Consider the following 57,671-nt stretch of genomic DNA (forward strand, 5'->3'; position numbering starts at 1 on the left):
TTACATGACCTTTTTTGAATGCTACATCCTTTTTCACACCTTTGATTATTTGTGTTATATCGTGGCATAAAACTTGCCCTACTGCATCCACTGTTCTAATTTGTTTCATTTATTCCTCCTTATTGGCTCTATAAATATTTCGACTACTCCTCCACAAACCATACCATCATCCTCTGCATCCTGTCCTGTCATATCAACTTTTACTAATTTCGATTTATTATTATCCATACAAGTAAGTGCGGTTTGCCTAATTGAAGCTTCAACACAACCACCTCCAATAGTTCCAATCATAGTGCCATCCTTTAATACCACCATCTTTGTACCTACCCCTCTAGGTGTTGAGCCTTTTCTTGAAACAATGGTAATTATTGCTTTAGGTACATCTATATATTTTCCACCTAATATACAATCAATCACTTCATCACTGTACATTCCACTCAAGGCACCTTTGTTTTTCATTTCAATAATCTGTGCCATTATAGAAATAGCAATTTCTGCTGGTGTTTCTGCACCAATTTTTAATCCAATAGGAGTGTATACTTTGTCTAATTTTTCGCGAGGTATACCCTCTTCCTCTAAATAATCTAACACCTTGGCAACTCTTAGTCTGCTACCTATCATTCCAACATAAGCACTTTCCTTTTCAATAATTTTATACAAACATGTTTGGTCATATCGATGTCCTCTTGTAACAATTACAAAAAATGTTCCTTTATCACCAATTATATGGTCCAAAGCATTATCAAAGCTATCGCAAATTACATTATCAGCACCTGCATTTCTAGCATTATTAGCAAAAAGCATACGATCATCAATCACAGTTACAGGTAAATCTAAGAGCTTACACATTTGTATAATCGAGATTGAAATATGACCAGCACCACATACAACTAAATTATAGTTTTGCCTCATAAATTCAATATATATAATATCATTACCAAATTTAATTAATTGACTTTTTTCATCTTGTGGAATGATTTTTATTACTGACTCCCAATCTACTTTATTATTAGTATTATAAATAATTTCTCCATCTGCTAATATAAGCTTAGAACCTATATTATCACCAGATACAATTGTAATAACAATATTTTTTTTATTCTTATCTAACTTTTCTAAAATTTCGTAAAAATCCATATAACCTCCACAATTTAATAATAAATAATTTATTATTCGTTATTTTTTTAAAAATATAACGTTATAATATTATAATTCATTCTATACTTAATTTCAATATTATTTTAATATTTTAACAATTTAAATAGTAAACCATAATATTAAAACAAACACGTTATACATTGTAAAACATAACGAAAACAAAAACTAAGTTGAAGTTAAAAAGAGATGTCACAACACATCTCTTTTTATAATTCTTCAACTTTTTTAATCTTGTATTAAATTTTTATCAACAATCGCTGTAGAAGGACTGTCAACTACGTCATATTCTTTATATTTAATCAACATTTTAACTGTACTGTAAACCATGAGGGCAACAACAAACAATAATGGGAATGCTGATACTATTGCAAGCTGTTTCGTTGCATCTATACCACTAACTGCTCCTACTTTACCTGCTGTTGCTATATTAATAAATGCAACAGATGACATTACTATACCCCAGAACATCTTTATATGTTTAGGTGGTTCAGTTGTAGAGTTATTTTTAGCATTAATAGAAAGCGATGAAACTGTAGTTGTCATTGAATCAGCTAAAGTTACAACTGACAAGAATGCTGTTATCATAAACAATGCACTTAATAATTTACTCAATGGGAAGTTAGAGAAAAAGTTAAATACTGCTGATTCTAAGCCACCTGCTTGTATACCTTCCCATAACTGAGCACCATTCATTTGGAGATTAATTGCTGATGAGCCAAATACACCAAACCATACTATTCCAAACATACCTGGTAATAAGAAGTTAAATAAAGTAAATTCTTTCAAGGTTCTTCCTACTGCTATTTTAGCTAAAAACATACCAATCAATGGTGTATACGCTATCATAAAACTCCAGTAGTTAATTGTCCACCAAACTGGCCATTGATCTCCATCAAATGTTCCAAGATAAGTAGCTTGTGTAAAATAATTGTCTAGATGGAATCCCATAGCTTCAACTGTCATATTAAGTATATATTTTGTAGGTCCAAATACAAGAACGAAAATCATCAATCCAATATATATTTTTGCATTTTTATCGGATAAGAATTTTACACCTTTATCAATACCAGTATAACTTGATATAATAAATGTAACAACTATCGTCAATAGTATAACTCCCCAAACTAAAGTAGTAGGTTGAATTCCAAACAATAAGTTCATTCCGCTTCCTAATTGCATTGATGCAACTCCTAACGAAGCTGAAACTCCTCCAGCAAGACCAAATAAACAAAGAATGTCAACTATATCTCCTGCTATACCATTTACTCTGCTGCCAATTACAGGATACAAGCAAGATGATACACGATATGGAAGTTTCATGTTATATACTGCATATCCAATACCAATACCTGCTACACAATAAAATGCATACAGTGCAGGTCCCCAGTGCATGTAAGATGTACTCAATGAATATAAAGCTCCCTCTTTAGTTGCTGCTTCATATCCAAATCCAGGTATTGGAGACATTAAATGTGTTAAAGGTTCTGCAATTCCCCAAAATACTATGCCTGTTGCGATACCACCACAAAGTGAAATAACAAACCAATTCCATTTGCTCATTATAGGCTTTGCATCTTTTCCGCCTAATACTATATCTCCATATTTTTTTGAAAATAATAACCAAATACATATGAACATCATTGCTAAAGCAACCAAGTCATAAAGCCAACCAAACCATTGACCTGCAAAATTTACTATAGAACTTTCTGCTGATGCAAATGAAGCTGGTGATACTAAACCAAGAACTATTATGGCTATATAAATAATTACCATAGGTATGAAAACTATTTTTCTAATCTCTACCTTGTCCAAGCCCTTTACTTTACTATTCATGTAAATCCTCCTTTAGTATATATAATTAATTTCAACATGATTATATAATACAATCGTCAAAAAAAAGTCAAAATGTATCGTTTTCATTTATGTTAATAAATATCTAATAAGCCTTAAAAATAATTTAATTATATTAACAATTTTCCAGACTTCATCAACTCATATGATTTTTGAATGTCAATGCTCAAATTCCTATCTTTATCTAAAAATGGTATCTCACTTCTTATTGCTTTATATGCTGTTTGAGTGCCTTTGCCCATTTTCACACTTCCCCTCAAGTCAACGGCTTGTGCGGCATGTATTGCTTCCATCCCTATTATATATCTTAAATTATCTATAATCTTTTTTACTTTATCTGCAGCTAATGGAGCATTACTAGCTCTATCTTCTATATTTCCTGCTAATGCAAAATAATCCATTGATGATGGGTTAGCTAACATTCTATTTTCTGCATCCAAATAAGTAAATGATTTTTGAATAGTACCATACGCTATTGTTTTAGTTTCATTTGGAGTTAAGAATCTAGTAAGCTTTGTAAATGATGGGTCTGAAAGTTTAATCATTCTATTGCATGATGATTTTGAAAGATGACACAAGGCAATACCAAGCATCTCTACACCTAAAACTAATGATGTTATTTCAAAATTTGCACTTACTGAAACTCTTTCTTCATCCGTAACTATACATGGGTTATCATCTGTAGAATTTATTTGAACAATCAAAAATTTCTTAATATAATCTAACGCGTCATATATAGAACCATTAACTGCAAACGAACATCTAAAGCTCAAAGAATCTTGCAGTGCTCTACCTTCATGAGGTTCATTTAAATAACTTCCATCTAAATATTCTCTGCATTCTTTAGCACACTTTATTTGCCCCTTTAATTTCCTTAAATTATTTACACTCTCATCTAAAGACTGAACTACGCCATTAAGACCTTCCATTCCTAAGCAATATATCAAATTAGACATCTTAATTAATTCTTCTGTTTCTTTAACAAGCATTACAATATATGCTGTTCCCTGCGCATTAGAAGAAACTATACTCAAACCATCTTTAGGACCTAATACTGCGGGCTTCATTCCTTCCCTTTTCATGGCTTCCATAGAGTTTAGTATTTCACCTTTGTAGCTTGCCTCACCTTCACCAATTATTGATAAACCAATATGGGACATTGTAGTGATGTCACCCTCTCCAATCGATCCCCTCCTAGGTACACGAGGGTGTATTCCTTTATTAAGAAAATCCTTATAATGTTCTAGAATTTCTACTGAAATACCTGTACAACCATAAAGTGCAGTATTCAATCTAATGAGCATCATAGCTCTAACTTCTTCATCAGTGCTGAATGGTTCAACTCCTAAACTGTGGCTGTTGAGAAGGTTCCGATTATATGTTTCAAAAAAATCTACATCAAATTCCTTATCTTTATTCCAACCAACACCCCTATTTAATCCATAAACAGGATGGCCTTTAGCGGCTAAATCAAAAAGAATCTGTCTAGCTTTAGCCGCTTTCTCTAATGCTTTCCCATCAATCTCAACCTGCTTATGATTATACGCAACCTCATAAACATCCTCAAGACTTAAATCATTTCCATTTAAAATTACTTTTTCCATTTTTAAACCACCTAACCTATTTTTTATTACTTATAGCATTCATAACAACTTCTGGTGTTGCTGGATAAATTGTTATGTTTGTATCTAGTGCAAAGTTTATTGCATTTAGTACTGCAGGTGCTGGTGCTACTGCTGCAAGTTCTCCTACACTCTTAGCTCCATATGGACCAAATGGCTCATTTTCTTCTATTGTCATAACTCTCACTTCTGGCATTTGAGGAGCATTTAATAAGTGATATTTTGAGAAATTTGTTGATTTAACATATCCGTTTTTATCTATATCTATTTCTTCTAAAAGAGCCATCCCAAGACTCATGTGAGCTCCACCCTGTATTTGACCTTCTACAATTTGTGGATTTATCGATTTACCTATATCATGTACTGCCAGTAAGTCAATTACTTCAACATATCCTGTATATTTGTCAACTTTTACTTCGGCAAAAGATGCTGCGTGTGTTGCTGGATTTGCTGGTGATTCATATCTTTCAAAGACAGACATTGATTGGGAATGCTTTGTTTCTAATTCCACTGCAACATCACCATATGAATATTTTTTATCTGAATTTTTTTGATATACAAATCCATTAGATGCAATTACATCGTCTTCACTATAACCCTTTAATTTACAGAAAGAATCTATGACCTTTTTTCTTAAATTTTCTCCTGCTGATTTAACAGCCCCTCCACATACAAATGTAACTCTGCTTGCTTGTGTTCCAGCAGAATCATATGGAGTTGCAAGTGTATCCACTTCTAAAACTCTTACCTTATCCACATTTATATCAAGAGACTCTGCAGCTATTTGCTGCATAGTTGTTACAGTACCACAACCCTGATCATGTATCCCTATTTTTACGAGAACACTTCCATCAGCAAATATACTCATATCCACATTTGAAAAGTCTGGATAAGCTCCCATATACCCATTTCCATGGACAGCACATGCCATTCCAACACCATAAGCATACCTATCTGTATCTTTTGTTTTAATATTTTGTCTTTTGTTTTTCCAGTCAAAATCTTCCATTCCATTTATAACGCACTGTCTGATTTTTGTATTTCCTATATCTGTTCCGCCAGTAGGATCCTTTGCTCCTTCTTTTACTAAATTATTAAGCCTAAACTCACATGGATCCATTCTTATCTTTTTAGCTGCATTATCTATATTTATTTCTGTTATTGCATGTGCTTGTGGCGATCCATATCCTCTACATGCACCTCCAGGTATAGTATTTGTATAATACGAATTACCTTGGAAATATTGATTTTGAATGTCATACATCCTAAATAATTTTTTTCCAATAGCCATTGCTACCGCTGTAGAATTAGTGTGGTATGCTCCACCATCAATATCTGCAATTATTTTTCTAGCTAATATTTTACCCTCTTTACTAATTGCAGTCTCAACACTAATCTCTGTAGCATTTCTACTTCTAGTTCCTAATATAGCATCTTTTCTATCCATATAAAGCATCACAGGACGATTTAGTGTATATGCTGCAAATGCGCATATTGGTTCTAATACTGTTTGACCTTTTCCACCAAACGAACCTCCCATGACAGCTTTTATAACTCTAACTTTATTAAATGGTATATTAAGAACGCTAGCTACATGGTATTGTATTTGAAATGCAGTTTGACAAGGACTCCATACAACTAAACTACCATGTTCGTCAATTTCACTTAAGCATATGTGCGGCTCAATTGCAGAGTGATGAATTTTTTGTGTTTTTCCTGAATCTTTTATTATATAATCCGCTTTTTTAAATTCTTCTTCATAATCTCCACAATTTATACTTTTAGAAAATGCTACATTTGAATCATTTTTTATAATCGCTTTATTTTCTTTTGCTTGTTTTATACCTACAACACTTTCTAATTCCTTGTACCCTATACTTAGTTTCGATATAGCTTCTTCTACAACTCTTTTGCTTTTTCCTACTACTAATGCTATTCTATCTCCTACAAATCTTGCTCTGTTGCACAATAAATATTCATCTTTGTATTGATTACCCCCCGCAAACCACTCATGAGAATTATATAAAACATGAGGAATATCATCATAAGTATATACCGCTTCAATACCTTCAATGTTTAATGCTTCACTTTTATCCATTTCAATTTCAGCATGAGGTTTTTCACTTAATACAAGCTTTGCATAAAGCATGTTGTGTCTTTTCATATCACATATAAATTTCGTTTTTCCTGTTGCTTTATCGTATGTGTCATCTTTAATTATACTTTTACCTACATATTTTAACTCTTCCATATCTATCTCCTCAACTTATTCAATATATCATCTATTAAACCTTCTGCTGCTGATTTTTTATAGTGTTTTGAGGTTCTATTTGGTATAGCATTTTCGATTTCCATGTAAATTGCATCATGTATATCCGCAGAAACTATATTATTAATGTTTTTATTTAGTATTTTCTCTTCAATAGATTTTGCTCTAATAGGTTTAGGACCAACTGCGCCTAGATATACTACTGAATCTTCAATAATATTGTTATTAATTTTAATTTTAACGCAACAATTTAACTTTGAAATTGTAACTGCTTTTCTTGAACCAATCTTTGAAAATGCCGATTTAGCGTTATTTTTCTTAATAATTATTTTAGTTATTACCTCATCAAAATTTAGATTGTTTTTTTCTAGTCCTTCAACCACATTTTCAACCTTTTCAATTCTTCTATTACCTAATGGATCAATTATTTCAACATTTGCGTCATATGCAAATAAAACAGGTATTGTATCTCCACTCTGTGACGAATTTGCAACATTTCCCCCTATGGTAGCTTTATTTCTTATTTGTTGGGAACCTAAGTTGTATACTGCATCTATTAAGGCAGGCACATGCGCATTTATTAATGGATTATTTTCTATTTCAGTCATAGTTACACATGAACCTATTATGATTTCTTCATCAGTTTCGTTTATTTCTTTAAGTTCTTTTAATTTTGTTAAGTCTATTATGTTGTAACCAAAAATACCTTTTTTATTAAAATGAATTATTAAATCCGTACCACCTGCTATTATATAGGTATTATTATCCTTGTTTTTAAGAGAATTACACAACTCCTCAATTGTACATGGAGCTTCAAACCTTGCCATATTTACACCTCTTTTCCAACTACATCTTGCACAGCTTTTACAATTTTATTGTATCCTGTACACCTGCATAGGTTTCCTTCTATAGCCCTCTTTATTTCTTCTTCTGAGGGGTTAGGGTTTTTCATCAATAAAGCCTTACAAGACAGTATCATTCCTGGAGTACAAAATCCACATTGTATAGCACCATTTTCTATAAACGATTTTTGTATAACATCTAGTTCTCCACTTTGTTCCAAGCCTTCTATTGTTATTATCTCAGAACCATTTACCTGTCCTACTAGTATAGTACATGATGTTACAGCCACTCCATCTAATATTACTGTACACGAACCACATTCACCTTCTGAACAGCCTTCTTTGACACCAGTTAAATTTAAATCATCTCTTAAAAAATCTATTAATCTTGTTGTTGGATCTACATCCATTTTTATTTTTTTTTTATTTACTACTACTTCTATTTTCATATGTCCTCCAAACGATAGTTCATCTGCCCTTTTTCATATTATAAAACATAGAAGTCAAAAAAAAGTCAAATAATCTATATTAAAAGACTATTTGACTTGTATATTTTTATTTAATACTTTCAAAAAACTGATTTGACTTTTTGTTTAAACCATTATTACAATATTTATTAGAATAAAGAATCGCTAATTCTATATAATTTCTTGATTTATCTTTGAGATTCTTTTTATCATATATAAGTGCTAGGCAGTAATAAACTTCAGCTCTACCCCAAGCAAATATAGTTTTATTATATGATTTTAAGGATTTCAACAAATAAAACTGTGCTTCATCATAAATCCCAAGTTCAAATTTCGTATAACCAATTTTAGAAAAAATCAGTGCTAGTGCTGGAAAATCTTCATCATCATCACATAGCTCGTATGCCTTATAGTAAAAACTTATAGCTTTACTATATTTTTTTTGAAGTCTCCTACTTTCTCCTAAATAAAAACTAGCTGCAACTAAATTTAAAATATATTTTCCTCTATCCGCTAAAGAATTAAATAAATCTATTGCTTGCAAAATATACTTTTCTCCATCCTCATACTTACCTTCCAAAACATTTAAATATCCTTTATATCTTAATAACAAACCAAATTTAGCTCTATCACTTGCAATATTTGCAACCTTTTCTGCATTTTCAATAGTGTCTGACATTAAATCTAATTCATTAGTGTTTATTGCATATTGGATAAGTTGAAGATATCCCTCAAACGCATATAAATAATACTTCTTTTTTAATGAAAGATCTATCATATTTCTAATTGCTTCTAATCCCTTCAATGGATTGCCAATATCCTTATGAAACCTACCATATAAGTGAAGATAAATTAAACCTAGCTCATATATTTCCTCATCACTTTGACTCTTTAAATCTTCATACATTTCCTTTAACTTTTCAAATTTTTCTTCCAAAACCTTTTCATCAGTATAGTATTCAAAAACTCCAGCAGTCTTTTTATCATCTACTATAGGAAATATTTCATGACTAACATCAAGTATAACTTGCATTCCTTTCATTTCATACTTAAATACCTTATATTTATTATCGGATCTAGTAAAATGAAATATTAGATTAGGATGAAATAGTCTGTCGTTTTTATTATTATTTAGCCTACTCTCATAATATTCACCTATTATTTCATGCAAAACCATTCGTTTTGAATTAGAAACATTGTTATATATATATTCTCTGATTTTTTGGTGGGTAAAAATCAACATATAACTACTGTCTGTATATTTCTCTTCTTTTAAAATATTTTTCAATAATAATTCTTCTATTAAATCCATTAATTCTATACTTTTAATACCTGTAACTTTTGAAAGAATTTTAATATCAAAAGCTTCATAGAACATAGAGCAAATAGTCAAAAGTTTTCTAGCCCCTTCACTAAGGTTTAAAATTCTACTATTAATTAAAAATGCCATTTTATCTGTAATTTTTTTTTCATTCATTCCTTGCTTGAGGCTGTTCATCATCTCTGTTATAAACAAAGGATTTCCTTCACTCTCATCATAAATAAGTTCGCTGTCGCTTTCAACCTCCGGCATAATTAATTGTATAAATTCTTTAGTTTCTAATTTAGAAAATCTGTTTAATTCAAGTTTAGATACATTTTTATATGGACATAAATTCATATAAAATTTTTCAACAGAACTTACATTTTCACTTCTACACGATGCTACAAACATTATTTTATATCTATTTGATGATATTACTTTGCACAAGAGTTCTAAACTACTTTTATCTGCCCATTGCAAATCATCAATAACAAATATTATTTTTTCTCTTTTGCTTATAATCGAAAACATATCACATATATAATTTTCCATAAAAAGATAATTTCTTTTTATGTTTGTATCTAGTGCAAAATCACTAGTTTCAATATTTAGTGTTGGAAATGCTTGCTGAACATAATCAATTATATCAGACGGTATATTTATATTTATCGACTTGATTAAGTATGTTAAGTTCTCAAATATTTTATCCCATAGTTTAAACATAAACTCAGATTCAACATCATAGCAAGATACTTTGATTAGAATAAAATCTTTATATAAATTTTCAGTTACTTCTTCTAATAATCTTGTTTTTCCAACACCTGCTTCTCCATATGCAATATATGAACTGAAATCTTTATTACTCAGAAATTTCATAAAATTATTTTTTAATATTTGTATCTCTTTTTTACGACCATAAAAATCTGCTTTCTTTTTTACTACCTTAATAGCTGTATGCATTTTAAGTATATCATCAAACATTTTTCTTGTTTCTACTGATGGATTTACTGACAAGTTTTCTCTTAATGTTTTATCCAGCTTATTATATGTATTAATTGCTTCACTGTATTTTCCTTGTTTGCTGTATATTAACATTAAATTTCTATATCCAGCTTCCTCAAATTCTTCGATTTCGATAAGTTTTATACAACATTTTTCACATAGACTATACTCATTTTTTTTCATCAACAAACTAATTATTTCTTTTAAATTTTCTACAAATAACTTTCTATATTTATTTCTTAAAACAACTAACCATTCTTCAAATTCAAGTGACAATTTATTTTCAATGCATTCTAAAAATTCTCCCGTATATAAACTTATATAATTATTTATATCGTTTTCTTCTGTTTTTTCATTTATAGTAAATTTCTCTATCTCCCTTATATCTGTAAACAAATCACAATCATCATCTATTTGAAGCAAAGATCTCTTTGGAGAAATTACAATATTATCATAAAGATTCCTTCTTATTGTGTATACAGCATTTCTCAAACTTTTTTTTGCGACTTCTTCCTTTACATCTCCCCAAAGAAATGAACACATTTTATTTCTCATTATATTTTTCTCATATGCTAAAATATAAATAATGCATTCTGCCTTTGCAAATGGAAGATGTATTTCAGTTCCATTTAATTTAATTGAAGGAATTCCCAAAAATTTTATTTCTAGATTATTCATAGCATACTCCTCATAAATAAGCTTCTAAAACATTTTCAAAACTATATAAATACAAACTGTTATTATTTAATTTAAAGATAATTTTATAAATGCAAAAATTTTTATATTAGTATAACACGAAATGTGGCATTTTGTCTAAATAAAAAAACCAACTTATACAAATTGTATAAATTGATTTTTTTATTGTATACTATCCCCCAGCTAAAAGATGAATCATTTGTACATTATCACCATCGTTTACAATAGTTGTTGGATAATCTTCTACCTCTATATGTTGATTATTAATTTTTACTATAATCTTCGGAAATATGAAATTTTTTTTATTCATAATATCTTCAACTGTCATTCCCGCTTCCCAAGGAAAATCTCTTCCATTTAGCTTAATTATTTGTATCACCTCAACTTGATTCAATCCATAATAATATAAATATATTATTGTAAATCTTTAACTACATCCACTAGTATTGGTAAATCCATTCCCAAATCCTTTAAACGTTCTAGTGTTGGTACTCCATTAGAATTCCAGCCTCTTCTTGCATAAACTGCATCTATAAGTTTCTCATATTGATTTTCTCTGTGTTTTCTTAGAACTGCCATTTTTTCCTCAGTAGATTTACCTTCTGTATCATATCCTAAAATCTCTTTTAATTGTCCATCATATCTTTCTTGTCTTGATTCATATTCTTCTTTTGTTACAGGACCCATTGAGCGATATGGAACTCTGTCATTTGCTCTTAATCCTTTACCAAGTCTAATATTAAATATTCTTTGGAAATTATAAACTCTTTCCGATTCTCTAACCATATCAGTTGTATTTAACCTTTTACCTGTTACGCCATAAACTACATCTAAATAATTCTGCACATGCTCAGGAATTTTAGCAGGTTCAGATGTATACTTATTTCCTTCTGGAACTATATCATTCCAAGGAAGTTTACATAAACCATACAACCCAAACCAAGTTCTAAACATTGGGAAATAATAAAGTGCTTCTGCCTTATCTTCAAATGTTGGGATTTGATTATTAACCATATCCATAAATATTAACCATGCTTCATCATGCTGTGGTCCTTTGTTCGTAAGACCAAATCCACCTTGTTGTGCTAAGGATTCTTTTGAACCATATTCAGAATACTCTAATCCTTTTTGCTCCATTCCAATATCGAATAAGAAATCTGGGTCTGCCCCATACTCTTCTGAAAAAATCTTTTTCATCTGATGAATACCTTGGCCTACTACTACTCCAAAGCCTTCGCCTCTTGACATTTGATGCAATAATTCAACTGATGCTTCAAAGTTTCCAAATTTAAGATCTAAGCCACCAGTTATCTCCTTATTTATAATACCTCTAGTGTAACATTCCATAACAAAAGCCGTTGAAGTTCCAAAAGATATAGTATCTATTCCATAGGTATCGCAATAAAAGTTTATTTCTAATATGGCTCTTGGGTCAAATATACCACAGTTAGATCCAACTCCAGCAGTAGTTTCATACTCTGGACCATCTACTGTAACTCTTTGTCCTTTGTATGGACCTGTTTGAAGTTCAAAATTATCAGCAGTTTTAGCACATGCCATAGAGCACCCATACCAACATCCATCTTCCAGACCTTGTGTTAAATAATTATTAATTAAAATGTCTGGCCCAATTTTTTTAGCATCTTCATGTCCACCATACTGATAATTCATTACAGGTAGCAAGTCATATGCGCTCATAATTTCTACTGAATAGCCCGTTCCTACTTTTCTCATTCTGTTTTGTTTATCATCTAAATTATGCATTTCTTTATGCATTTTTATTCCTGCTTTATTTATAATAGCTTGGTCAACAGGATTATTTAAGTTTCCTTTAACTCCACTAAATTTAACTACAATTGCTTTTACTTTTTTATCTCTAAAAACTCTACCTATTCCTCCACGACCTGCTTGCTTAAATCTAGTTACTTTTCGTCTTGTATCATACAAAGAGAAATTCAATAAACCCATTTTAGCATGCTCTGCCCCGGTTCCAGCAGTTACAACTGATACATTTCTTTTATCTGCCTCATTGTCTGCATACATTTCTGTAAGCTGCTCAGCCAAAACATGTGAATCTATTGCTTCAAGAGGAGCTTCTTCTATTGTTATAACACCCTTGTTACCATCTATGTATATTATGATATCTTTTTCTGCTTTTCCTTGTAATTCTAATGCATCCCAACCAGCAAACTTTAATAATGGTCCAAAATATCCGCCAACATTTGAATCAATTGGAATATTAGTCATAGGAGATATGCTACATACTAGTGATTTCCCTGAACCTGGATATTGAGTTATTCCACAAACAGGACCTCCACAAATTATAATTTCATTTTCAGGATCATTCCACTTTGTAGTAGGTGTTGTTCCATTCCATAAATACCAAAGTCCAAACCCCTTTCCTCCTACAAATTTATCTTTCATCATTTGAGTTACTGGCTTTGAATCAATTTTATTTTCAGAAATATTTATATATAAACTTCTATCTGTATAGCCTTTATCTAATTTTCCCAGCTCATATTTGTATTCTGTTAAAAGTTTTCTACCTTCTTTTAAAGTATTAATATCCATATTATCATCTCCTCCTGCTTAGTCAGCACATACTCTTTCTTTTGCTTCTGAATCGTCTTTTTCTGCAATAAAAATAGCTCCTGAAGGACATTTTTTAGCACATAATCCACAAGCTATACATTTAAAAGCTTCTATGTAATCATCGTGCTGTCTCATTGCATTTTCGGGACAAAAGCCTACACACATAAAGCATCCAACACAATCCTTTTTATTAATCCTCACCACACCTAGCTTATCTCTTTTTATTGCCTCTACTGGACATATATCTATGCACTTTCCACATTGATTGCAGACGTTAATTTCTGGTTTGCCATCGTTTGCAATAAGTATGCATGATTTAGCTTTATCTTTAGTTTTAAAATAAGTACTAGAACATATTTCTTCACACAAACCGCATTGAATACATTTACTATCGTCTTTCGCTAAATATTTCATTTATTCATTACCTCCTCAAATTATTTTTTTAAAACAACTATAATAATTTTAAATAAACCTTCTATAATATTATAGTTGATTAATATATTAAATTCAACATCATTGTGTAATTTAAGGCCTACCCATTATTACTTTTAGTAACATTTTTGGATTTAGTAATTTTATGTTATTTTTTCAATAAAACATATGTGTTTAACTAAATGAAAAAGACACGAATTATCGTGTCTCAATGCTATCTAACAACTCTATTAATTTTTCACCTTCAAACAAATATTTTTCATTACAGAAATGACAAACAGCTTCTACTTGACCATCTTCTTCGATTATTTTTTTTAATTCATCTTTTCCTAATGATATAAGTGCCTTTTCCATCCTATCATAAGAGCAATCACAGTTAAAACCAACTGGTATTTTTTCCATTATTTCAATATCAAACTCTTTGAAAATTTCCTTTGCAATATCTTCTATATCACTGTCATTATCAAAATACTCAGACACAGATTTAATGCTGCTTAATTTATTCTCTATCAAAGCTATATCTTCATCTTCAATAAATGGCAATGTCTGAACTATAAAACCACCTGAGGACTTTATACTATAATCTCTATCAATTAAAACACCCAGTGCTACTGCAGAATTCTGCTGCTCTGATAACCAATAATACATTGTAATATCTTCAGCTATTTCTCCTGTTACAATATCCGTACTACCTACATACGGTTCTTTCATTCCTATATCTTTAATTACTGTGACCTTTCCATCTATACCAACTGCTTTACCTACATCTAGCTTGCCATTTTCTTTAGTATCTACGTCAACATTCGGATTATCTACATATCCTTTTATATTACCTTTATTATCCGATGTTATTAGGATATTACCAATAGGTCCTCCACCGTTTATTCTAATAGTAATTTTATCTTCATCGTTTTTCATCATATATCCCATCATTAATCCCGCAGTAAGAGTTCTTCCAAGTGCTGCTGAGGCTGTTGGTGTTGTATTATGATGTTTCCTAGCCTTTTCTACTGTTTCAGTAGTTTTCGCCATAAAAATTCTAAAAGATTTTTTCTTATCCATTGCTCTTATCATGTAATCCATTATTTTTTTCCTTTCCTTTTTCAATTGCTCGATTAGTTAAATAAAATCTAAAATATCTACATTTTGATGCAACAAAAAACTGCCCTTAGTGATTCTTTATTATAAGCTACATCATTATAGTCATCATAGATTTCTATGTTATTAAATCCAGTACTTCTTAAAATATTTTGTATTTCATCAACAGAATATATGTATTGAGTTTGTATTTCTGTTATTCTATCATATTTTTCTTCTGAATCATTAATGAAAAAATTAATTTCAATGTCTACAGAATTACTATCTTCACTAAACATATTTTCCCAAACATAAAAAACCTCTCCATCATCATAAACATAATTTTCATTATACATAGTTTTATATTTATATACTGTACTAATATCGAAAATAAATTTATCTCCACTATTAAGGTGCTTATTTATTCTATTAAAGAATAACAATATTTCATTTCGTTTTAAATAATTTATACCATCACAACAACAAATTGCAGCGTCAAATTTATCATCAATTTCAAAATCTATCATGTTTTGATTTAAAAGTTTGACCCCTCTGTTTCTACCGAGTTTATCATAAGCTCTCATAAGCATGTCCTCAGACAAATCAAATGCAGTAACTTTATAATTATTTTCAGACAAAATACATGTAATACTACCTGTACCACATGCAGCTTCTAATATCTTATTTTTATTTAGACCTATTTTACTTATTAAAAAAGATGTCCATTTTTCATAGTCTATATCATTCATAAGCAAATCATATATTTGCGAGAATTCCTTATAGCTGTTTTTTTGCATCTTCCAACTTCCTTTTCTTTTTTTTAGAGGTCATAATTCCTCCTATTCTACCTGTTTCTTTTGCAGTCAAGCCACCCCACCCCAATTCTTCAACTTTATCCATCAAGCCAATCTCTTTAGCTATTTCAAGTTTCATAATGTCATTAGGTGTAAGCTCTTTTTTCTTTTTTTTCGCCATGTTATCCTCCATAATATCTTTATATAAATATTATGTATTTAAACGAAAAAATTATTCCCTCTTTTCACCTTTTAAAATTAAAATTGCCTTTATTTCCTTTAAAACCACAAAAATTTTATTTAAAGTATACTGAATACTAATGATTATCACAAAAAACATTACTACTAACGTTATAAATATTGCTGTATAATTTATTTCCACTATACTCACTCCTACAAAATGTAATTGACCCTTCTTAAATACTACTGCAACTAATATCTGAACTAAATAAAAAGCTGTTGATGTAGCTACAAAAGTCACAAAACTAGTCAAAAATACAGCTATGAGAATGTTATTATCGTAGCTGTCATAATTTCTTATATTTTGGTGCGGATAACAGGATTTGAACCTGCACAGGTTGCCCTACACGGACCTGAACCGTGCGCGTCTGCCAATTTCGCCATATCCGCAATTTCTATTTTATTAATTTAACTAAAAAATATATTATCACAATACTGCTTATTTAGCAATGAATTTTATAAACAATTTTAGAAAAAGGCCCAAATTTTGGACCTTTTTATTATTCAAATACTTCTATTTTATATTTGTTTTTTAGTTCTTCTTTTTTGTTTATATAAACTTTATCTTGCTTTGCCATAACACAATTTTTTCTTATGTCTTCTTTAACTTCCTCTAATTCTGAATCTCTAGCAGGTACATGGTCAATTAATTTAATTATGTGATATCCAAATTGAGTTTTAACAGGATCACTTATTTCACCTTTTTTCATTGCAAAAGCTGCATCTTCAAATTCTTTTACCATTTGTCCTCTGCCAAATTGACCCAAATCTCCACCAGCTGTTTTAGAAGGACAACTTGAATACTGCTGTGCTGCTTCTTCAAATGATAAACCATCTGTTAAATCTTCTAAAACTTCATTTGCTTTTTCTTCTGTATCAACTAAAATATGGCTTGCTTTCACCATTTCATTTGTTTTAAACAAATGTTTATTCTTTTCGTAATACTCTTCTATTTCTTCATCTGATACAGTAACCTTATTTAACATTTTGCTCAATCCATATTGTTGAAGCATTGACTTTTTCATTGTATCAAGTGCTTTAATGAATTCCTCATCTTTATCCAAACCATTTTCAATTGAATCTGAATACACCAATTCATGCATCACAAGCTCTTCAATTAATTTTTTTCTTCCTTCTTCACCTTGAAAATATTGTGCATTTTGTCCTAAATTATTCATTAACAACCTAAAATCTGACTCTCTTACTTCTCTTCCATCTACAACTGCTATTAACTTATTATCCATTTGTACTCCTAATTTTTATTTTGTATTTTAGTTTTGCTTATATAATAAACAAGAGGGCACAAGACCCCCCTTTTTGATTAGTTTATTTTTATTCTTCTTCGTCCATTGATTCTAATAATGTTGATAATTCTGTTATGCATTTATCTTCATCTGAACCTTTGGTTAATATTATCAGCTCATCGCCTTTCATAGCACCAAGTGCCATTATACTAATGATGCTCTTTCCATTAGCCTCTTGTATTCCTTTTTTAATAATAATTTCACTATCAAAAACTCTTGCTTTTTTAACAAATATGGCTGCCGGTCTAGCGTGCAATCCAATTTTATTTTTTAATATTACTTTTTGAGATCTCATATTTTACACCTCTCTTCTCCTGTTCTAATAATTCTTCAGCAATTTCTTCAATTTTTCTTAATCTATGATTCACACCTGATTTACCTAGGGGCGGGTCTAACATTTCACCAAGCTCTTTTAAACTTGCATTTTTATGTTTTAATCTTAAATATGCTAGCTCTCTTAAATTTTCAGGTAGCTTATCTATGGCTTTGTATTTCTTTAAAATTTTTATTTGTCTAATTTGCCTCATTGATGTATCTACTATTTTGTCAAGATTAGCTGTTTCACAATTAATAACCCTATTTATTCTATTTCTAGTTTCTTTTATTACTCTCACATTTTCAAAATTTAGAAGTGCATTATGAGAGCCCATAACTGCCATTAAATCAGATATTTGCTCACCTTCCTTTATATATGTAATATAATAATTTTTTCTAAATATAGTTTTTGCATTTATATCATAAGTTTTTAAAAGTTCACAAATACCTTGACTATGTTCTTCTTTGTTATTTACAAACTCTGCATGATATGATTTTTCAGGGTCACTAATTGAACCACATCCCATAAAAGAAGCTTTTACATACGCTCTCTTACAGCAATCGTTTTTCAATATACCTAAAGGAACTCCATAATCAAAGTTCATAAAGTTTATTTCTTCATCTTTTATTAGATTAATATCCTTTAGAAAACTTTTAACCTTTTCTTCTTCAATTCTAATACCATAACTATTGTGTTTTTTAAGCCTGTTACTTTTTTTAACACTTACTTCTGTTGACATATTATACAATACTTTTAACAATCTAAAAATTCTCCTTGCGATAGCAGCATTCTCTGTTACAAGTTCAATTTCAATTTTGTTAAATCCTTTAAGTGTAATATACCCTGTTGTTCTTAATAATGCTGCGATTTCAGCTTTAGCACAACACATATCAGTTATTTCTGTTCTAGATAATTCATTTTTTATCACTGAAGAAAAAGTCATGTTCTCTCCCCTTATTTATAACAATGGAATTTAATATCCTCTATAGCTTTTTTTATGATTTTTCTTTCATCATCATAACGAGCAATCATTAATGTTCTTTCAAAAGGAAGAAACTTAGCTTCTCTAAAGCCTTCATTTTTTTGAGCAGTGCAGTTCATATTTCGTGCCACCATAAGATACCAATATACTTGTTTGTTTATTCTAACTTTTTCTTTAAAACAAGTTCTATTAAATTCATAATTTATTTTACCAAGATATTTTATGACATTTACCTTTGCTTTACTTTCTTCGAGGACCTCTCTTATAGCTGCATCTTTTATTGTTTCATTTTCTTCTACTCTTCCCTTAGGAAGAACCCAATCTCCATTGAATTTTCTTAGCATCAAAATATTATTTCTAAAAAAAACAATGCCACCTGCACTAACCTCTTCAACCATATAATTGCCTCGCTACCTAATATCGTAGTTATTATAATAACACAATATTATTAAAAATAAAACATATATTTATAGTTTACAATAAAAGCAAATATATTTCAACTACTTTAACATAAAATTTATCATTAATTATTTAATATTAGGTATATAAATATAAATCAAACAATTAATCTGGCCTTTTTCCAAAATACTGATAATAGTTAACTTTTAAATCACCATTGAAGAGCTTCCTCTTCTTATCTGCTTTCTTACCATATTCATTTTCAAAAGACTCAACTGCTGTAATTATATATTTAGACCAAGTATTATCTTTACCAAAAACTTGACCTAACTTTCTATGTATATTTTCAATATTTAATACATCTCCTATACGGTCCCCATATGGCGGATTAGTAATCAGTATACCATATTCACAAATAGGTTTTTCAATTTGATTAATATCTTTTACAAAAAATTCTATACAATCATCTACACCTGCTTCTATTGCATTTTCTTTAGCAATTTTTATTGCCTTTTCACTGACATCAGAAGCATAGATTTTTATTTCTGAATCTAGATCTATTTTTTTCCTTGCTTCTATTTTAACCTTTTTCCAATATTCCTCTTTTACAATTGGCCATTTTTGAGATGCAAATGACCTATTTAAGCCAGGTGCAATATTTCTACCTATTAAAGCGGCTTCTATTGGTATTGTTCCTGAACCACACATTGGGTCATAAAGTATCCTATCCTTATTCCAATAACTTAGCATTACAAGGGCAGCTGCCATAGTTTCTTTTAGTGGGGCTTCAGTTGATCTTGCTCTATAACCTCTTTTAAACAATCCTTCTCTAGCTCCTGTAGTATCAATAGAAACTGTTGCAATATCTTTGTGTATTGATATTAATATAGTGTATTCTTCCCCTGTTTCTGGCATCCATTGCACATCATATTCTTCACATAACTTTTTAGATACTGCTTTTTTTACTATTGCTTGACAATCTGGAGTACTATAAAGTTTTGATTTAACTGATTTTCCTTTAACTGTAAACTTTCCATCTTTTGTTATCCATTTTTCCCATGGTAATTCATATGTTTTATCAAAAAGTTCTTCAAAGCTAAGTGCTTCAAATTGACCCATAACAAGCATTACTCTATCTGCACATCTTAAGTTAATATTTGTCCTTGGAATATCCTCTATTTCTCCATCAAAATACATCCATCCATTGTCAGTATTTACATTTTCATAACCAAGCCCCTGTAGTTCCCTTTTTACTATTGCTTCCAATCCAAAGGCTGAAATTGCAGCTAATTTTATTTTACTCATAGTTTTCCTTTCTTTTAAAAAAAAGTTCTTTATTGTTTAACATCATAAGACCACAAGGATCCCCTCTATTTTTCACTCACTGCTATATTGTACTTTTCTAGTTTATAATATAATGTTGCCCTCGGTAACTTTAGTTTTTTAGCTACTTCTGATTTATTATTATTTAAATCCTTCATAGTTTCTAATATTATTCTTTTTTCTATACTAGACATATATTCCTCTAAACCGCTCTCCGAGTCTTTAATTTCTGATAAATTTAGAATTTTACCGATTCTATCAACTTTTATTTTTTGCATATAACTAGGTAGAAATTCTTTTTCAATTTTTCCTTTTCCACTTTGAGATGCATATACAACCGAGCTTTGAATAATATTTCTTAGTTCCCTAACATTGCCTTCCCAACTGTAAGCAAAGAATATATCAAGAATATCTTTTGGAATTTCTATAATATTTATTCCTTGTTCCATACAAAATTCTTGAAGAAATTTATTAGCAAGCAGAACTATATCTCCTTTTCTATCTCTCAGTGGAGGAATATTCACTTGAAAAACATCAAGTCTATAATATAAATCCCTTCTAAACTTGTTTTCACTAATTAAATCTCTAATCTCTTTGTTAGTTGCAGAAATAATTCTTACATTAATCTTTATTGCCTTGTTTCCACCTACTCTAGTTACTTCACCATCTTCTAAAACCCTCAACAACTTCGGTTGAAGCTCAATAGGCATATCCCCAATTTCATCAAGAAATAATGTTCCTCCTTCAGCTTCTTCAAATTTCCCTTTTTTAGCAACATTTTTAGCACCTGTAAATGCTCCTGGTTCATAACCAAACAATTCACTTTCAAACAACTCATTTGGTATAGCACTGCAGTTTATAGGAATAAATTTACCCTTTCGACCACTTTCGTAATGTATTGCTTTTGCAAATAATTCTTTTCCTGTACCACTTTCCCCTCTTAAAAGTATATTCAAAGGAGTTTTAGAAATATTCTTACAAATGTTAATCACCTGAATAAAAGAAGAATTATTACTTATAATTTTACTAAAATAAGATTCACCCGTTAAAGATATCTTTGAAAATTCTTTTTCTAACTGTAACAAACTAAGTTGAGTTTTATTAAGCAAATCACTTAGCTTAACAATTTCTGTAATATCTCTATCCCTAGCCAGTGCCCCGATTATATTTCCAGACTTATCAAGAAGTGGTGCAGCACTTAAAACTATGTAGCTATTTTGTCTAGGACTATTGTATACATTGTAATATGATGAGCCTTTATCTAAAACTTTAGGTAAAATGGCCCCTGGAAAAAACGATAATATATCTTTTCCTAAAATTTCATGCCTAGATACTCCATAGTACTTTTCTGCAGTTGAATTAAAAAATATAACCTTACATTTTTCATCAACAATAGTTATAGAATCTGGAATATTATCTAAAATATATTCAAACATTTCTTGGTCATGTTCATTGAAATTAGATTTAAAAATCATTAATATTCACCTCTTTAAACATAGTTTTGCTTCAACTGCTCTCTTGAAATTTATATTATTATACTATAGTTTTTAGTTCTACAGTTTATCTATTAATATCTCCACGTTCTATAAACAAATTTTCTAAATTCCAAAACTTTTTAAATTCTTCGTATTGATGCTTTGCTTTAGAAGTTTCTTTATTAGTTTTTATAGCTTTTATTAAAATATTTTTAGGTGTATGTTCCATTGATATGAATTCAAGCAATTGAACTTTGTACCCCTTTGTTTCTAAAAACAAACTTCTTAAAGAATCTGTAACCAATGACGACATTCTTTCCTTTATGAGCCCATGTTTCAACATTGGTTCTAAATTTTCATTTTCTATTTTATTATAAAATTCATGTTGACAGCAAGGTACTGACAAAATTATATCTGTATTCCAATTAATCGCCTTTAATAATGCAGCATCTGTTGCATTATCACACGCATGAAGTGTAACAATCATATCTACTTTTGATTTGTAGACAAAATCCTTTATGTCACCAATTTTAAACTCTAGATTTTTATAGCCAAGCTTTTTTGAGGTTTCATTGCAAAATTCAATTACATCTTCTTTTAAATCCAATCCTATTATCCTAACCTTCATATTCCTAACATTATAAAAATAGTGATATAGAGCAAATGTAAGATATGCTTTACCACATCCAAAATCAATTATCATAAAATTATCGCTAAGTTTACTATCTCTTAAAGAATCATCCACTATTTCTAAAAATTTATTAATTTGTTTAAATTTATCATATTTTTTAGCATATACAAGACCTTCTTGATTCATAACCCCAAGTTCAACAAGAAAGCTACATGGTTCGCCTTCATTAATTATATATTGTTTTTTCTTATTATGTTCCATCAGTAACAACTGTTTTGAAGGTTCCTTTTCTATCATTTTAATACTACCTTTTTTACTAACAATAAGCTGATAATCAGAATCTTCAGTAAACAAATTAATATTTCTATACTCATTTTTGATTAATTCAAAAATTATCTCACCCGCATTTTCATATTTTAAATTCTCATGAAAAACTTTTGTTTCGGTATACTTTTCAAGTTGAATCACTTTTTCTTCTTTTATTTCAATTGCTCTCGCTGTTATTTTTTTATACGGATTTTCTGACTTTTTTCTTGGAGTTGTAAATATGCTATATATAAACTTCCCCTCACTAATACATTGTTCAATTATTTGTTCTACATTCAAAATTATACCTAACCCTTCTTACCTTCCTTTACCTGTCCCTTGCCTTGTGAAAAATAATATTTTATTCTGACTTAGCGCATATTTTGTGAAATTGTACGAGAATTACAAAACAGTTTTGGCACATTTAGCGAAGCGTATGTGTGCCATTGTTTTGTAATTCGAAGTTACAATTTCCAAAATTTTAGCAGGAAGAATAAAATATTATTTTTCACTACTTATAACTACTCTTCAACGAAACAATCCTATTAAAAACAATATTATCCTTAGTTGAATCTTTATCAATAATAAAATACCCATGTCTCATAAATTGAAATCTATCACCAACATTTTTATCAGCCATAGTTGGTTCAACCTTACAATTCTTTAATACAACTTTAGAATTAGGATTAAGTTTCTCTAAGAAATTAGATTTATCATAATCTTCATCATTCATCATATAATCGTATAATCTTACTTCAGCATCAATAGAATGCTTTGCAGATACCCAATGAAGAGTTCCCTTCACTTTTCTACCTTTAAATCCTGTTCCACTTTTTGTTTCTGGATCATATGTGCAATGAATTTCTAAAACATTCCCATTTTCATCCTTTACAAAATCTTCACACTTAACGAAATAAGCATTTCTTAATCTAACTTCATTTCCTGGGAAAAGCCTATAATATTTTTTAGGGGGATTTTCCATAAAATCTTCCCTCTCTATATAAACCTCTTTGCTAAATGGAATCATTCGAGTTCCCATTTCTGGGTTGTCAGCATTGTTTTCAGCTTCAACATACTCTACTTTGTCATCAGGATAATTTGTTATTACAACCTTAATTGGATCTAAAACTGCCATAGTACGAGGCACCTTAAAACTTAAATCATCTCTAATTGCATGTTCAAGCATCCCTATATCAACAACACTTTGAGCTTTTGAAACTCCTATTGCTTCACAAAAGTTATTTATAGCCTCTGGTGTATATCCCCTTCTTCTAAGTGCTGTTACAGTAGGCATACGTGGATCATCCCATCCATCAACATATCCTTCTTCAACCATTCTTTTTAGATATCTTTTACCCATCATGGTTTTTGTAAGATACAACTTTGCAAACTCTATTTGCTTTGTAGGTGCTTTTTTAAAATCATCAAGATTACTTAAAATCCAATCATAAAAAGGTCTATGATCCTCAAATTCCAAAGTACATATAGAATGTGTAATCCCCTCTATAGCATCCTCTATAGGGTGTGCAAAATCATACATAGGATAAATACACCACTTATCACCTGTATTATGATGAGATTCTTTAAGAATTCTATAAATTACAGGGTCCCTCATATTTATATTAGGGCTAGACATATCAATTTTAGCCCTAAGAACTTTTTCTCCATTTTTATATAATCCAGTTTTCATTTTATCAAATAAATCTAGGTTTTCTTCAACAGTTCTATTTCTATGTGGACTTTCTTTTCCTGGTTCAGTTAATGTTCCCCTATACTCACGAATTTCATCAGCTGAAAGGTCATCTACAAAAGCCAAGCCTTTTTTTATCAGCTCTATTGCATACTGGTACATTTTATCAAAATAATTTGATGCATAGAGTATTTTGCCTTCCCATTCAGGGCATAACCACTTTACATCTTTTATTATAGACTCAACAAACGAATCATCTTCCTTTGATGGATTTGTATCATCAAATCTTAAATTAAATGTACCATTATTTTTCTTTGCAATGTTATAATTTAAGCAAATTGATTTTGCATGACCAACATGAAGGTATCCATTAGGTTCTGGTGGAAACCTTGTGCATATTCTTGAATCGTATGTACCTTTTATGTTGTCTTCATTTATAATTTTTTGTATAAAGTTTACCGATTCCCTGTTATTGTTTTCATTCGAATTATTTTCGCTCATTTAATTCCTCCTAATATATTAAGCATATCAACATTTCTATAATATTTATAATCTTTTTTATTATATTACCACAATTTCGCAATTTTTCAAGGATATTTTTTGATATATATTATAATACAAAAAAATAAGCCCTATAAAAGACTTATTTTTTATTATAAATTATTTAGTTAAATCTTCTATTGAATTTATATCCATATATGCAGGAACAACTAAACCAATTTTTGCCTCTTCCAAGTTTGGACCTAGGTCTTCAACCTGTTCTTTGTAATCAGACATATATTTTTCATGAGTTCCTGGTAACCATGCCGCAACAATTGCATCTGCATCTCCACTTGCAACTGCAGCCCACATTGGTCCTGCATCCACTTGTGTAAGCGTAACATCGTAACCCATATCTTCCAACACTAACCCAATAACATTAGTAGATGCGATTTCTGTATCCCATGCAACGTAAGCTAATTTCACTTCATCACCATCTACTTTTTCTGCATCAGCAATCCATTCATTTACTTTATCTTGATTATCATCAATCCATTGTCTTGCAACTTCTTTAACATCTGCTCCATTATTAACTTGTAGCATTACTGTCTCCATATCTTCCGAAGTCCAATAAAACTTATCTAATATATTGTACGCATTTGCTTTATCTTCTTTTAATCCCAGACGAGCGATTGTATTTATATGTTCAGCTCCACCAAAAACACCCTTAGGGTCTTCTAAATACTTCAAATCATATTTAGCAAACATCCAGTGAGGTGACCAACCTGTTATAATAATTGGTTCCTCATTTTCTATTGCATCTGCAAGTGCTTGAGTCATAGCAGCACCCGAACTAGTCTGTACATTATAATCCAATCCATATTCTTCAACAGCTTTTTCTGCTGCCTGAACAACTCCCGCACCAGCATCTATACCAGTTATCTTATAATCTAACTGTTTCCCTAGAGCTTCTTCACTTTTTGCATTTTCTGTGTCATTTTTTGGCTCATTACTACTGCAACCTACAACGGCTAAAGATAAAACTACACACGTTAAAATACCTAATTTCCTCAATTTGTTTTTAATCATACTAATTTCCTCCAAGTTTTTATTTATTTTCTTTTTATATTCAATGACTGTGTTATCCGGTCTAGTATTATAGCCAGTATAACAATAGCCAACCCTGAAGCAAAACCTTGTCCTGCTTCATTTCTAGTAACTGCTCTAAAAACTTCAACACCTAATCCATCTGCTCCAATCATAGAAGCTATGACAACCATTGAAAGTGCTAACATAATAGTTTGATTTACACCAGCCATTATTGTAGTTTTCGCCATGGGAAGTTGTACTTTAAATAGTTTTTGTTTAGGTGTAGAACCAAAGGCATCTGCCGCTTCGATTAGTTCTGTTGACACTTGACGTATCCCAAGATTGGTTAATCTAACAACTGGTGGCATTGAAAATATTACAGAAGCAATAACCCCAGGTACCATTCCTATACCGAAAAATGATACTGCAGGTATTAAATACACAAAAGCAGGCATTGTCTGCATAAAGTCCAATATAGGCGTTACCACATTTTGTACAACTATACTCCTCGACATCCAAATTCCTAGCGGAACACCAATTATAATTGATATCATGCTAGCAGTTAAAATCAGCGAGAGTGTCAGCATAGTTCCTTCCCAATAACCAAGATTATGAATTAATAATAATCCCAAAAAAACGAATATAGATAACCCACCTATTTTCTTGGTAATATAAACAGTTATAAGAAGCATTATTAAAATAAATATAAATGGTGGAATTGCTATCAGCCCTTCACTTAAACCACTTACAATTACATCTAAAAATTTCTTTATTGGCTCAAAAAACCATTGAGCATTACTCCTTAGCCAAGCTACAATTATATCAGCAAACTCAACTATGGGTATTTGGGGTATTTGTATCATCATGATTCACCTCATTTCCAGCTAGTGCAGCTAATACGGCACCTCGAATAATAATTCCTATTAATTTTTTATCTTCAACAACCGCTACCGGTACTTGCGAATTATATATTACATTAAACAGGTCATTTAATTGTAAATCTGGACTAACTAAAGGTACATTAGCCTCAATTATATCATATATGTTTTTATTGCCACTTTTTATTGCTTCCGATGCTGCATCAGCAGTTACAATTCCTATGAGTTCTTTATTTTTATTAGTTGCATAAATACTAGATATCTCCGCTTGCATCATACGTTGCAATGCAGTACGCGGACCATCTTTTTCAACCTGTATAGTTTCTGGACGTATCATAACATTCTGAGCTGTAAGCACTTTAGACCGATCCACATCCTGAACAAACTTTTTTACATAATCATTTGCTGGACTTGTCATTATTTCTTCGGGTGTACCAATTTGTACTATTACTCCATCTTTCATTAATGCAATTCTATCCCCAAGCTTTAATGCCTCATCTAAATCATGTGTAATAAATATAATTGTTTTCTGCATAGAAGATTGCAAATCTATAAGTTCATCCTGCATTTCTTTACGTATTAGTGGATCCAAAGCTGAAAAAGCTTCATCCATTAACAAAATGTCAGTATCAGTAGCTAATGCTCTTGCAAGACCAACTCTTTGCTGCATTCCTCCCGATAATTGACTTGGATATTGTTCCTCATACCCCAAAAGCCCAACCATTTTTAATGAATTAAGGGCTTTATTACGCATTTCACTTTTATCAAAACCCTGAACTTCCAACCCATATTCAGTATTCTCTAGAATAGTTCGATGTGGAAATAATCCGAATTTTTGAAAAACCATGCTTAACTTTTTTCTTCTTGTTTTTATTAATTCAGCCTTATCCATTTTTGCTAAATCTTCACCATCAATTAATACACTTCCTGCACTTGGCTCAATCAAACGGTTAATTAATCTAACTAAAGTAGATTTCCCACTTCCTGATAATCCCATAATCACAAATATTTCTCCTGAAAAGACTTTAAACGATACTTGGTTTACCCCAACAGTCATACCCGTCTCTTTTAAAATATCTGCTTTTGTTTTTCCTCCCTCTAATAGTTTTATACCAAGCTTTGGATTTTTACCAAATACCTTGGTTAACTTTTTAACTTCAATTTTTAACATTTTATTCACCTCGATTACACTATATTTTACTTAAACTTCTAAGATTTATTCAAGATACAATAATTATTAATTATTATACAAAATCTTTTTTTCACATTACAGTTATATACTATACTAGACTTTATATAAAATTACAACCGTAAAATCCGTCTATATAGTATTTTAATTACGTACAGTTTATTCTGTACATAATTATTTTAGAGTATTCTTAACATCGCTCTTAATTACTCCAATTTAATCCTGAATCTTTTTCTTGACTTTATTTTTTATTACTATACTATATAATATATCTCGTGTTATAATAATGTTATGAATAATACAAGGAGGATTGCCTTCAATGACAAAAAACAACAACAAATTAATTTCAAATGAATACGAAAACATAAAAAACGAATCAATTTCAACTTTATCTAAGTTAATTAACCTTTATGATTTAACCTTATCGGAATCTCGTTTGTTTTCAATTATGTTTCTTGAAAATAATCCAATGACTTTGGATGTTATGAGTCAATTATTGGGAATGAGTAAAACATCAATGAGTATGGGGATTCACAGTTTGTTAGACAACAAAATGGTTGAAAAAGTTTGGAAAAAAGGAACTAGAAAAGATTTATACATTGTAGAACAGGATTTATACAAAGTGTTCTCAGATACGTTTTTGGATGAATGGAACTTTGTAATTAAACGAAACTTAAAAACATTTAATGAACTATTAATCCAGCTAAATAATCTTTCAACGAAATCTGCTGATTCAGAAATACAAGAATCGATATTACAATATCAGCTTAAAATAGATAGTATTATTACTTTCTACAAATGGCTTTCACTTATATTAGTAGAAATTCAGGGAAAAATTGAAGATCGCCAAGTATAAAAGATTATAATGTTACTAGTTAATTTCCTTTTTATAATATCTCTAAAATACATAAAAAAAAGAACATCGTATTTTAAATACTCTGCTCTTTTAATAATAATTCTTAGCTCTATAACATTACCTATAGGGTAGACTTTTTTATTGTCCATTCTATAGGGTGCATTTTATAACTGAAATTCTTACTTCTTTATACTATTATTGTTTATTTACTGTAGTCGTAGAATCCTTTACCTGTTTTTCTACCAAGTAAGTTAGCTCTAACCATTTTCTTTAACAATGGATGTGGCCTATATTTAGTATCACCAAATTCGTTATAAAGAACTTCCATAATAGCTAAACATACATCCAATCCTATCAAATCGCCTAATTCTAAAGGTCCCATTGGATGATTAGCTCCTAGTTTCATAGCAGCATCTATTTCTTCTTTTGATGCTACACCATCAGCTAAAATACCTACACCTTCATTTACTAATGGAATTAATATTCTATTAACAACAAATCCAGGTGCTTCTTCTATAGTTACAGGTGTTTTACCGATTAATTTTGATAATTCAACTATTGACTCATGAACTTCAGATGAAGTTAATTGACCTTTAATTACTTCAACAAGCTTCATAGCTGGAACTGGATTGAAGAAATGCATTCCAATTACTCTTGCTGGGTTTTTAGTACCTGCTGCAACTTCTGTTATTGACAATGAAGAAGTATTAGTAGCTAAAATTGCTTCTTCTTTTGCAACAGCTTCAATATCACCAAAAATCATATGTTTTGTTACCATGTCTTCTGCAACAACTTCTACAAATAAATCAGCATCTTTACAATCATTATAAGATAGTGTTCTTGTTATATTTCCAATGATTTCAGTTTTCTTTGATTCTTCCATTTTTCCTTTTGAAACTGCTTTTGATAGATTCTTTTCAATCGAACCCATAGCTCTGTCTAAAGAAGCATCAGATCTACCTTTAAAAACAACCGAATAACCAGCTTGCGCAAATGTTTGAGCTATTCCGTTACCCATAGTTCCAGTGCCAACAACACAAATTTGTTTAAATTCCATTTCTATTCCTCCTAAAAGTTATTACGTTAAATTATTAACAATATAACGTACTTATTTTTCATGTTTAAATTATACCTTATTTGTGAAATATTATCAAGTATTTATGAAATTAAAAAATTACAACTTTTATAATTTCATTTACATTCATATGTTAACTTTATTATGAATTTTATAAAATTTAATAATAGAAATTTATTCGCGTATACTAAAAAAAAATATATCATAGGTGATTACATGAACATACTAAAACTTTTAAAAAAATTTGAAGAAGATGATATCTTTTCTTTAAGCGCACAATTTTCATATTATATAATTCTAGGTATATTTCCTTTTATCATTATGCTTATTTCTATATTTGGATACTATACTTCTTTTTTCTATTATTTATTAGATGCATCTAAACAAATCATACCACAAGACGCATATAACATAATATTTAATATTGTAAAACAATCAAGCGGAAACTATAATAAATCCTACATGTCTGTAAGCATTTTAGCTTTAGTTTGGTCTTCTTCTTCTGGAAGTGTAAGCATTATAAAAGGGATAAATAAAGCTTATGATTATCCTATTAGAAAAAATTATTTTTTTATTCGTATAAAAGGAATTTTATTTACATTTGCCCTAATGTTTTCTCTTCAAGTTGTTTTCTTTTTTGTTATTGCAGGCAATCATTTAATTTTATTTCTACAAAAAATATCTTTATTAAATGAAGTTTTTTTCATAATAGTTAATATTTTACGATATGTGCTTCCTCTACTACTTTTAATTATTATATTTTCTTTTACATACAAATTTCTTGACTATGAAAAAGTACGCATTCGTTCTGTTTTGCCTGGTGCTATTTTTGCAACATTTGGGTGTATAATCGGCTCAATTATATTTTCAATTTATATAAATAAAAGAAGTATTTTTTATAATAACATATATGGTAACCTGTCTGGTGTATTCATTTTATTAATATGGATTTACCTATCATGCTTAATATTCCTTTTAGGTGCTGAAATCAATGCTATAATACATAATAAATCAAACTAAATGCAATGAGACAGTTGAAACATGTCACATTATCTCACGCCACATAAGATAAAGTAGCCTGATTTTTTGTCTGCAACTTCGCAGTTACCAAATAAACTCTTTATTTTATCCTTTGAACTTGGAGCTCCTTGTTTTTTCTGTATAACAACGTAAAGTTTTCCACCCTCGTTTAAACGATTATATGCTCCCTCATAAAATGAAAATACGACCTCCTTTCCAGCTCTAATAGGAGGATTGGTAACTATAATATCATATTTCTCATTTATATTCTCGAATGATGATGAGCTTATTATCTTTACTTTAGTCTCAACATTATTTTCCTTTGCATTCATATTTGCTAGTTCTAGTGCCCTTTCATTTATATCTGCCATTGTCACATTTGAATTTGCAATAGCTTTTGCAATTATAATTCCTATGGGTCCATATCCGCATCCCATGTCAAGAATTTTACCATTGAAATTTTTATTTTCATTTATTACAGTTTCTATTAAGAGCATCGATCCAAAATCTAACCCATTTTTAGAAAAAACACTATTGCTTGAATAAAAAAAGTATCTATCCTTTCCTATATTCCAATCAAATTTATATATTTCTTTTTTTGTTTCTGGATTTTTAGTAAAATATTGTTCCATTTGTTCCTCCGTTTTCTTTATTATATATAAAGTACTCATTCATTTGTGTATTTATTATATCATAAAGCAAGCCAGATAACGGCTTGCATCACAACGATTCAATAAATACATCAATACAAAGACTTATGTCTTTGTTTCATTAATTGTATTTATTATATCTTATTTGTAGTAATATTAATATAATAAACACAAAAAAAGTTGCTACGCAACTTTTTTTGTGTTTATTATTACATTAGTATTCAATTACGAGTCGTTAATTAATACGCGTCACAATCGAGATTAGAACCTGCATAACTTGAAACTCTAATTTAGAGTGTCACAATATGGGTATTCCTAAAATACTAAACAACTTAAACTTAATTACTTAATTCTGTTTTATACTTACTACTGAACTTTTACGCAATTTGATTTCAATTTTGAAATATATGCTTTTTCTACCGTATCATAAATCTTATACTCTTTTTTCATACTAACAAATTTAGGAATGTATAGCCCTTTTTCACACTCTGCTTCCACATCATCTAATGCTTCAGTGTTCAAAAGCTCAGCTACTTTTTCAAACATTTGAAGATTTGATTTTCCGCTCAATGGTTTGATTGCCTCTACAACCACTTTTACAGAGTTATCTGCACTTACTAATGTTCCTTTGCTTTCTGCTATACTGCAAAGTGGTAATACAAACTCTGCTAATTTAGTAGTATCATTTTCTATTACATCAAATGCAACAAATAATTTTAATTTCTCTAATGATTCTTTTAATTCAGGATTATTTGATATTATATCTTCACCAATAACTACTAATCCTTTAATTTCTTCATTTCTTAATAAATTAATTATCTCATCTCCTGAAGTTCTAAAACCAAGGTTCCATGCTCCTTGACTATTTGCTTTAGGCTTAGTGATTATTAATCCTCTATTAGGTTTATTATCATTTCCAGTCAATACAGTTATATCAGCTAATACTTTCAAAGCTTCATTTTGAACTGTGTTTTCATCTGCAACAATAACTGGCTTCTTAGCATTTTTATATGCCTCAGCTGCTCTTTCCATAGAAGTTAATACTTCAACTTTAGAAATTACATTTTTAAGCTCTTCACCATTACTAAATTTATTTAATATTTCTTCTTTAACAGCACCTTTTTCTATTAATGATTTAAGAACACCTGCAAAGAATATTTCATAATTTTTAACATCAAGTTTTTCTGACCAATCATTCATTCTAGTTGATTCAGTAGATACTGACATCATTTTTGTGTTTTGAGAAATCTTTTTAAGCTTTATACCTAATGATGGATGATGCTCATAAACTTGCCCTACAGATATAATTAAATCAGATGAACTTAATTCGTCAAATCCTAGTGTTGACTTATTTGTACCTAATACTGTTTCAATTCCAGATTCTTGATTAATAAGGAATGAACCTTTTATATCTGTTCCTATTTCTTTTGCTATAGCACTTATATTTTTTAATTCTTCATTTGTCAACTTAGGTGATACTACAAATGCAACTTGATTTTCACCATATAAGTTTTGGATACTTCTTAATCTTTTAGAAACTTCATAAAGGGATGTGTCAAATGATACCGGCTCATATTGACCCTTAATTCTTACTTTTGGCTCAAGAATTCTATGAGCATCATTAATATGCTCGATACCAAATTTACCCTTGCCACAAATAGTATTTTTTATTCCCTCTAAATTAGAAGCTTTGTAAACTACATTATCTTTATGCTCATATACAACTTCACAACCTATAGAACAATAACTACAAACGGACTTAGTTTTTTGTAAGTCAAGAGGAATCTCTTTAATATTTTGTCTTCTTTCTAACCAAGCTCCTGTTGGGCATACATCAATACATTGACCGCATGATATACAATCAGTGTCTTTTAAACTGTTTTCAAACTCAGGTGCAATAATAGTTTCAAATCCTCTATTTACAAGTCCTAAAGCAGCAGCTCCAACAACATCTTGACAAGTTCTTACACACAATCCACACTGTACACATTTGTCTTGATTGTGATCAATATATGGATGATCTGTTTCTTTTTGTTTTTTATCTTTCTTTCCATAATCCTTAGTTGTGTCTATTTCATATGTTTTGATATAATCAACTAGCTGGCAACCAAAGTAATCTTTACATCCACATTCTAAACATCTTGAAGCTTCTTTTAATACTTCTTCTTCTGTCATAGTTGGAAGAATTGGTTGGAAATTAGTTTTTCTAACCTGAGCGTCAACAGTACGATGTTCAACTCTATTAATTACTTCTCTATCTTTAAAATCTTCTTTTGTTAAATCATCTTGATATACAAGAGGTAAGTCATAAACAGGCATAATTTTTCCTGCAAGATAACTATTTATAGCTTTAGAAGCTTTTTGTGCCTGACCGATAGCATCTATAGCTATTTTAGGTCCTGTTACAGCATCTCCGCCTGCAAAAACACCTTTGATATTAGTTTGGAATGTTAATTGGTCTACTTCAATATTTTTCTTTTTGCCTTGGCCTACATTTATATTACCACAAACAACTTCTTGTCCTATGGCTGCTATAATAGTATCTGCTTCAAATTCAACAAACTCGCCTGTTGGTTCAGGTCTTTGTCTGCCTGATGCATCTTTTTCCCCAAGAACATTTTTTTCACATTTAAGTCCAATTACTTTTTCCCCGTCACTTAAAACCAATTTAGGAGCTGATAAGAATGAGAATATTACGCCTTCTTCTTTTGCTTCTTTTATTTCAATTTTTTCAGCAGGCATTTCATCTTCAGTTCTTCTATAAACAACTCTAACTTCTTCTGCGCCAAGACGTATACTTGTTCTTGCAACGTCCATCGCAGTATTTCCACCGCCTACTACTATAACTTTTTTACCTAATTTAACAGGCTTGTTTTCAGCTACATCTATTAAGAAATCTATACCACCCATTACTCCAGGAGTTTCTTCTCCTTCGCATCTAAGTGATGAGCTTTTCCAAGCACCAATTCCTAAAAATACAGCATCATTTTTATTTTGCAAATGTTCAAGAGTTATATCATCTCCAACTTTTACACCATAATTTAATTTTGCTCCCATAGCTTCAATTACAGCTACTTCTGCATCTATTACACTTTTAGGTAGACGATATTCTGGTATACCATATCTCATCATTCCACCTGGTTTTTTCATTGCTTCAAATATTTCAACTTCATGTCCTTCTCTTAACAAGAAATATGCAGCTGATAACCCTGCTGGTCCAGCACCAACAACTGCAACTTTTTTACCTGTAGAAGGTTTTAAACTTGGTACATATACTGCATCATCATTTAAATCTTTATCAGCAGCAAAAGTTTTAACACATGCTATTGAAATTGGCTCTTCAACTAATTGTCTTCTACAATCCGCTTCACATGGATGAGGACATACTCTACCTATACTTGCTGGTAATGGTAATTTTTCTTTTATTAATTTCAACGCTTCTTTATATTGTTTATTGGCTACTAATCCAACATATCCTTGAACATCAGTATGTGCAGGACATGCTAGTGTACATGGAGCTTTACAATCGCCTCTATGAGTTGATACAAGCATTTGTAATGCCATGTTTCTCGCACCAACAACTCTTTTTGTTTCTGTACTTATTACCATTCCATTAGTTGCAGGAGTTGAACAAGCTCTAGCCAATTTAGGCATGCCTTCAACTTCTACGATACACAAACCACAACCACCATAAGCTTCAATTCTTTCATCATGGCACAAATGAGGTATTTCTATATTGTTTTCCAAAGCTGCTTCTAATATGTTTTTACCAGCAACTGTAGTTATTTCTTTACCGTTTATATTAAATTTTACTAAACTCACTTTTTTGCTCCTCTCTCTGTTATATTATTTCAACTGCACCAAATTTACATGCAGTATAACAATTGCCACATTTAATACATTTATCCTGAATAATAACATGAGGATTCTTTACAGTACCATCAATAGCCTGAACAGGACATTTTCTTGCACATAAAGTACAACCAGTACATTTTTCTGTATCAATATTGTAAGTTAAAAGAGCTGTACATTTTTTAGCTGGACATTTCTTATCAACTATATGAGCAATATATTCATCTCTAAAATACTTTAATGAAGTTAATACAGGGTTTGGAGCAGTTTGTCCCAATCCACATAAAGATGCATCTTTAACACTTAATGCTAATGCTTCTAACTCATCTAAATCTTCCATAGTTCCATTACCTTCAGTAATTTTCTCTAGAATTTGAAGCATACGCTTTGTACCTACTCTACAGTAAGTACATTTTCCACATGACTCATTGCATGTGAACTCAAGGAAGAATTTTGTTACGTCAACGATACATGTAGTTTCGTCCATAACAACCATACCGCCTGAACCTACTATAGCACCAGTTTTACTTAAATCTTCATAAGTTACAGGTGTATCAAGAAGTGATTCTGGCAAACATCCACCAGATGGTCCTCCAAGCTGAACAGCCTTGAATTTTTTGTCACCTTTAATTCCGCCACCTATGCCAAATATTACTTCTCTAAGAGTCATACCCATAGGAACTTCAGCCAGACCACCAAGCTTTATTTTACCTGAAAGTGCAAAAACTTTAGTTCCCTTGCTTTTTTCTGTTCCTATTGCAGCAAATTTTTCAGGTCCATGAGATATAATCCATGAAACATTTGCAAATGTTTCAACGTTATTAATATTTGTAGGCTTTCTCCAATAACCTGATTGTGCTGGAAATGGAGGCTTAAGTCTTGGCATTCCTCTTTTACCTTCAAGTGATTCAATTAACGCAGTTTCTTCACCACAAACAAATGCTCCTGCTCCCATTTTAATTCTTAAATCAAAACTAAAGCCTGTACCAAGAATATTTTCACCTAAATAATTTTTTTCTGTTGCTTGTTCTATAGCTATATTTAATCTTTTTATTGCTAGAGGGTATTCCGCTCTACAATATATAACTCCATGGTTAGAACCCATTGCAAAACCACAAATTATCATACCTTCTATCAATTTATGTGGGTCTCCTTCAAGCACACTTCTATCCATAAATGCACCTGGGTCTCCCTCATCAGCATTACATACTACATATTTTTCTGTACCTTTTGATTTTAAGGCTGCATCCCATTTAAACCAAGTTGGGAATCCTGCTCCACCTCTACCTCTAAGTCCAGAAATTTTCATTTCTTCTATAACTTCTTCCTGTTTCATGCTAGTTAAAACTTTTTCAAGTGCTTTGTAGCCACCAACTTCCAAATAATCATTTATATTTTCTGGATTTATTTGTCCGCAGTTTTCAAGTGCAACTTTTAATTGATTTTTAACAAAAACATCAGGTTCATCATTTGTATATATTAAATACTCAGTCAATGGTTTTCCATTAACTAAATGACTTTCTACAATCTTATTCGCAATTTCAGCATTTACATGTCCATATGTGTACTTCTTGTCCCCATCAATTATATCAACTAATGGTTCATGGAAGCACATACCAACACATCCTGTAGGTTCAACAATTATATCTAAACCATTTTTAGCTACAGATTCATTTATACTTTCCAATACTTTTCTTCCACCTGCAGCAATACCACAGCTTCCAAGTCCGACTAATACTTTCATCTAAGCTAAATCCTCCTTACGAATATTTCTAATAATTTTCACAGCTTCAGCTGGTGTAAGATTACCATATGCCTCACCATTTATCATCAAAACTGGTGCTAAGCTACAGCATCCTAGACATGATACATCTTCAAGAGTAAACATTCCATCCTCTGTAGTTTCTCCAGGAAGTATCTTAAGTTCTTCACACAATGCTTGAGAAACTTCTTTTGAACCGTTTACATGACATGCAGTTCCTTGACATTGTAATATTAAATATTTTCCTATTGGTTTTAACCTAAACTGTGTGTAAAATGTTGCTACTCCATAAATTACTGACTTCTTGTTATCCGTATTATCAGATATATAATTTAAAGCTTGTAATGGCAAATATCCATAAATATCTTGGGTTGCTTGAAGTATATTAATTAAACTACCTTTTACCTTTCCGTATTTTTCAATTACGGGATTCAAAAGTGAAGTGTCTATAGCTTCATCTTTGAAATTTTTAACCATTTCCTCCGATTTACAATTGTTACACATTTCGTCCTCCTGTGTTATTACTTTTATAAACAAAATAAAATATTTACACTTAATTATAACATCATGACATGATATAAACAAGCATTTTTTGTTTATCATGTTGGTCTCTTATCGTCCACCTTAATAGCACTTTCTAACAGGTTTTTGGCAATAAAAAAATACCTAAAAATTTCGCAATGGAAAATATAAAGGTATTTTTATGCATTTTATTTATTAGTTATATTCTTTATAAAAAGCTTTGTATGCCTTGTATGTCATGTATACATCAGTTTTTGAAACTAATTCAAATGGTGCATGCATACTTAAAACAGGAACACCTAAATCAACAACATCCATATTTAGATTTGCCATTATATAGGCAATTGTTCCTCCACCACCCTGGTCAACTTTTCCAAGTTCTGCAGTCTGCCACATTATGTTGCTCTCGTTAAATATTTTTCTTATTTTTCCAATATATTCAGCACTTGCATCATTCGCTCCTGACTTACCTCTGCTACCTGTATATTTAACCATTACAACACCTTGACCCATAACAGCAGCGTTTTGAAGCTCTGTTACTTGAGGATATGTTGGGTCTACTCCAGCGGCTACATCTGACGAAAGCATGCTTGAATTAGCCAATGCTCTTTTTAAAGAAAGCATATCACTATTTCCCTGTAACAATATCATTTCTCCAACCATATTGTTAAAAAATTCCGAATGCATTCCTGTATTACCTATACTGCCTACTTCTTCTTTATCCGCAAACAAAGCAACTGCAGTTCTATCATTATTATCCACCTCAAATATTGCTTTAAGAGATGTATATGCGCAAACCCTATCGTCGTGGCCATATGCAGATATCATACCCCTATCTATACCAACATCCCTTGCTCGACCTGCTGGTACTATTTCTATTTCAGCAGTTTGGAAGTCCTCTTCAATCATTCCGTATTTTTCATTTAATATTTTTAATACATTTAATTTAAACTTTTTCTCATCATCTTTACCTTCAGCTGGAAGACTACCTATGATTACGTTCAATCCTTCGCCTTCAATTGCTTCTGAAAGTTTTTTATCCTTTTGATCCTTTGCAAGATGTGGAAGTAAATCAGTTATGTAAAATACAGGATCTCTTTCGTCGTCACCAATAGATATGTCTATTGTTTCTCCGTCTGCTTTAACAATAGTACCATATAAAGCAAGAGGTAAAGCAACCCATTGATATTTCCTTATTCCACCATAATAATGTGTCTTTAATAAAGATATACCATGTTCCTCATATAAAGGATTTTGTTTTAAATCAATCCTAGGTGAATCCACATGAGAACCCACTATATTCATTCCATTTTCTATTTTTTCTTTTCCTATAACTGCTAGTACAGCACTTTTTCTTTTGTTTACATAATATACTTTGTCGCCCGTCTTTAATTCATTAAATTCATCTAAAGGCTTAAACCCTTGTTGTTCTGCTCTTCTAATTATTTCTTTAATTGAAAGTCTTTCAGTTTTAGAAGCATCTATAAATGATTTATAGTCTTCCCCTAATTCAAAAACTTTACCTCTTTCCTCAACACTTATTTTTTCCCAAATAAATTTCTTTTTATATATGAGTTCTTCGTTAGTTTTCATTATCTTCTCCTTGTTATTTATGATTTACTATGTTATTATGCTCACTCTATGTACTTTAATTCAGCTAAATATGTTTTATCCTCTATCTGCATGCATTTAATATCATAGTTCTTAACTAAATTAAATTCACCATCATAACCACTCATAAGCCAATTTAAATTTGCATTTAATTTATACCCATAATCAGTTTCTTCTAAACTAATTATTTCATCTACCTTTACACTTAAAGCTAGTTCATAATCTGTGGGATTATCTATGACTTTATACAATATACTTAGATCGTTTTCGAGCAACTTGTCTATTTCTATTTTACTAAGGCCTTCATTTAATTCATTTATATCGTTTGCATTTTTACTCCCATATAAAAAATCATTCATTACATCTATTCGCACATTAAGCAAATGTTCTACCTCTTCTATTTCTTTATGATTTTCATATGCTCCAATAGAATTATAACTAAATAACAATAATATCATTAATAAAATAATAAAACTTTTTTTCATTTGTATCCCCCTAAATATAATTATAAAAAAAATACTAATTCAATTTATTTTTCATAATACTATTATAGATATACAAGTGAAAATTTTTTATCATTAAATGTCACTTAATTACTAAAATTATTCTTTAATTTTCAACAAATTTACTGTTTCTTCGATTGTATGTGTCCACAAACGACTTAAGGATCTGTGCATTACGCACAAATCCTCTAATTAGTTTTCATTTTTTATAAAACTTTACTTTATAGTTTTAACACTATTTCTCTTTTCTATAGTGAACGGCAACTCCATTAAGCCTTTTTGAGTTCTGTCACCTTTTATAGTTTTAATTAGCATTCTCATACCAACCGCTCCAACATCATAATAAGGTTCACCAATAGTAGTCAATTCAGGTCTTACAAATCTACCTTCTCTAATATTTCCATAACCAACAACTGAAACGTCATTTGGAACATTTATTCCATTATCAGAAAAACTATTCATTATTCCAATTGCTATTTCGTCACTACTACATACAGCAGCAGTAAAATCAACAGAATCTTTTGAAATTGTTTTTCCTAGTTCATACGCTTTGTTGTGTTTTCCACTTCCTGCCACAAATACTTTAGAATAATCAAGTTCATTATCTTCAATTGCCTTCATATATCCTGATATTTTATCATTTTCTACAGATGTTCTGTTTTCAAAATCCGAAATAAAAGCAATATTTTCATGACCTTCATTAATTAAATAATTTGTCATTTCATATATTGCGGCAGAACTATCTATAGAAATATAATTCATACTATCATTTACATCTCTAGTAAAAAAGACAGATGGTTTTCCTAAACTCTTTGCTAACTCTAACACATCACTGTCAAATCTATTTCCTACTAAAAATAATCCTTCTGCCTGCTTTCTATCAAGTAGCTGCAAATATTTTTCCTGAGTTTCCTTGTTTGAATAGCTGCTGCAAAGAAGTATATCATAACCATACATCTTTCCTATTTCTTCTATTCCTCTAACTATATCGGCAACATAACTTTGCGCTAGATTGTTGACAATAACACCTATTAAATAAGATCTTCTCGTTACAAGACTTCTAGCAACATCATTTGGTTTATAACCCGTTTCTTCAATAACTTTTAACACTCTTCGCCTAACTTCTGGACTGACCGGTTTTGAATCATTTATTACTCTTGATACTGTAGATATAGAAACTTCTGAAAGTCTGGCAACATCTTTTATTGTTATCATTTTTTCCTCCTATAAGTTATTATATTTAAATCGTATGTACTATCTCATCTATAACTTATTATATATGTTATTTGCAATTTTGGCAATCGCTTTTTTCCCGTTTTCCTAAAAAAGTATAAAAAAACCCGCATATGCCGCAAACTATTAATTCATACCCGCATCTAAGCAGGTGGGCTTTCTGTTAAGTGATTTTGACTTCCCGTCAAAGCGGGCCTGTCATAGGCACTTAAACACAAAAGCCCTTTTACAATATGTCGGTTGAATTAAAAAGCTTCCGAACACCGCAGGCCTTATCTATATTTTGTTGCACCAAGGCTATTCACAGCGCAAGTACTTTATTTAGTTATTATATTTATATGCTTATTATAGCACTTTATATTTTATTTTTCAACTTAAATTTAAATCGCTCTCATATAAAACTTCTTTTTCAATCAGTAAATTTGCTATAGCTTCAACTTTATCTCTATTTTTTTCTATTATGTGCATTACTTCAAAATATAATTCATCAATCAATTTTTTTACTGATTTTTCTACCCCCGAAAGAGGAATTTTAAGCTCATTTGCTAAAATATTAAAATTTATAAAACCCGTATCATCATCCATACCATATTTTGTAATATAGTCTATAGCAAGTGATGTTGATCTCTCTATATCATTTTGTGCTCCTATAGTAACATTATCTCTGCCAAAAAACACTTCTTCAGATACCCTTCCTGCTAATAAAACTGAAAGTTGATTTTTAATTTTTGTTTTAGTAATAACTTCTGTAGAATTTGGAGTGCTTAATGTGTATCCTCCTGCTCCCTTGCTAGTGGGAATAACTGATACTCTAATAATTTTATTTTCAGGCATAAGATATTTTGAAACAAATGCATGTCCAGCTTCATGATATGAAGTTACTATTTTTTGATTTTTATTTTCAGATGGATTTTTTTGTTCTGTCCCAGCAAGAACATTAAGATATGCTTTTTCAATATGTTCTGTACTTATTTCTTCAGAATTATCTCTAATAGCAATCAATGATGCTTCATTTACCAAATTTTCTATCATTGCTCCACTAAAATAAACTGTTAAATCCGCAAGTTTATCTATATCTATATTTTCTTCACAATTTCTTTTGTCCATATAAAGCTTTAATATATCTTTTCTAGCATCTCTATCAGGTAACATTATTTCAATTTGTCTATCAAATCTACCTGGTCTCAAAAGAGCAGAATCTAATGTATCAATTCTATTGGTTGCTGCTACCACGACAATTCCTGTTTCATCGCTAAAACCAGACATTTCAGTGAGAAGTGCATTTAAAGTTCTATCACCCTCATCACTACCTCTCATGTTTCCACCCATTCTTTTTTTACCTATTGCATCTATTTCATCTATAAATATAACACTTTTCCCTGATCGTTTTGCCTTTTTAAAAAGGCTTCTTATTCTTCCTGCTCCAAGTCCTGCATATACTTGTACAAAATCAGAACCTGATACTGCGTAAAATGGTACTCCCGCTTCTCCTGCTAATGCTTTAGCCATAAGTGTTTTCCCTGTTCCAGGTGATCCATAAAGCATTACACCTTTTGGCATTCTTGCATTAAATTTAGTATATTTCTCAGGGTTTTTAATAAAATCAACAATCTCAAGCAAGCTAGCTTTTGCCTCATAGTTTCCTGCTATATCATCAAAATTTGTAGTTGACGAACTCAAATATTCTATATCACTTAAATTATTTATTTCTTTTTGGGCTGATTTTTTGTTTTTAAAAAAAATAAAATAAACAAAAACAATTACACCTAAAACAGCTACTATTTGATATGTTTCCATTGTATACCCCCTATTAATATGACAGAACAATAGCTGAACTATTGCTCTTTTATTGTTCCTCTATTGTTTCACTATTGTAACACAAGGATATACTTTTGGATATACTCAAATTGTTAGTTTATTTTGAATGTTTTTCCTAATTTTCCAACAGATAAAAAAGTACGCATAAAATGCGTACCCTACAGTTCCAAATTAATTATGTGATATATTTTCTTCTAATTTTCTAATAGACAAATGGCTTGTGCTGCTATACCTTCGCCTCTTCCTTCAAAACCTAAATACTCCGTTGTAGTCGCTTTAATATTTATATTTTTAATATCTATTTCCAAATCAAATGAAATATTTTCTTTCATATTTTGTATATAATCCATCATTTTAGGCTTTTGTGCTATTATAACAGAATCTATATTGCCTATATGATATTTATTTTCCTTAATTATTTGGCTCACACGTCGAAGAAGTACCCTGCTGTCAACATCTTTATACTCATTATCTGAATCTGGAAAAAAACATCCTATGTCTTTTTCTCCCATCGCCCCTAACAGACTGTCCATTATTGCATGTATCAAAACATCTGCATCAGAATGACCTTCTAATCCTTTATCATATGGTATTTTAACTCCACCTATTACAAGCTTTCTATTTTCAACTAATGCATGAACATCATATCCAATTCCGACTTTCATATTCTATATCTCCTTATGTTTAATAAACGGTAGCTAATATTTCCGCTATTTTCAAATCAAGAGGTGTAGTAATTTTTATATTTCTCGATAACCCATCTACGACTTTTACCTTATGTCCATAAAACTCAACTATAGATGCATCATCTGTAAAATTAACATCCTTACTTTCATTAATAGCCATATCATAGCATTCTCTAATCAGATAGCAATCAAAAGCTTGCGGCGTTTGAACTGCCTTAAGCTTTTTTCTATCCAATGTATCTTTTACAAAACCTTCTTCTACTACTTTAACTGTATCAACTACATCTATAGCTGGAACACAAGATTTGTATCTATACGCATTTTCTACACATGTATTAATTAACTTATATGAAACAAATGGTCTAACTCCATCATGAATTAGAATTATACCCCCACTTTTAGAAGCCATCTTCACACCTTCGTATACAGATTCTGTTCTAGTTTTCCCACCACCAAGTACTTTAACAATTTTCTCATAATCACATGCAATATTAATTCTTACATATTCTAATTCTTCTTTATTTACAACAAGTATTATTTCATCTACATAATTACTTTTTTCAAATTTATATATGGTTGAATCTAAAATAGTTTTACCTGCAATAGTCATATATTGTTTAGGTGTTTCAGAGTTCATTCTTGTTCCTCTGCCTGCAGCAACTATTATTGCAGTTACTTTTTTATCTATATACATAATGTCCCGCCTTTAATTCAATAATTCTTTAATATTTAAGTCTTTTAACTCCACATGTGGAACTCCAAGCTTTCTAGATTGAAGAAATGTACCATGGCAGTCTGAACCTCCAGATATCATTAAATTATTTTTTTTACAAAATTCGATGTACCCTTCAACATAGCTTTGATTGTAAGGTGAATAGCATTCCATGCCATCAATACCTATTTCAAGCCAGTACTTCATCTCACTTTCTGGCATATATGCATTTTTGTAATTATATGCTGGGTGTGCAAGAATTACCCTTCCACCACTATTTTTAGCAATCCTAATTGTTTCTTCAGGACTTTTTAAATTAGCTCTAAACCCTGATTTATTTACGTCAGCAAGATGAGATGATAAATCCTTGTGTATCCCCTTATCCACCATATAGTTATATGATTTCCAACCACCACGTTTTATATTGTATTCATATTTTTCAAAGTCCTCATAATCAACATTTTCATATAACAAAGAAGCATATTGTTTTATATATTCTTTGTTTGAATTAATCCTATTTTCATTAGTCCAATTCATAAGCTTTATTAAATTTTCATTATTGACATCATAATTATATGTCAATATATGATATTCTCTACCTTGATAGGTTGTTGTAAGTTCAACACCATGCAAATGAATTAAATTATCATTTGAGGTGATTATTTCATCCATTTTTGTTACATTATCTATACAATCATGATCTGTTATAGAAAATATGTTAATTTTATTTTTAATTAATTGTTCTTTTAATTCATATATATCCCATGTTCCATCAGATGCACAGGTATGCATATGCAAATCAACTTTTATCATTATTACCCCTTTATATCAATATGTCATCATTAACCCTTTTATAAAATTTTTCTTTTACCTTTTCAAAATCTTTTGTTTCGCCCATTATCCACATAAGCTTTGTTATGGCGGATTCAACAGTCATATCATATGATTGAAGAATTTTATATTGTCTTAACGCCTTAATTCCCACTTCATATACATCCATGTCACTTCCCTCAAGCATAACTTGAGTTGCAACAACCACTATCTTCCCACTATCTGAAAGTTTTCCTAACTTTTCAAGGAAGTTTCTCTTATCTAAAAATGGTAATCCTCCTACACCATAACTTTCTATAACAATTCCTTCATATTTTTCCCCAATATAGTCAAGAACATCTGGATCCATACCAGGAGCTAGTTTAAGCAAAAAAATATTAGAATAAATTTTATTATAGAACTTTACACTTTCTTTTGATTCTTCGCTTCTAATATATTTAGATATCCTTTTATCATCAATTAATGCAGCAACGGGGAAATTTATACTTTCAAAGGCACTATAACTTTTAGATTTTATTTTTCTAGCTCGAGTTCCAATTATAGCTTTACCATCAAATACTATATATACACCCTTAACATTTAAATCATGTGCAAATCTAAAGCTATCCAACAAATTTTTTCTAGCATCTGTTATCTCAGCATTTATCGGCTTTTGTGATCCTGTAATTATAATGGGTTTATCTGGATTTTGCACAAGATATGAAAGTGCAGATGCTGTGTATGACATGGTGTCAGTGCCGTGAGATATAACGAATCCATCATATTTATCGTAAACCTTTTCGATTGTTTCAGAAATTAAAGTCCAGTATTCTGGTTGAATATTTGTGCTATCTATATTCAAAAGTTGAATTGTTTCCACGTTGCAAAACTCTTTTATTTCGGGAACATACTCCATGAGTTCATCAGATGTTATGCCAGGTGCTAGGCCATCTATAGTTTTTTTTGAGGCAATTGTACCACCTGTAGCAATTAGCAAAATATTCTTTTTCATTATAATCTCCTATTCTATTTTTTGAAATTTATTTACCGTTCAAACCGTTATGTAAAGATTTCGTACCTAACATTATATTTAAATATGTTAATAAAATGCTCAAATTAATTTTCTCATGTCATCTGGCAATTCACATTTTATTGTCATATTTTTACCCGTTGTTGGATGAACAAATATCATTTCATAGCAATGCAATGATTGCCTTTTTATTTCTTTACTTTCACTCCCATACAAAGTATCTCCCAAAACAGGATGACCTATATGCTTCATATGTACTCTAATTTGATGAGTTCTACCAGTTTCAAGCTTTAACTTTACTAAAGTCTTATCTTTAAACCTACCCTTTACTTCGTAGTGAGTAATGCATTCTTTTCCCGAAGGATCAACTACCCGTATTATATCTTCTGCATTTAACCTGCCTATTGGTTCATTTATTGTACCTTTGTCTTCTTTAATCAAACCTTCTACTATAGCATAGTAATATTTTTCTACAGTATTTAATTTCATTTGATTGGCAAGTTCATTGTGAATATATGGATTTTTAGCAATTATAACAATTCCTGATGTGTTCATATCCAGACGATTAACGAAACGAACTTTTTTTCGTATGCCCTTTTGCTTAAAGTAATAAGCTACACCATTGGCTATTGTATTATCTTGATGTGATTTAGTTGGGTGCACTACAATATATGGTGGTTTATTTATTATAAGCATATCCGAATCTTCGTATATTATCTCTATGGGAATATTTACAGCATTATATTCATCTTCTTCATCATTGAATTCCAATGATAAAACATCGCCTTTAAAAACACTTTTATTTAATTTAGAAGGCTTTTCATTTAATAATATTTTACCAGCAAGTTCAAGCTTCTTAGATAATCTTTTAGAAAATTTCAAATTTTCAGTCATTATCTTCTTTACAGTTCTATCATTTTCTTGTATTGTATAGTTAATGATGTTATCATTGTTATTATTAATCATTGTGTACTCCTATATTTTTTTTAAATAGTACATTATTAATATAATATAAAAAGTATTGTATGTAAAGAGGATAATTATGAATGACAAAGTTATTAACATAGCTTCAAACCAGGAAAAATATACTTTAGAAATAAAAAACAAACTTATGAATATGCTACATGATAATGGTTATAAATGTAGCGAAAAATTCAACCCGAAGGCTGAGCTAAATATTACAATAGGTGGTGATGGTGCATTTCTTCGAGGTGTGAGAGATAGCCGTTTCTCTAAAATACCATTTGTAGGTATAAACACTGGAACCTTAGGCTTTTATCCAGAAATAACACCTGAAAACATGGAAAAATTTATTGAAGATTATAAAAATGGTAATTATACTACAAATCAAGTTAATTTAATTGAAAGCGAAATATATAAAAATGGTTGTACTGAAAAACTATATGCAGTTAATGATATAATCATTAAAAGAAAGGATATGAAAACAATCCATTTAAATGTTTATATTGACTCTAACCATTTGCAGACTATAAGTGGTGACGGGTTAATAATATCTTCTCCTATGGGAAGTTCAGCATATAATCTTTCTGCTGGTGGAAGCTTAGTATATCCATCTCTTAAGACATTGCAAATAATGCCCTTGTCACCTATTATTTCAAATGCTTATAGATGTTTAAATTGTAGTATTATTGTTCCACCTCAATTCGAAGTGAAAATAATTCCAGAAAGAAGAGATGATTACTTTATAACCCTTTTAGCTGATGGAGTACCATATGAAATAGATGGGTTGGAATATGTTAGTTTTAGAACTTCTAAAAAAGTTATAAAAAGGTTAACAACAGGAACTTATAATTATTGGAATGTAATAAAAGAAAAATTTTTATAAATACGTTCCATTCCAAACATATAGCCTATATAAACGCTTAAAATCATCATTATTTGAGGTGTTAAAGATACAGAATCAACTGTTCCATGAACCAAAACCATTACAATTATTGAAAAAGAAGTAATCCATCTCTGGTTATTTCTTTTTTTTGCTTCTCTCCATGTGTTACTAATTAATTTAAAAATTATAAATATAAAACCACCAAACCCAATTATGCCCGATTCGGTTAGAACTTGTATGTATAAGTTATGGCAATGCTCAATATTTGGTTTAACTATATCTGAATATGATGATATATATTTAAATAGAGTACCAAATCCAATACCAGTTAACATATTATCTTTTACAATGCTAAAACATGCTTTCCAAATTTCAATCCTATACATCATAGAGCTATCTTCTATCATCTTAACTGGGTTAGAACGACCTATATTTAATATTTTATCAAATCCTATAATTACCACAAATACAAACAATGCAAATTTAAAATATTTCTTGTCAAACAAAATACCTGAAATAACTAAAGAAACTACCAAAGATATCCACGTAGCTCTTGAAAAAGTCAAAAACATACATACTAAACCCAATGCAAACAAAACTATTTCCTTATAACTTTTATCCTTGATATTAATTTCACCACATAAAATTATTAAAATGATATTTATATAAAAACCAAAAACATTAGGATTGAAGAATGTAGAAAAAATTCTTTTTTTTAACTTAAATTCTTCAACATCAACCCATTTTTGTGGCATTACGAAATGAGGATTTAAATATTGTGCTATTCCAATTATAAAAACTACTAAAGATACAATATAAATCAGCTTTTTCATCTTTTTTATACTAATTCTTTCTATATATACCGCAGTTAAACCAACTGAATACATGCATAGCAGCATTATAATTCCATATAACAAGGAAATTATTAAATAGTTAGAAAAAACTACACCTATAATAATATATAACATTACAATAAGTAAATATTTATTAGATTTTATATAGCTAATAATTTTATATTCTCCCCTATAAATTTGTACAATAAAAACTGCTGCAACAAACACATACGCAGCAGGTATAAAAACTATTGATAATATTAATAAAATATAAAATTGTTCATCCTTTTTCATTGTACTATCCATTATTAATATTGTAATCTATATTACATTTTCAATGTAAATTTAGTTCCTTCATCCATAACACTTTCTACTGTCAAGCTAAATTTATGGATGTCTGCAATCCACTTTGCGATACTTAAGCCAAGACCTGTGCCACCTTCTCTATGGCGCGCCTTATCCGCTCTATAAAATCTGTCAAATATTCTATCCATATCATATTTACTAATACCTATACCAGTATCTTCTACAGTTAGCACCTTTTTATTCTTTTCAGTATATAATTTAACTGTAACTTTTCCAGACTCTGTATATTTTATAGCATTATCAATTAATATAACAATCATTCTTCTAATTTTGTCATAATCACCTTTTATAAGTATGTCTTCATTATTTATCAATTCAAAGTCAATGTCTTTGTTCTTTGCTATAATATCCATGTTAGCACATATATTCTCAATAATTTCAGTTAGTGAAATTTCAGATATATCTAATTTTTCATCATTTGAATCAGCTTTAGCAAGAGTTAAAAGTTGGTCAATTAATTTCGCCATTACCCTCGTTTCTGAATAGGCATTATCTAGCCACATCTCATTTTCTTCAACAGTTCCTTCATCGTCACTTAAAACAACATCTAGATTTGTTTGTATAACAGTGAGCGGAGTTCTTAACTCATGAGATGCATCAGCAATAAATTCCTTTTGTCTCTTCCATGTATCTTTTACAGGTTTTAATGCTTTTCCTGTAAAAATATAACTAATACAAAGCAAAATCAACATACCAGTAGAGCCAAATAATAATAATACAGTTTTTAAAAACGACCATATTATTTCTTCATTAATAGTATTTTGGAATACCTGTACAATCCCAGGACCACTATTAGTGTCAAAATATTTTGTGTAAATTCTATAATTAATGCCACTTACCCTTTTAGTTGCATAAGAATCAGTTTTAGTACAAAACGAATCAACTGCTAAAGTAGCTATTGCATCCGCTATCTCAGATTCACCTTTTTTTTCATAAACTCTTTCAAATTTTTCATTATAAATTACATAACTCGCCTCAAGTTTTTCCGAACCCATAATAGCAAGCTTTGGTCCTAAATTAAAAAGTGTATCCCTTTCCTTGAAAATACCTTCTGAAAAAAACGAGTCATTGTATGTGTATATTCTAATTGCCTCTGATTGCATAAGCTTCTTTGTACCGTCTTCAAACACAACCTTTGTAAAATTATAAATCCCAGTAGCAACAAACAGCATAAAAACAATTAAAACAACCCCCATATATGCCGTTAGTTTTATATGAAGTTTTTTAAACATATTATTTCTCCTTAAGCATATATCCAACTCCACGTACGGTTTCAATTTTAGCATTTGTTGATTCCAATCTTTTTCTCAAATGATGTACGTAAATTTCTATATTACTCTCTAAAATATCTGCTTCTAATCCCCATATTCTATCTATTATTTGCTCTCTAGTAAATACCTGTCTAGGCTTTTTTATAAACATTTCCATAAGCATTGCTTCTTTTAATGGTATTTTATATTCCACATTATCTATATACAAAAGATAGTTTTTTACATCATATTTTATATTTTCAAACTCATAAGTTTCACCTATGAATTCAGTATTTTTTCTTCTTGCCAAAGCTTTAACTCTAGCAATTAACTCTTTTGTAGCAAAAGGTTTAACCAAATAGTCATCTGCACCCGTTTCAAGTCCAAATACTCTATCATCAACAGCATCTTTTGCAGTAAGCATTATTACTGGTGTTTTGTTTCCTGCTTTTCGTATAGACTTTAAAATTTCAATTCCATTTACACCAGGTAGCATTATGTCGAGAATTATAACATCATATATTTCTTTTTCAGAAAGAATAAGTCCTTCCTCTCCATCATTAGCTATATCAACATCTATTTTTTGCTTTGAAAATAAAAACTTCAAAGCTTGAGTAATTTTAACTTCATCCTCAACAATTAATATTCTCATTTTTATTCAACTTCCTCCTTTGTACAGCAGTGCCCTTAGGTACCCAAAACTTAAATTTATTATTTACTATATCAAAATTAACATCATTATATATATAGCTTTCACCATCTATACACAAATTAATAGGCTTATTGCTTTCGATTCTTACATTTTTACACTTTCTATATGTGATATACTTCTGTATATTGCTTTTATCAAGATGTGTTCCTTCTTTATAGCTTTTAATAAGTTCAAGTATCTTTAGCCTCGATATGGTTTCAACTAAGCATACATCTATAATACCATCATTTACTTTTGCTAAAGGTGCGCATTTATAACCGCCCCCATAAGAATGGCCATTTGCTACAACACAAAGTAAAAACCTTCCACTTATTTTTTCTTCATAATCAATCTCTATATGTAAATTCTTTCCTAAACTTTTCATTAAACAATACAGAACAGATAATATATAACAACTATTTCCGTTGATGAACGGAATCTTTTTAAACTTATGCATATTAAATGCTGCATCAGCGTCAAAACCTATGTTGCAAACTGAAACTGCATACTCATCTCTTATTTTTATTAAGTCTAAACTTACACTCTCTCCTTGTATTTGTAATTCAATATTTTCAAAATTAATTACATTGCTAAAGTTTCTTACAAAGTCATTTCCAGTACCGCAAGGTATAAGACCTACATGTACATGTTCATATTTACATGCTGCATTAACCACCTCATGTAGCGTTCCATCTCCACCACATGAATAAAATACACATGGAAAATTTTCCTCACATTTTTCTATAACAAATCTCGCTGCATCTCCTTTATATTTGGTCAAATATATCTCATAATCATTATCTTTATCTGAAAAGTAATTATTTATGTTATTTTCTATATTATGTTGATATTTACCTTTGCCAGCTATAGGATTAATTATAAAAATATGCTTCATTAAGCTTCCCTCAACAATGTTTTTATTATATTATATATTATTAAAAATTATATTGCAAATATCAAATTTAAAAATAAAAAGGGCTTCAGAATACTTTATAGTAAACCTACCACCCATACTAACATTATTTATTTAAATTTACATGTTCAGCTACTTTTTTATCAATTGTTTTTATATGTCTAATAAGCCAGTCTCCAATTTTACTATTAACTTTTGCAACAAGAGGTATTGTTGCTCCACCTTTTTCAAATTCTGAAACAATATTTGCAACATCTTTCTTAAAATCCTCATGAAGTTTCTTATGAGCTATATAATCTGGATATTTAGATTTAAGCTGAAGCTTTTCCTCATCATTAAAGTGCTTAACTACATAATCATTTAAGAAATTCAAAGTTTTCTGAACCTCTATACGTCCTTTTCCCTGACTACATGCATCCAACAAATCATTTATTGCTTTGATTAATGATTTGTGCTGTTCATCTATTGCTGAATTGCCAGTCTCTAATGATTGGTCCCATTTATATGCCATTTTTTGCTTCCTCTTTTCTTTTTACTCTTTATTTACTTTTTAGTTACAAACTAAGCTAATGCTACATTACCTAATGTAAAGAAATTTCTTTTTTTTATTCGAATCAAACATTCATATTCATCTATTGGGATTGGTTTAGAAAATATAAAACCTTGAGCCATATCACATCCTATATTTTTAAGAAATTCCACCTGTGCATCACTATCTACACCTTCTGATACAACATTCAGTTTTAAATTCTTAGCCAAATTAACTACATTGCTCACAATCATCCTAGCATTATAATCTTCAATATGCTCTAAAAAAGTTTTATCTAGTTTTAACGTATCGATTGGTATCTCTCTAAGTAATCCAAGGCTTGAATAACCTGAACCAAAATCATCCATAGATATATTAAATCCGTTCTCTCTAAACTTTTTCATGGTAGAAAAAATTTCATTTGTATTTCCAAATACCACCGACTCTGTAATCTCTATTTCAATTAATCCTATAGGAATGTTATATTTATCCAGTATTTCTTTATAATCACTAACAAAATTGCCCCTTATGAAATGTAATCTAGAAACATTAACAGATATAGGAACAATATCATAACCACTATCTAACCATTTTCTCAAAGTAATACATACATGTTCAAATACAAACTTATCGAGTATAGTAATAAAACCATTTTTTTCAAATATAGGTATGAACTTTATCGGTTCCATAAACCCTAATGTAGGATGGTCCCATCGTACCAATGCTTCCGCACCAGAAATAAATCCATCAGAAAGATTAATTTTAGGTTGTAAAAATACTTTAAATTCGTTGTTTTTTAAAGCATAATACATATCATCCTCAATTTTTTTCTCTTCAATAAGCATATATCTCATAGTCTCGTTATAAATGGAATAATGGCTCTTATATCCTCCCTTAATGCTTTTCTTAGCAAGTTTTGCTTTATCTATGGCCAATCTAATGTCACAATTTTCTTCAATAAAATATATACCCGAAGTTATTATGGGCTTAATGTTTAGTATTGTCCATATGCTAAGGTTTTCTATACCCATGGATACACTATAAACTTTGTTTAATAATTCAGATTGTTTTTCTTTATATTTAAAAAGAATTAAGAAATTATCTGCATATGACCTGCAATATATTTGCTCATTTTTAAGTGTATCATTTAAGAAACCACCTATTTCCATTAAAACTTCATCACCACTACTATGACCAAATCTGTCATTAATCATATTGAATTTATCTATATCCAAGTGCACAAGTGCATATTTGTAATTGCTTTTTTTACTTAACACCATTTCTGCATTAATTATAAAGCTATTTAAATTGTTTATATTACATACAACATCCAAATTTTTAGAATTGTTTATTTCTCTTATCTTATTTGAATATTTTTTGCTAACAATTAAAAATATAATCCCCATAATACATAATCCTATAATTAGCACAACAAAAACAATGTTGGATATACCTAGAAATATAATATCTCTAAATGATATTTCACTAATCTTATTTAGGATAAAAAAGATTTTTGAAGATAAAACTGTACTAATCCCCAACGCAACTAAGATGAACATTATTAAAACTTGTCTAACTTCTTTATTAAATATTTTTTCATCTTTTCTTTTTATGATTATCACCGCCGTCAAATTTAATGCTATCTATATATATATCGACACTCTACATTAAAAGTTTACTTTTTTATGGCATTTTTTATATAATTATTTATAAGCAATTTATATAGCTATGCTAATTTCTTAAATGTCGCGGTGTGCAATTTAATCGTTATATGCTTTGTTTTTTAATTTTATTCCATCTACTAAGTTTCTTAAAACCTGTGCTTGCCCGTTAAGTTCTTCGCTTGCAGCAGCACTTTCTTCAGCTGTTGCAGAATTGGTTTGAACAACCGCAGAAATTTGCTCTATTCCAGCTGTTACTTGATTTGCTGCCATGGCTTGTTGCTTAGATGTTTGAGCTATTTCATCTATAAGCGATGCAGTCATATTAGTTTTTTCTACTATTAACTTCAATGAACCTTCTGTATCACCAGCTATTTTCACTCCATTTGATACTGCATTTAAAGAGCTTTCAATTAGCTGAGTAGTTTCATTAGCTGCATCTGCGCTTTTTGATGCTAGATTTCTTACTTCATCAGCTACAACTGCAAATCCTTTGCCAGCAGATCCCGCCCTTGCAGCTTCAACTGCTGCATTTAAAGCAAGTATATTAGTTTGAAATGCAATATCTTCAATTGCCTTTATTATTTTTCCTATTTTAAGAGATGTTTCATTTATTTCATCCATTGCATGCATCATAGTCTTAATTTGATTACTTCCATTTCGAACCTCAATTGAACTTTCATCAGAAACCTTTTTTGCATTTTCAGAATTTTGAGCGCTCTGATTTATATGTTCAGTCATTTCATTTATAGTTGCTGCAAGTTCTTCTATAGAACTAGCTTGTTCCGTTGCTCCTTGTGATAACGCTTGTGCTCCACCTGCTATCTGTTCAGAACCACTTGCAACTTGCCCTGCACTTTCATCTATTTGACCAGTTATATCATTAAGAAATTTAATTATTTTCTTAATAGATACATTTATTTCTGATAAATCACCCTCATATTCATTTTCAACAGTTGTAGTAAAATCACCTTCTGAAATTTTACCGAGATGATATGTTATATCGCTTATTATTGTATTCAGTCTACTTACTGTCAATTCCAATGAATTTAATAATAAACTAGTTTCATCCTTACTTGTTGTTTTAGGAACTTCTGTATGTAAATCACCATTAGATAAAAGCTCTAATCTTTCAGCGCATGATTTTATAGGATTAGAAATCCTATTTGCAAGCAATATTGCTAAAATACTAGCAAAAACAATAGACAATGCTACTATAACACAAGTTACAATTAAGCTGAAAAACATGTTTTCTAAATATTCATTTTGTGGTGTACTTTCAAAGAAACCCCATCCATCAGTTCCCTCTATTGGTGAATATGTTAGTAATTTACTTGCACCTTCATATGTATAAGTTCCAAATGTTGCTTCGCCTTTCAACATTTTTTGCAATAGTAATGCCAACTTTTTATTACTACCATCATTCTCATAATTAGCAATAGGATTTTCTTTGTTTAAAACTTTGTCTTTATTCATATGAGCTATAATATTTCCATCTTTATCTAATATAAACCCATACCCATCTGTTCCAACCTTTACACTTGATGATATATCCGAAAGTACAAGACCATCAACCTCAATAACTACCACTCCTTCTACAAAGGAATCATAAATTCCATCCTTCCACAATGGAGCTGATATTATACAATTAATTTGACCTGTTTCACTTATTTCTGGATTTGCAATAAATGTATCACCATTCATTGAAGCCTTAAAATAATCAGTATCTCTTACAATGTTTATTTTTCCTGTACTATTTGATACTGCTGAACCATTCCTATTAGTAACATAAACATCTATCAAATTATACTTGTTTATCATTTGTTTGTAAATTTCAATTTTTTGAGATTGAGTAGTGAAAAGGTTTGTCAACTTTGCATTTAAACCTATATTACTAGCAATTGTTTCATACACTTCTAACTTGTTTCTAACAGAGTTAGAACCTATAATAGCTACATCACTCATAGTCTTTTCTAATGTGTCAAATGTAGACTTATAATTTAAAAATGCCGATACCCCTCCAACAACAATTTGGGCTATAACAACTATAGCAACAATACTTGCAAATAATTTTGTTTTTATACTCTTCATTTTTTCTCCTCTAATATCCAATGAGATTTTATTATACATTATATTAAATATATCGACATAAAACCAAAATAATTGAGTGGAAATAATAAATCAAAATTTAGTCTTGCTTTTAGTTAGTTTCACTTACCTCTATTTCATCTTTTATTTTTATGCTTTCTACTACTTCTTTTAGAATTGATGCCTGTGTTGAAAGTTCCGATGCGGCTGCTGCGCTTTCTTCTGCTGTTGCTGAATTAGTTTGGACAACTGCTGAAATCTGCTCAACACCTTGTGTAACCTGTGTAATTGATTGTGCTTGTGTTTGTGATGCTTCAGCAATTTCATTTATCAATTCTGAAGTTTTCTTTGTACTTTCAACAATTTTAATTAAAGATTCTGCTGTTTCATCAACTAATTTTGTACCTTTTTCTACAGCTTTAATTGAACCTTCAATTAATGAAGTAGTATTTTTTGCTGCTTCAGCACTTTTAGATGCCAAGTTTCTTACTTCATCTGCTACAACTGCAAATCCCTTACCAGCAGAACCTGCCCTAGCTGCTTCAACTGCTGCATTCAATGCTAATATATTTGTTTGAAAAGCAATATCTTCTATAGTTTTAATAATTTTACTTATTTCATTTGATGATAGACTAATTTCTGTCATAGCTTCTGTCATTTCACTCATCTTTTGATTTCCACTTTCAACTTCTACCATAGAATTTTTAGATATTTCTTTAGCATTTAATGCATTGCTAGCACTTTGACTAACCTGTTCATTAATTTCTGATATAGTAGCAGAAAGCTCTTGTATTGCACTTGCTTGTTCAGTAGCACCATGAGAAAGAGCTTGTGAACCCTCAGCAACTTGATATGATCCCATTGATACTTGTTCAGCAGATTCATTTATTTTAATCATTATTTTATTAAGCGAATTTATAATATCATTTAATGAATTGCTAAGCGGA

The 57,671-nt window shown here is 30.2% G+C and carries 50 protein-coding genes, 1 tRNA gene, 1 other RNA gene and 1 pseudogene (1 of these 53 running past the window's edge); 3 read left to right on the forward strand and 50 right to left on the reverse strand.

The window, feature by feature from the left end:
• From J2Z76_RS16640 to J2Z76_RS07515, 27 genes and pseudogenes are all read right to left on the reverse strand, one after another.
• Positions 1-109: pseudogene (locus tag J2Z76_RS16640) on the reverse strand (molybdopterin-binding protein); the annotation flags it as partial.
• On the reverse strand, positions 106-1,137 hold the full coding sequence (locus J2Z76_RS07390) for an XdhC family protein (protein WP_209511402.1): 1,032 nt from the start codon (positions 1,135-1,137) through the stop codon (positions 106-108). The pseudogene J2Z76_RS16640 and the gene J2Z76_RS07390, both read right to left, overlap by 4 nt.
• Before the next feature lie 246 nt (positions 1,138-1,383).
• A complete protein-coding gene (locus J2Z76_RS07395; protein ID WP_209511403.1) occupies positions 1,384-2,991 on the reverse strand; it encodes a BCCT family transporter in 1,608 nt (535 codons plus the stop codon).
• 128 nt (positions 2,992-3,119) lie between these two features.
• Positions 3,120-4,613 carry an HAL/PAL/TAL family ammonia-lyase gene (locus J2Z76_RS07400; protein WP_209511404.1) on the reverse strand — a complete coding sequence of 498 codons (1,494 nt, stop codon included), beginning with the start codon at positions 4,611-4,613 and terminating at the stop codon, positions 3,120-3,122.
• A gap of 16 nt (positions 4,614-4,629) precedes the next feature.
• The gene (locus J2Z76_RS07405) at positions 4,630-6,882 is read right to left on the reverse strand and encodes a xanthine dehydrogenase family protein molybdopterin-binding subunit (RefSeq protein WP_209511405.1); all 2,253 of its coding nucleotides are present in this window, start codon (positions 6,880-6,882) and stop codon (positions 4,630-4,632) included.
• Between the two features lie 2 nt (positions 6,883-6,884).
• Complete coding sequence (locus tag J2Z76_RS07410) at positions 6,885-7,727, reverse strand: FAD binding domain-containing protein (protein ID WP_209511406.1); 843 nt, start codon at positions 7,725-7,727, stop codon at positions 6,885-6,887.
• Positions 7,728-7,729: 2 nt separating this feature from the next.
• The gene (locus J2Z76_RS07415) at positions 7,730-8,191 is read right to left on the reverse strand and encodes a (2Fe-2S)-binding protein (protein ID WP_209511407.1); all 462 of its coding nucleotides are present in this window, start codon (positions 8,189-8,191) and stop codon (positions 7,730-7,732) included.
• A gap of 106 nt (positions 8,192-8,297) precedes the next feature.
• Positions 8,298-11,192, reverse strand: coding sequence for an AAA family ATPase (locus J2Z76_RS07420; protein WP_209511408.1), 2,895 nt, complete (start codon positions 11,190-11,192; stop codon positions 8,298-8,300).
• 190 nt (positions 11,193-11,382) lie between these two features.
• Positions 11,383-11,604, reverse strand: a complete 222-nt coding sequence (gene thiS / locus J2Z76_RS07425; RefSeq protein WP_245210379.1) for a sulfur carrier protein ThiS — start codon at positions 11,602-11,604, stop codon at positions 11,383-11,385.
• A 20-nt stretch (positions 11,605-11,624) separates the two neighbouring features.
• Positions 11,625-13,781 carry an aldehyde ferredoxin oxidoreductase family protein gene (locus J2Z76_RS07430; protein WP_209511409.1) on the reverse strand — a complete coding sequence of 719 codons (2,157 nt, stop codon included), beginning with the start codon at positions 13,779-13,781 and terminating at the stop codon, positions 11,625-11,627.
• Positions 13,782-13,799: 18 nt separating this feature from the next.
• Positions 13,800-14,216: a 4Fe-4S binding protein gene (locus J2Z76_RS07435; protein WP_209511410.1), complete on the reverse strand. Its 417-nt coding sequence runs from the start codon at positions 14,214-14,216 to the stop codon at positions 13,800-13,802.
• A gap of 216 nt (positions 14,217-14,432) precedes the next feature.
• Entirely contained in the window at positions 14,433-15,317 is an 885-nt protein-coding gene (gene hslO, locus J2Z76_RS07440) for an Hsp33 family molecular chaperone HslO (protein ID WP_209511411.1), read from the reverse strand.
• Positions 15,318-15,373: 56 nt separating this feature from the next.
• On the reverse strand, positions 15,374-16,108 hold the full coding sequence (locus J2Z76_RS07445) for a class I SAM-dependent DNA methyltransferase (protein ID WP_209511412.1): 735 nt from the start codon (positions 16,106-16,108) through the stop codon (positions 15,374-15,376).
• Positions 16,089-16,298, reverse strand: coding sequence for an alpha/beta-type small acid-soluble spore protein (locus J2Z76_RS07450; RefSeq protein ID WP_209511413.1), 210 nt, complete (start codon positions 16,296-16,298; stop codon positions 16,089-16,091). The genes J2Z76_RS07445 and J2Z76_RS07450 overlap by 20 nt, the downstream gene beginning before the upstream one ends.
• Before the next feature lie 39 nt (positions 16,299-16,337).
• Positions 16,338-16,598 carry a hypothetical protein gene (locus tag J2Z76_RS07455; protein WP_209511692.1) on the reverse strand — a complete coding sequence of 87 codons (261 nt, stop codon included), beginning with the start codon at positions 16,596-16,598 and terminating at the stop codon, positions 16,338-16,340.
• Between the two features lie 52 nt (positions 16,599-16,650).
• Positions 16,651-16,735, reverse strand: a tRNA-Leu gene (locus tag J2Z76_RS07460).
• A 110-nt stretch (positions 16,736-16,845) separates the two neighbouring features.
• Positions 16,846-17,589, reverse strand: coding sequence for a peptidylprolyl isomerase (locus J2Z76_RS07465; protein ID WP_209511414.1), 744 nt, complete (start codon positions 17,587-17,589; stop codon positions 16,846-16,848).
• An 88-nt stretch (positions 17,590-17,677) separates the two neighbouring features.
• Positions 17,678-17,944, reverse strand: a complete 267-nt coding sequence (locus J2Z76_RS07470) for an HPr family phosphocarrier protein (protein WP_209511415.1) — start codon at positions 17,942-17,944, stop codon at positions 17,678-17,680.
• Positions 17,913-18,908 (reverse strand): DNA-binding protein WhiA, encoded by a 996-nt coding sequence (gene whiA / locus J2Z76_RS07475; RefSeq protein ID WP_209511416.1) that lies wholly within the window; start codon positions 18,906-18,908, stop codon positions 17,913-17,915. Before whiA ends, J2Z76_RS07470 begins: the two co-directional genes overlap by 32 nt.
• Before the next feature lie 11 nt (positions 18,909-18,919).
• Positions 18,920-19,345, reverse strand: a complete 426-nt coding sequence (locus J2Z76_RS07480) for an NUDIX hydrolase (protein ID WP_209511417.1) — start codon at positions 19,343-19,345, stop codon at positions 18,920-18,922.
• A gap of 166 nt (positions 19,346-19,511) precedes the next feature.
• Positions 19,512-20,651 carry a THUMP domain-containing class I SAM-dependent RNA methyltransferase gene (locus J2Z76_RS07485; RefSeq protein WP_209511418.1) on the reverse strand — a complete coding sequence of 380 codons (1,140 nt, stop codon included), beginning with the start codon at positions 20,649-20,651 and terminating at the stop codon, positions 19,512-19,514.
• A 65-nt stretch (positions 20,652-20,716) separates the two neighbouring features.
• Positions 20,717-22,144 (reverse strand): sigma-54 interaction domain-containing protein, encoded by a 1,428-nt coding sequence (locus J2Z76_RS07490; protein ID WP_209511419.1) that lies wholly within the window; start codon positions 22,142-22,144, stop codon positions 20,717-20,719.
• Between the two features lie 85 nt (positions 22,145-22,229).
• Positions 22,230-23,381: a class I SAM-dependent methyltransferase gene (locus J2Z76_RS07495; protein ID WP_245210380.1), complete on the reverse strand. Its 1,152-nt coding sequence runs from the start codon at positions 23,379-23,381 to the stop codon at positions 22,230-22,232.
• Positions 23,382-23,592: 211 nt separating this feature from the next.
• Positions 23,593-25,272 carry a glutamine--tRNA ligase/YqeY domain fusion protein gene (locus J2Z76_RS07500; RefSeq protein WP_209511420.1) on the reverse strand — a complete coding sequence of 560 codons (1,680 nt, stop codon included), beginning with the start codon at positions 25,270-25,272 and terminating at the stop codon, positions 23,593-23,595.
• Positions 25,273-25,431: 159 nt separating this feature from the next.
• The gene (locus tag J2Z76_RS07505; RefSeq protein ID WP_209511421.1) at positions 25,432-26,340 is read right to left on the reverse strand and encodes a glycine betaine ABC transporter substrate-binding protein; all 909 of its coding nucleotides are present in this window, start codon (positions 26,338-26,340) and stop codon (positions 25,432-25,434) included.
• A gap of 23 nt (positions 26,341-26,363) precedes the next feature.
• The gene (locus J2Z76_RS07510; RefSeq protein ID WP_209511676.1) at positions 26,364-27,203 is read right to left on the reverse strand and encodes an ABC transporter permease; all 840 of its coding nucleotides are present in this window, start codon (positions 27,201-27,203) and stop codon (positions 26,364-26,366) included.
• On the reverse strand, positions 27,172-28,389 hold the full coding sequence (locus J2Z76_RS07515) for a quaternary amine ABC transporter ATP-binding protein (protein ID WP_209511422.1): 1,218 nt from the start codon (positions 28,387-28,389) through the stop codon (positions 27,172-27,174). The genes J2Z76_RS07510 and J2Z76_RS07515 overlap by 32 nt, the downstream gene beginning before the upstream one ends.
• 337 nt (positions 28,390-28,726) lie before the next feature.
• Between J2Z76_RS07515 and J2Z76_RS07520 the strand changes: the two genes are divergently transcribed.
• A complete protein-coding gene (locus J2Z76_RS07520) occupies positions 28,727-29,263 on the forward strand; it encodes a GbsR/MarR family transcriptional regulator (RefSeq protein WP_209511423.1) in 537 nt (178 codons plus the stop codon).
• Between the two features lie 202 nt (positions 29,264-29,465).
• Here the strand turns inward: J2Z76_RS07520 and J2Z76_RS07525 are convergent, their stop codons facing one another.
• Complete coding sequence (locus J2Z76_RS07525) at positions 29,466-30,320, reverse strand: 3-hydroxybutyryl-CoA dehydrogenase (RefSeq protein ID WP_209511424.1); 855 nt, start codon at positions 30,318-30,320, stop codon at positions 29,466-29,468.
• A 234-nt stretch (positions 30,321-30,554) separates the two neighbouring features.
• Between J2Z76_RS07525 and J2Z76_RS07530 the strand changes: the two genes are divergently transcribed.
• Positions 30,555-31,358: a YihY/virulence factor BrkB family protein gene (locus J2Z76_RS07530; RefSeq protein ID WP_209511425.1), complete on the forward strand. Its 804-nt coding sequence runs from the start codon at positions 30,555-30,557 to the stop codon at positions 31,356-31,358.
• Between the two features lie 29 nt (positions 31,359-31,387).
• Here the strand turns inward: J2Z76_RS07530 and J2Z76_RS07535 are convergent, their stop codons facing one another.
• The 14 genes from J2Z76_RS07535 to J2Z76_RS07600 form a co-directional block, all read right to left on the reverse strand.
• Complete coding sequence (locus J2Z76_RS07535; protein ID WP_209511426.1) at positions 31,388-31,990, reverse strand: class I SAM-dependent methyltransferase; 603 nt, start codon at positions 31,988-31,990, stop codon at positions 31,388-31,390.
• Between the two features lie 384 nt (positions 31,991-32,374).
• Positions 32,375-35,830, reverse strand: coding sequence for an FAD-dependent oxidoreductase (locus tag J2Z76_RS07540; protein WP_209511427.1), 3,456 nt, complete (start codon positions 35,828-35,830; stop codon positions 32,375-32,377).
• Positions 35,831-35,849: 19 nt separating this feature from the next.
• Complete coding sequence (locus J2Z76_RS07545) at positions 35,850-37,604, reverse strand: NADH-quinone oxidoreductase subunit NuoF (protein WP_209511428.1); 1,755 nt, start codon at positions 37,602-37,604, stop codon at positions 35,850-35,852.
• A complete protein-coding gene (nuoE, locus tag J2Z76_RS07550) occupies positions 37,605-38,126 on the reverse strand; it encodes an NADH-quinone oxidoreductase subunit NuoE (RefSeq protein ID WP_209511429.1) in 522 nt (173 codons plus the stop codon). It abuts the gene before it with no gap.
• A 213-nt stretch (positions 38,127-38,339) separates the two neighbouring features.
• Entirely contained in the window at positions 38,340-39,737 is a 1,398-nt protein-coding gene (locus J2Z76_RS07555; RefSeq protein WP_209511430.1) for an aminopeptidase, read from the reverse strand.
• Between the two features lie 41 nt (positions 39,738-39,778).
• A complete protein-coding gene (locus J2Z76_RS07560; RefSeq protein WP_209511431.1) occupies positions 39,779-40,240 on the reverse strand; it encodes a hypothetical protein in 462 nt (153 codons plus the stop codon).
• Positions 40,241-40,474: 234 nt separating this feature from the next.
• The gene (locus tag J2Z76_RS07565) at positions 40,475-41,473 is read right to left on the reverse strand and encodes a LacI family DNA-binding transcriptional regulator (RefSeq protein WP_209511432.1); all 999 of its coding nucleotides are present in this window, start codon (positions 41,471-41,473) and stop codon (positions 40,475-40,477) included.
• Positions 41,474-41,591: 118 nt separating this feature from the next.
• A non-coding RNA gene (gene ssrS / locus J2Z76_RS07570) (6S RNA) lies at positions 41,592-41,766 on the reverse strand.
• A 94-nt stretch (positions 41,767-41,860) separates the two neighbouring features.
• Entirely contained in the window at positions 41,861-43,288 is a 1,428-nt protein-coding gene (locus J2Z76_RS07575) for an ATP-dependent metallopeptidase FtsH/Yme1/Tma family protein (RefSeq protein ID WP_209511433.1), read from the reverse strand.
• A 215-nt stretch (positions 43,289-43,503) separates the two neighbouring features.
• A complete protein-coding gene (ispF, locus tag J2Z76_RS07580; protein WP_209511434.1) occupies positions 43,504-43,974 on the reverse strand; it encodes a 2-C-methyl-D-erythritol 2,4-cyclodiphosphate synthase in 471 nt (156 codons plus the stop codon).
• A gap of 19 nt (positions 43,975-43,993) precedes the next feature.
• Positions 43,994-44,689 carry a 2-C-methyl-D-erythritol 4-phosphate cytidylyltransferase gene (gene ispD / locus J2Z76_RS07585; protein WP_209511435.1) on the reverse strand — a complete coding sequence of 232 codons (696 nt, stop codon included), beginning with the start codon at positions 44,687-44,689 and terminating at the stop codon, positions 43,994-43,996.
• A gap of 12 nt (positions 44,690-44,701) precedes the next feature.
• Positions 44,702-45,520, reverse strand: a complete 819-nt coding sequence (locus tag J2Z76_RS07590; RefSeq protein ID WP_209511436.1) for a PHP domain-containing protein — start codon at positions 45,518-45,520, stop codon at positions 44,702-44,704.
• Between the two features lie 10 nt (positions 45,521-45,530).
• Complete coding sequence (locus tag J2Z76_RS07595; protein WP_209511437.1) at positions 45,531-46,529, reverse strand: asparaginase; 999 nt, start codon at positions 46,527-46,529, stop codon at positions 45,531-45,533.
• Between the two features lie 99 nt (positions 46,530-46,628).
• Positions 46,629-47,513 carry an RluA family pseudouridine synthase gene (locus J2Z76_RS07600; RefSeq protein WP_209511438.1) on the reverse strand — a complete coding sequence of 295 codons (885 nt, stop codon included), beginning with the start codon at positions 47,511-47,513 and terminating at the stop codon, positions 46,629-46,631.
• A 76-nt stretch (positions 47,514-47,589) separates the two neighbouring features.
• Between J2Z76_RS07600 and J2Z76_RS07605 the strand changes: the two genes are divergently transcribed.
• Positions 47,590-48,393 carry an NAD(+)/NADH kinase gene (locus tag J2Z76_RS07605; protein ID WP_209511439.1) on the forward strand — a complete coding sequence of 268 codons (804 nt, stop codon included), beginning with the start codon at positions 47,590-47,592 and terminating at the stop codon, positions 48,391-48,393.
• On the opposite strand, the gene J2Z76_RS07610 is transcribed toward J2Z76_RS07605, so the two are convergent.
• The 8 genes from J2Z76_RS07610 to J2Z76_RS07645 all read right to left on the reverse strand — a co-directional run.
• The gene (locus tag J2Z76_RS07610; RefSeq protein WP_209511440.1) at positions 48,360-49,520 is read right to left on the reverse strand and encodes an O-antigen ligase family protein; all 1,161 of its coding nucleotides are present in this window, start codon (positions 49,518-49,520) and stop codon (positions 48,360-48,362) included. The genes J2Z76_RS07605 and J2Z76_RS07610 overlap by 34 nt on opposite strands.
• A gap of 32 nt (positions 49,521-49,552) precedes the next feature.
• A complete protein-coding gene (locus J2Z76_RS07615) occupies positions 49,553-50,824 on the reverse strand; it encodes a sensor histidine kinase (protein WP_209511441.1) in 1,272 nt (423 codons plus the stop codon).
• Position 50,825: 1 nt separating this feature from the next.
• Positions 50,826-51,494, reverse strand: coding sequence for a response regulator transcription factor (locus J2Z76_RS07620; RefSeq protein WP_209511442.1), 669 nt, complete (start codon positions 51,492-51,494; stop codon positions 50,826-50,828).
• Positions 51,475-52,428: a diacylglycerol/lipid kinase family protein gene (locus J2Z76_RS07625; protein ID WP_209511443.1), complete on the reverse strand. Its 954-nt coding sequence runs from the start codon at positions 52,426-52,428 to the stop codon at positions 51,475-51,477. The genes J2Z76_RS07620 and J2Z76_RS07625 overlap by 20 nt, the downstream gene beginning before the upstream one ends.
• A 124-nt stretch (positions 52,429-52,552) precedes the next feature.
• The gene (locus J2Z76_RS07630; RefSeq protein ID WP_209511444.1) at positions 52,553-52,957 is read right to left on the reverse strand and encodes a bacteriohemerythrin; all 405 of its coding nucleotides are present in this window, start codon (positions 52,955-52,957) and stop codon (positions 52,553-52,555) included.
• Positions 52,958-53,007: 50 nt separating this feature from the next.
• On the reverse strand, positions 53,008-54,597 hold the full coding sequence (locus tag J2Z76_RS07635) for a bifunctional diguanylate cyclase/phosphodiesterase (RefSeq protein WP_209511445.1): 1,590 nt from the start codon (positions 54,595-54,597) through the stop codon (positions 53,008-53,010).
• Between the two features lie 138 nt (positions 54,598-54,735).
• Positions 54,736-56,727 carry a methyl-accepting chemotaxis protein gene (locus tag J2Z76_RS07640; protein ID WP_209511446.1) on the reverse strand — a complete coding sequence of 664 codons (1,992 nt, stop codon included), beginning with the start codon at positions 56,725-56,727 and terminating at the stop codon, positions 54,736-54,738.
• A gap of 109 nt (positions 56,728-56,836) precedes the next feature.
• On the reverse strand, positions 56,837-57,671 hold the 3' portion of the coding sequence (locus tag J2Z76_RS07645) for a methyl-accepting chemotaxis protein (protein ID WP_209511447.1). The gene runs 401 nt beyond the window's last position; the window shows 835 of its 1,236 coding nt (coding positions 402-1,236); its start codon lies off the right edge, out of view; its stop codon occupies positions 56,837-56,839.

The sequence above is a fragment of the Sedimentibacter acidaminivorans genome (assembly GCF_017873955.1).
Classification (GTDB): Bacteria; Bacillota; Clostridia; order Tissierellales; family Sedimentibacteraceae; genus Sedimentibacter; species Sedimentibacter acidaminivorans.

Coding starts and splice junctions, on each gene's coding strand:
- J2Z76_RS07485 (WP_209511418.1), bottom strand. CDS start 20,651: ATGAGTAAAATAAAATTAGCTGCAATTTCAGCCTTTGGATTGGAAGCA.
- J2Z76_RS07445 (WP_209511412.1), bottom strand. CDS start 16,108: ATGCAAAAAAACAGCTATAAGGAATTCTCGCAAATATATGATTTGCTT.
- J2Z76_RS07560 (WP_209511431.1), bottom strand. CDS start 40,240: ATGAAAAAAAGTTTTATTATTTTATTAATGATATTATTGTTATTTAGT.
- J2Z76_RS07555 (WP_209511430.1), bottom strand. CDS start 39,737: ATGAAAACTAACGAAGAACTCATATATAAAAAGAAATTTATTTGGGAA.
- J2Z76_RS07515 (WP_209511422.1), bottom strand. CDS start 28,389: ATGTTAAAAATTGAAGTTAAAAAGTTAACCAAGGTATTTGGTAAAAAT.
- whiA (WP_209511416.1), bottom strand. CDS start 18,908: ATGACTTTTTCTTCAGTGATAAAAAATGAATTATCTAGAACAGAAATA.
- J2Z76_RS07530 (WP_209511425.1), top strand. CDS start 30,555: ATGAACATACTAAAACTTTTAAAAAAATTTGAAGAAGATGATATCTTT.
- J2Z76_RS07620 (WP_209511442.1), bottom strand. CDS start 51,494: ATGAGAATATTAATTGTTGAGGATGAAGTTAAAATTACTCAAGCTTTG.
- J2Z76_RS07405 (WP_209511405.1), bottom strand. CDS start 6,882: ATGGAAGAGTTAAAATATGTAGGTAAAAGTATAATTAAAGATGACACA.
- J2Z76_RS07470 (WP_209511415.1), bottom strand. CDS start 17,944: ATGAGATCTCAAAAAGTAATATTAAAAAATAAAATTGGATTGCACGCT.
- ispF (WP_209511434.1), bottom strand. CDS start 43,974: ATGAAAGTCGGAATTGGATATGATGTTCATGCATTAGTTGAAAATAGA.
- J2Z76_RS07420 (WP_209511408.1), bottom strand. CDS start 11,192: ATGAATAATCTAGAAATAAAATTTTTGGGAATTCCTTCAATTAAATTA.
- J2Z76_RS07480 (WP_209511417.1), bottom strand. CDS start 19,345: ATGGTTGAAGAGGTTAGTGCAGGTGGCATTGTTTTTTTTAGAAATAAT.
- ispD (WP_209511435.1), bottom strand. CDS start 44,689: ATGTATATAGATAAAAAAGTAACTGCAATAATAGTTGCTGCAGGCAGA.
- J2Z76_RS07435 (WP_209511410.1), bottom strand. CDS start 14,216: ATGAAATATTTAGCGAAAGACGATAGTAAATGTATTCAATGCGGTTTG.
- J2Z76_RS07590 (WP_209511436.1), bottom strand. CDS start 45,520: ATGATAAAAGTTGATTTGCATATGCATACCTGTGCATCTGATGGAACA.
- J2Z76_RS07430 (WP_209511409.1), bottom strand. CDS start 13,781: ATGGATATTAATACTTTAAAAGAAGGTAGAAAACTTTTAACAGAATAC.
- J2Z76_RS07490 (WP_209511419.1), bottom strand. CDS start 22,144: ATGATTTTTAAATCTAATTTCAATGAACATGACCAAGAAATGTTTGAA.
- J2Z76_RS07390 (WP_209511402.1), bottom strand. CDS start 1,137: ATGGATTTTTACGAAATTTTAGAAAAGTTAGATAAGAATAAAAAAAAT.
- J2Z76_RS07615 (WP_209511441.1), bottom strand. CDS start 50,824: ATGTTTAAAAAACTTCATATAAAACTAACGGCATATATGGGGGTTGTT.
- J2Z76_RS07500 (WP_209511420.1), bottom strand. CDS start 25,272: ATGAGCGAAAATAATTCGAATGAAAACAATAACAGGGAATCGGTAAAC.
- J2Z76_RS07400 (WP_209511404.1), bottom strand. CDS start 4,613: ATGGAAAAAGTAATTTTAAATGGAAATGATTTAAGTCTTGAGGATGTT.
- J2Z76_RS07600 (WP_209511438.1), bottom strand. CDS start 47,513: ATGATTAATAATAACAATGATAACATCATTAACTATACAATACAAGAA.
- J2Z76_RS07605 (WP_209511439.1), top strand. CDS start 47,590: ATGAATGACAAAGTTATTAACATAGCTTCAAACCAGGAAAAATATACT.
- J2Z76_RS07630 (WP_209511444.1), bottom strand. CDS start 52,957: ATGGCATATAAATGGGACCAATCATTAGAGACTGGCAATTCAGCAATA.
- J2Z76_RS07545 (WP_209511428.1), bottom strand. CDS start 37,604: ATGAAAGTATTAGTCGGACTTGGAAGCTGTGGTATTGCTGCAGGTGGA.
- J2Z76_RS07565 (WP_209511432.1), bottom strand. CDS start 41,473: ATGATAACAATAAAAGATGTTGCCAGACTTTCAGAAGTTTCTATATCT.
- J2Z76_RS07510 (WP_209511676.1), bottom strand. CDS start 27,203: ATGATACAAATACCCCAAATACCCATAGTTGAGTTTGCTGATATAATT.
- J2Z76_RS07395 (WP_209511403.1), bottom strand. CDS start 2,991: ATGAATAGTAAAGTAAAGGGCTTGGACAAGGTAGAGATTAGAAAAATA.
- J2Z76_RS07450 (WP_209511413.1), bottom strand. CDS start 16,298: ATGGAGGATAACATGGCGAAAAAAAAGAAAAAAGAGCTTACACCTAAT.
- J2Z76_RS07520 (WP_209511423.1), top strand. CDS start 28,727: ATGACAAAAAACAACAACAAATTAATTTCAAATGAATACGAAAACATA.
- J2Z76_RS07410 (WP_209511406.1), bottom strand. CDS start 7,727: ATGGCAAGGTTTGAAGCTCCATGTACAATTGAGGAGTTGTGTAATTCT.
- J2Z76_RS07415 (WP_209511407.1), bottom strand. CDS start 8,191: ATGAAAATAGAAGTAGTAGTAAATAAAAAAAAAATAAAAATGGATGTA.
- J2Z76_RS07535 (WP_209511426.1), bottom strand. CDS start 31,990: ATGGAACAATATTTTACTAAAAATCCAGAAACAAAAAAAGAAATATAT.
- J2Z76_RS07640 (WP_209511446.1), bottom strand. CDS start 56,727: ATGAAGAGTATAAAAACAAAATTATTTGCAAGTATTGTTGCTATAGTT.
- J2Z76_RS07525 (WP_209511424.1), bottom strand. CDS start 30,320: ATGGAATTTAAACAAATTTGTGTTGTTGGCACTGGAACTATGGGTAAC.
- J2Z76_RS07595 (WP_209511437.1), bottom strand. CDS start 46,529: ATGAAAAAGAATATTTTGCTAATTGCTACAGGTGGTACAATTGCCTCA.
- J2Z76_RS07610 (WP_209511440.1), bottom strand. CDS start 49,520: ATGAAAAAGGATGAACAATTTTATATTTTATTAATATTATCAATAGTT.
- J2Z76_RS07505 (WP_209511421.1), bottom strand. CDS start 26,340: ATGATTAAAAACAAATTGAGGAAATTAGGTATTTTAACGTGTGTAGTT.
- hslO (WP_209511411.1), bottom strand. CDS start 15,317: ATGGATTACATGATAAGAGCAATGGATAAGAAAAAATCTTTTAGAATT.
- nuoE (WP_209511429.1), bottom strand. CDS start 38,126: ATGTGTAACAATTGTAAATCGGAGGAAATGGTTAAAAATTTCAAAGAT.
- J2Z76_RS07625 (WP_209511443.1), bottom strand. CDS start 52,428: ATGAAGCATATTTTTATAATTAATCCTATAGCTGGCAAAGGTAAATAT.
- J2Z76_RS07465 (WP_209511414.1), bottom strand. CDS start 17,589: ATGGATAATAAGTTAATAGCAGTTGTAGATGGAAGAGAAGTAAGAGAG.
- J2Z76_RS07575 (WP_209511433.1), bottom strand. CDS start 43,288: ATGGAAACATATCAAATAGTAGCTGTTTTAGGTGTAATTGTTTTTGTT.